Origin of the sequence: Novosphingobium meiothermophilum (assembly GCF_003171715.1) — a bacterium.
In the GTDB taxonomy this organism is placed as follows: domain Bacteria; phylum Pseudomonadota; class Alphaproteobacteria; order Sphingomonadales; family Sphingomonadaceae; genus Novosphingobium; species Novosphingobium meiothermophilum.
On the sequence record NZ_QGHL01000009.1, the window covers coordinates 1 to 53703 of the forward strand.

Annotated in this window: 61 protein-coding genes, 1 tRNA gene and 1 pseudogene (1 of these 63 only partly in view); 18 read left to right on the forward strand and 45 right to left on the reverse strand. The window is 66.3% G+C overall.

Annotation, left to right across the window (positions count from 1 at the left end):
- Positions 1-104: 104 nt before the first annotated feature.
- Positions 105-392: pseudogene (locus DKM43_RS16805) on the forward strand (recombinase family protein); the annotation flags it as partial.
- Between the two features lie 553 nt (positions 393-945).
- On the opposite strand, the gene DKM43_RS10660 reads toward DKM43_RS16805, so the two are convergent.
- Positions 946-1032: transfer RNA gene (locus DKM43_RS10660), tRNA-Leu, on the reverse strand.
- Positions 1033-1247: 215 nt separating this feature from the next.
- On the opposite strand from DKM43_RS10660, the gene DKM43_RS10665 reads away from it, so the two are divergent.
- A complete protein-coding gene (locus DKM43_RS10665) occupies positions 1248-2216 on the forward strand; it encodes a complex I NDUFA9 subunit family protein (RefSeq protein WP_109798502.1) in 969 nt (322 codons plus the stop codon).
- A 37-nt stretch (positions 2217-2253) separates the two neighbouring features.
- Here DKM43_RS10665 and DKM43_RS10670 read toward each other — a convergent pair whose 3' ends face one another.
- The 9 genes from DKM43_RS10670 to DKM43_RS10710 all read right to left on the reverse strand — a co-directional run bounded on the left by DKM43_RS10670 (position 2254) and on the right by DKM43_RS10710 (position 9159).
- Positions 2254-2925 (reverse strand): glutathione S-transferase family protein, encoded by a 672-nt coding sequence (locus DKM43_RS10670; protein WP_109798503.1) that lies wholly within the window; start codon positions 2923-2925, stop codon positions 2254-2256.
- Between the two features lie 114 nt (positions 2926-3039).
- Positions 3040-3291, reverse strand: coding sequence for a hypothetical protein (locus DKM43_RS10675; RefSeq protein ID WP_109798504.1), 252 nt, complete (start codon positions 3289-3291; stop codon positions 3040-3042).
- A gap of 72 nt (positions 3292-3363) precedes the next feature.
- Complete coding sequence (locus DKM43_RS10680) at positions 3364-3807, reverse strand: chemotaxis protein CheW (RefSeq protein ID WP_109798505.1); 444 nt, start codon at positions 3805-3807, stop codon at positions 3364-3366.
- 20 nt (positions 3808-3827) lie between these two features.
- Complete coding sequence (locus DKM43_RS10685; protein ID WP_109798506.1) at positions 3828-4199, reverse strand: response regulator; 372 nt, start codon at positions 4197-4199, stop codon at positions 3828-3830.
- A 21-nt stretch (positions 4200-4220) separates the two neighbouring features.
- On the reverse strand, positions 4221-4778 hold the full coding sequence (locus tag DKM43_RS10690) for a chemotaxis protein CheD (RefSeq protein WP_109798507.1): 558 nt from the start codon (positions 4776-4778) through the stop codon (positions 4221-4223).
- Position 4779: 1 nt separating this feature from the next.
- Positions 4780-5814 (reverse strand): protein-glutamate methylesterase/protein-glutamine glutaminase, encoded by a 1035-nt coding sequence (locus DKM43_RS10695; RefSeq protein WP_109798508.1) that lies wholly within the window; start codon positions 5812-5814, stop codon positions 4780-4782.
- Complete coding sequence (locus tag DKM43_RS10700; RefSeq protein ID WP_236632521.1) at positions 5811-6671, reverse strand: CheR family methyltransferase; 861 nt, start codon at positions 6669-6671, stop codon at positions 5811-5813. Before DKM43_RS10700 ends, DKM43_RS10695 begins: the two co-directional genes overlap by 4 nt.
- A gap of 5 nt (positions 6672-6676) precedes the next feature.
- Positions 6677-8902, reverse strand: coding sequence for a chemotaxis protein CheA (locus DKM43_RS10705; protein WP_109798510.1), 2226 nt, complete (start codon positions 8900-8902; stop codon positions 6677-6679).
- Complete coding sequence (locus tag DKM43_RS10710) at positions 8899-9159, reverse strand: STAS domain-containing protein (RefSeq protein ID WP_109798511.1); 261 nt, start codon at positions 9157-9159, stop codon at positions 8899-8901. The genes DKM43_RS10705 and DKM43_RS10710 overlap by 4 nt, the downstream gene beginning before the upstream one ends.
- Before the next feature lie 209 nt (positions 9160-9368).
- Between DKM43_RS10710 and DKM43_RS10715 the strand changes: the two genes are divergently transcribed.
- Positions 9369-10397 (forward strand): chemotaxis protein CheB, encoded by a 1029-nt coding sequence (locus DKM43_RS10715; protein ID WP_109798512.1) that lies wholly within the window; start codon positions 9369-9371, stop codon positions 10395-10397.
- A 118-nt stretch (positions 10398-10515) separates the two neighbouring features.
- On the opposite strand, the gene DKM43_RS10720 is transcribed toward DKM43_RS10715, so the two are convergent.
- Genes DKM43_RS10720 through DKM43_RS10805 form a run of 18 tightly spaced genes read right to left on the reverse strand, consistent with a single transcriptional unit; the run spans position 10516 to position 26155 of the window.
- The gene (locus DKM43_RS10720) at positions 10516-10899 is read right to left on the reverse strand and encodes a flagellar export chaperone FliS (RefSeq protein ID WP_109798513.1); all 384 of its coding nucleotides are present in this window, start codon (positions 10897-10899) and stop codon (positions 10516-10518) included.
- On the reverse strand, positions 10899-12338 hold the full coding sequence (fliD, locus tag DKM43_RS10725; RefSeq protein ID WP_109798514.1) for a flagellar filament capping protein FliD: 1440 nt from the start codon (positions 12336-12338) through the stop codon (positions 10899-10901). Before fliD ends, DKM43_RS10720 begins: the two co-directional genes overlap by 1 nt.
- Before the next feature lie 5 nt (positions 12339-12343).
- Complete coding sequence (locus tag DKM43_RS10730) at positions 12344-13507, reverse strand: EscU/YscU/HrcU family type III secretion system export apparatus switch protein (protein WP_109798515.1); 1164 nt, start codon at positions 13505-13507, stop codon at positions 12344-12346.
- A gap of 13 nt (positions 13508-13520) precedes the next feature.
- Entirely contained in the window at positions 13521-14303 is a 783-nt protein-coding gene (fliR, locus tag DKM43_RS10735) for a flagellar biosynthetic protein FliR (RefSeq protein WP_109798516.1), read from the reverse strand.
- 9 nt (positions 14304-14312) lie between these two features.
- Entirely contained in the window at positions 14313-14588 is a 276-nt protein-coding gene (locus DKM43_RS10740; RefSeq protein WP_109798517.1) for a flagellar biosynthetic protein FliQ, read from the reverse strand.
- 6 nt (positions 14589-14594) lie between these two features.
- Positions 14595-15371: a flagellar type III secretion system pore protein FliP gene (fliP, locus tag DKM43_RS10745; RefSeq protein ID WP_109798518.1), complete on the reverse strand. Its 777-nt coding sequence runs from the start codon at positions 15369-15371 to the stop codon at positions 14595-14597.
- 20 nt (positions 15372-15391) lie between these two features.
- The gene (locus DKM43_RS10750; RefSeq protein WP_109798519.1) at positions 15392-15676 is read right to left on the reverse strand and encodes a flagellar biosynthetic protein FliO; all 285 of its coding nucleotides are present in this window, start codon (positions 15674-15676) and stop codon (positions 15392-15394) included.
- Positions 15676-15996, reverse strand: coding sequence for a flagellar motor switch protein FliN (fliN, locus tag DKM43_RS10755; protein WP_109798520.1), 321 nt, complete (start codon positions 15994-15996; stop codon positions 15676-15678). Before fliN ends, DKM43_RS10750 begins: the two co-directional genes overlap by 1 nt.
- Positions 15997-16017: 21 nt before the next feature.
- Complete coding sequence (locus DKM43_RS10760) at positions 16018-16905, reverse strand: FliM/FliN family flagellar motor switch protein (protein WP_109798521.1); 888 nt, start codon at positions 16903-16905, stop codon at positions 16018-16020.
- 23 nt (positions 16906-16928) lie between these two features.
- Positions 16929-17516 (reverse strand): flagellar basal body-associated FliL family protein, encoded by a 588-nt coding sequence (locus DKM43_RS10765; RefSeq protein WP_109798522.1) that lies wholly within the window; start codon positions 17514-17516, stop codon positions 16929-16931.
- Positions 17517-17546: 30 nt separating this feature from the next.
- Positions 17547-19388 carry a hypothetical protein gene (locus tag DKM43_RS10770; RefSeq protein ID WP_109798523.1) on the reverse strand — a complete coding sequence of 614 codons (1842 nt, stop codon included), beginning with the start codon at positions 19386-19388 and terminating at the stop codon, positions 17547-17549.
- Between the two features lie 34 nt (positions 19389-19422).
- Positions 19423-19854: a hypothetical protein gene (locus tag DKM43_RS10775; RefSeq protein ID WP_109798524.1), complete on the reverse strand. Its 432-nt coding sequence runs from the start codon at positions 19852-19854 to the stop codon at positions 19423-19425.
- Entirely contained in the window at positions 19851-21173 is a 1323-nt protein-coding gene (locus tag DKM43_RS10780; RefSeq protein WP_109798525.1) for a FliI/YscN family ATPase, read from the reverse strand. Before DKM43_RS10780 ends, DKM43_RS10775 begins: the two co-directional genes overlap by 4 nt.
- Positions 21167-21805 carry a FliH/SctL family protein gene (locus DKM43_RS10785; RefSeq protein ID WP_109798526.1) on the reverse strand — a complete coding sequence of 213 codons (639 nt, stop codon included), beginning with the start codon at positions 21803-21805 and terminating at the stop codon, positions 21167-21169. Before DKM43_RS10785 ends, DKM43_RS10780 begins: the two co-directional genes overlap by 7 nt.
- Positions 21798-22829: a flagellar motor switch protein FliG gene (gene fliG / locus DKM43_RS10790; RefSeq protein ID WP_330857635.1), complete on the reverse strand. Its 1032-nt coding sequence runs from the start codon at positions 22827-22829 to the stop codon at positions 21798-21800. The genes DKM43_RS10785 and fliG overlap by 8 nt, the downstream gene beginning before the upstream one ends.
- Positions 22826-24511: a flagellar basal-body MS-ring/collar protein FliF gene (fliF, locus tag DKM43_RS10795; protein WP_109798527.1), complete on the reverse strand. Its 1686-nt coding sequence runs from the start codon at positions 24509-24511 to the stop codon at positions 22826-22828. Before fliF ends, fliG begins: the two co-directional genes overlap by 4 nt.
- A 4-nt stretch (positions 24512-24515) precedes the next feature.
- Positions 24516-24890, reverse strand: a complete 375-nt coding sequence (gene fliE, locus DKM43_RS10800) for a flagellar hook-basal body complex protein FliE (protein WP_109798528.1) — start codon at positions 24888-24890, stop codon at positions 24516-24518.
- Complete coding sequence (locus DKM43_RS10805; RefSeq protein WP_109798529.1) at positions 24887-26155, reverse strand: sigma-54 interaction domain-containing protein; 1269 nt, start codon at positions 26153-26155, stop codon at positions 24887-24889. Before DKM43_RS10805 ends, fliE begins: the two co-directional genes overlap by 4 nt.
- Positions 26156-26394: 239 nt before the next feature.
- Here DKM43_RS10805 and DKM43_RS10810 point away from each other — a divergent pair, with 239 nt between their 5' ends.
- Together DKM43_RS10810 and DKM43_RS10815 are read left to right on the forward strand one after the other, a co-directional pair.
- The gene (locus DKM43_RS10810) at positions 26395-27195 is read left to right on the forward strand and encodes a flagellin N-terminal helical domain-containing protein (protein WP_109798530.1); all 801 of its coding nucleotides are present in this window, start codon (positions 26395-26397) and stop codon (positions 27193-27195) included.
- 229 nt (positions 27196-27424) lie between these two features.
- On the forward strand, positions 27425-28207 hold the full coding sequence (locus DKM43_RS10815) for a winged helix-turn-helix domain-containing protein (protein ID WP_145960503.1): 783 nt from the start codon (positions 27425-27427) through the stop codon (positions 28205-28207).
- A 138-nt stretch (positions 28208-28345) separates the two neighbouring features.
- Here the strand turns inward: DKM43_RS10815 and DKM43_RS10820 are convergent, their stop codons facing one another.
- The 13 genes from DKM43_RS10820 to flgB are packed head-to-tail and all read right to left on the reverse strand — an operon-like array spanning position 28346 to position 38221.
- Entirely contained in the window at positions 28346-29185 is an 840-nt protein-coding gene (locus tag DKM43_RS10820) for a flagellar motor protein MotB (protein WP_109798532.1), read from the reverse strand.
- Positions 29186-29198: 13 nt separating this feature from the next.
- Positions 29199-30062, reverse strand: coding sequence for a flagellar motor stator protein MotA (gene motA, locus DKM43_RS10825; RefSeq protein ID WP_109798533.1), 864 nt, complete (start codon positions 30060-30062; stop codon positions 29199-29201).
- Positions 30063-30094: 32 nt separating this feature from the next.
- Positions 30095-31015 carry a flagellin N-terminal helical domain-containing protein gene (locus DKM43_RS10830; RefSeq protein WP_109798534.1) on the reverse strand — a complete coding sequence of 307 codons (921 nt, stop codon included), beginning with the start codon at positions 31013-31015 and terminating at the stop codon, positions 30095-30097.
- A gap of 28 nt (positions 31016-31043) precedes the next feature.
- Positions 31044-32384, reverse strand: coding sequence for a flagellar hook-associated protein FlgK (gene flgK, locus DKM43_RS10835; RefSeq protein WP_109798535.1), 1341 nt, complete (start codon positions 32382-32384; stop codon positions 31044-31046).
- Positions 32385-32387: 3 nt separating this feature from the next.
- On the reverse strand, positions 32388-32699 hold the full coding sequence (locus tag DKM43_RS10840) for a flagellar biosynthesis protein FlgJ (protein ID WP_109798536.1): 312 nt from the start codon (positions 32697-32699) through the stop codon (positions 32388-32390).
- Positions 32696-33793: a flagellar basal body P-ring protein FlgI gene (locus tag DKM43_RS10845; RefSeq protein WP_109798587.1), complete on the reverse strand. Its 1098-nt coding sequence runs from the start codon at positions 33791-33793 to the stop codon at positions 32696-32698. The genes DKM43_RS10840 and DKM43_RS10845 overlap by 4 nt, the downstream gene beginning before the upstream one ends.
- A gap of 14 nt (positions 33794-33807) precedes the next feature.
- Entirely contained in the window at positions 33808-34617 is an 810-nt protein-coding gene (locus DKM43_RS10850; protein ID WP_236632522.1) for a flagellar basal body L-ring protein FlgH, read from the reverse strand.
- A gap of 2 nt (positions 34618-34619) precedes the next feature.
- Positions 34620-35408 (reverse strand): flagellar basal-body rod protein FlgG, encoded by a 789-nt coding sequence (flgG, locus tag DKM43_RS10855; protein WP_109798537.1) that lies wholly within the window; start codon positions 35406-35408, stop codon positions 34620-34622.
- A 21-nt stretch (positions 35409-35429) separates the two neighbouring features.
- Positions 35430-36188: a flagellar basal body rod protein FlgF gene (locus tag DKM43_RS10860; protein WP_109798538.1), complete on the reverse strand. Its 759-nt coding sequence runs from the start codon at positions 36186-36188 to the stop codon at positions 35430-35432.
- Positions 36189-36210: 22 nt separating this feature from the next.
- Complete coding sequence (locus tag DKM43_RS10865) at positions 36211-37038, reverse strand: flagellar hook-basal body complex protein (RefSeq protein ID WP_109798539.1); 828 nt, start codon at positions 37036-37038, stop codon at positions 36211-36213.
- Between the two features lie 23 nt (positions 37039-37061).
- Positions 37062-37463 (reverse strand): flagellar hook assembly protein FlgD, encoded by a 402-nt coding sequence (locus DKM43_RS10870; RefSeq protein ID WP_236632523.1) that lies wholly within the window; start codon positions 37461-37463, stop codon positions 37062-37064.
- A complete protein-coding gene (gene flgC / locus DKM43_RS10875; RefSeq protein WP_109798541.1) occupies positions 37460-37870 on the reverse strand; it encodes a flagellar basal body rod protein FlgC in 411 nt (136 codons plus the stop codon). The genes DKM43_RS10870 and flgC overlap by 4 nt, the downstream gene beginning before the upstream one ends.
- Before the next feature lie 3 nt (positions 37871-37873).
- A complete protein-coding gene (flgB, locus tag DKM43_RS10880) occupies positions 37874-38221 on the reverse strand; it encodes a flagellar basal body rod protein FlgB (protein ID WP_109798542.1) in 348 nt (115 codons plus the stop codon).
- A 230-nt stretch (positions 38222-38451) separates the two neighbouring features.
- On the opposite strand from flgB, the gene DKM43_RS10885 reads away from it, so the two are divergent.
- From DKM43_RS10885 to DKM43_RS10930, 10 genes are all read left to right on the forward strand, one after another.
- Positions 38452-39162, forward strand: coding sequence for a MotA/TolQ/ExbB proton channel family protein (locus tag DKM43_RS10885; RefSeq protein WP_109798543.1), 711 nt, complete (start codon positions 38452-38454; stop codon positions 39160-39162).
- Positions 39159-39596 carry a hypothetical protein gene (locus DKM43_RS10890; RefSeq protein ID WP_109798544.1) on the forward strand — a complete coding sequence of 146 codons (438 nt, stop codon included), beginning with the start codon at positions 39159-39161 and terminating at the stop codon, positions 39594-39596. The genes DKM43_RS10885 and DKM43_RS10890 overlap by 4 nt, the downstream gene beginning before the upstream one ends.
- A 72-nt stretch (positions 39597-39668) precedes the next feature.
- Positions 39669-40190: a flagella basal body P-ring formation protein FlgA gene (locus DKM43_RS10895; RefSeq protein ID WP_109798545.1), complete on the forward strand. Its 522-nt coding sequence runs from the start codon at positions 39669-39671 to the stop codon at positions 40188-40190.
- Between the two features lie 109 nt (positions 40191-40299).
- Complete coding sequence (gene flgM, locus DKM43_RS10900) at positions 40300-40629, forward strand: flagellar biosynthesis anti-sigma factor FlgM (RefSeq protein WP_109798546.1); 330 nt, start codon at positions 40300-40302, stop codon at positions 40627-40629.
- A complete protein-coding gene (locus DKM43_RS10905; RefSeq protein ID WP_236632524.1) occupies positions 40626-40973 on the forward strand; it encodes a flagellar protein FlgN in 348 nt (115 codons plus the stop codon). The genes flgM and DKM43_RS10905 overlap by 4 nt, the downstream gene beginning before the upstream one ends.
- Positions 40974-41080: 107 nt before the next feature.
- On the forward strand, positions 41081-41995 hold the full coding sequence (locus DKM43_RS10910; RefSeq protein ID WP_236632525.1) for a transglycosylase SLT domain-containing protein: 915 nt from the start codon (positions 41081-41083) through the stop codon (positions 41993-41995).
- 3 nt (positions 41996-41998) lie between these two features.
- A complete protein-coding gene (locus tag DKM43_RS10915) occupies positions 41999-44104 on the forward strand; it encodes a flagellar biosynthesis protein FlhA (protein WP_109798548.1) in 2106 nt (701 codons plus the stop codon).
- On the forward strand, positions 44101-44835 hold the full coding sequence (locus tag DKM43_RS10920) for a sigma-70 family RNA polymerase sigma factor (RefSeq protein WP_109798549.1): 735 nt from the start codon (positions 44101-44103) through the stop codon (positions 44833-44835). The genes DKM43_RS10915 and DKM43_RS10920 overlap by 4 nt, the downstream gene beginning before the upstream one ends.
- Before the next feature lie 64 nt (positions 44836-44899).
- Positions 44900-45682 carry an SDR family oxidoreductase gene (locus DKM43_RS10925; RefSeq protein WP_109798590.1) on the forward strand — a complete coding sequence of 261 codons (783 nt, stop codon included), beginning with the start codon at positions 44900-44902 and terminating at the stop codon, positions 45680-45682.
- An 11-nt stretch (positions 45683-45693) separates the two neighbouring features.
- Complete coding sequence (locus tag DKM43_RS10930; RefSeq protein WP_109798550.1) at positions 45694-46488, forward strand: SDR family oxidoreductase; 795 nt, start codon at positions 45694-45696, stop codon at positions 46486-46488.
- Positions 46489-46509: 21 nt separating this feature from the next.
- On the opposite strand, the gene DKM43_RS10935 is transcribed toward DKM43_RS10930, so the two are convergent.
- From DKM43_RS10935 to DKM43_RS10945, 3 genes are all read right to left on the reverse strand, one after another.
- Entirely contained in the window at positions 46510-47235 is a 726-nt protein-coding gene (locus DKM43_RS10935; RefSeq protein WP_236632526.1) for a L,D-transpeptidase family protein, read from the reverse strand.
- 154 nt (positions 47236-47389) lie between these two features.
- Complete coding sequence (locus DKM43_RS10940) at positions 47390-48625, reverse strand: DUF418 domain-containing protein (RefSeq protein WP_109798551.1); 1236 nt, start codon at positions 48623-48625, stop codon at positions 47390-47392.
- Between the two features lie 4 nt (positions 48626-48629).
- Positions 48630-49754 carry an SPOR domain-containing protein gene (locus DKM43_RS10945; protein WP_201739848.1) on the reverse strand — a complete coding sequence of 375 codons (1125 nt, stop codon included), beginning with the start codon at positions 49752-49754 and terminating at the stop codon, positions 48630-48632.
- A 271-nt stretch (positions 49755-50025) separates the two neighbouring features.
- Between DKM43_RS10945 and DKM43_RS10950 the strand changes: the two genes are divergently transcribed.
- From DKM43_RS10950 to DKM43_RS10960, 3 genes are read left to right on the forward strand one after another with little or no spacing between them, the layout of a single operon-like run.
- Positions 50026-50751 (forward strand): ParA family protein, encoded by a 726-nt coding sequence (locus DKM43_RS10950; RefSeq protein ID WP_109798553.1) that lies wholly within the window; start codon positions 50026-50028, stop codon positions 50749-50751.
- 14 nt (positions 50752-50765) lie between these two features.
- Positions 50766-51323: a hypothetical protein gene (locus tag DKM43_RS10955; RefSeq protein WP_109798592.1), complete on the forward strand. Its 558-nt coding sequence runs from the start codon at positions 50766-50768 to the stop codon at positions 51321-51323.
- 21 nt (positions 51324-51344) lie between these two features.
- On the forward strand, positions 51345-52691 hold the full coding sequence (locus DKM43_RS10960) for an SPOR domain-containing protein (RefSeq protein WP_109798554.1): 1347 nt from the start codon (positions 51345-51347) through the stop codon (positions 52689-52691).
- Positions 52692-52781: 90 nt separating this feature from the next.
- Here the strand turns inward: DKM43_RS10960 and DKM43_RS10965 are convergent, their stop codons facing one another.
- A protein-coding gene (locus DKM43_RS10965) for a dihydroorotase (RefSeq protein ID WP_109798555.1) crosses the window boundary here: on the reverse strand, positions 52782-53703 show its 3' portion. 308 nt of this gene lie beyond the right edge of the window; the window shows 922 of its 1230 coding nt (coding positions 309-1230); the start codon falls outside the window, past its right edge — the gene reads right to left on this strand; the stop codon is at positions 52782-52784.

Below are 53703 nucleotides of genomic sequence, written 5' to 3' on the forward strand. Positions count from 1 at the left end.
GGCGCTGTAGCGCTTTCTCGTCGTCTTCATTCCCGTGCCAGTCCTTCAGGTCGGGAGTAGCTTAACACCCTGTCCAGAAAACCGGCACCACCTCAGTCGAGCGCGTGCTCGAAATTCTCGAACGCGTTCACTACGCTGGCTATCTGAATTACCCCGAATGGGGCATCCACATGCGTGAGGGCAAGCACGAGCCAATCGTTAGCCTTGCGACATTCAGCGCGGTGCAGGATCGCTTGAAGGGCAATGCGAAAGCACCTGCCCGAAAAGATATCGCGCTCGATTTCGTATTGCGTGGCGCGGTGCTCTGCCATGACTGCGGTCAGCCCTATCGTGCCTGTTGGACGAAGGGGCGGCATGATCGCTATCCATACTATCTCTGCCAGACGAAGGGCTGCTCATCGTATGGGAAGTCGATCAAGCGCGATGTGATGGAGCGAGAGTTCGAAGAGCTTCTCGCGTCGCTTCGCCCATCACATGATATGTATCTTCTCGCGGTCGCTCTGTTCCGCGACTTGTGGGATGCGCGCGTGGCCGCATCACACGGCAATCGCGCACAGCTTCAAGCTGAGGTGAAGTTGCTCGAACAGCAGATCGAGCAACTCGTGGATCGTATCGTCAACACGGAGTCACCTGCTGTGCTGAACGCTTACGAGAATCGGTTGGCATCACTGGAAGCTCAAAAGGCGAAAGCGGCCGAAATGGTAGCTAATTGCGGTCGGCCGATCACGGATTTCGACTCGGCACATAGAACCGCTTTGGAATTCCTAGAAAATCCTTTTAAAATATGGGCTTCTGGCACTCTTGAGGCCAAGCGTGGGGTCATCCGCATGGCATTTGCCTCACGTCTTTCATACGAGCGCGGACACGGGTTTAGAACCGCTGAAACAGCGATTCCGTTCCGTATTTTCAATGACTTAGGAGGACTGGAGTCTGAAGACTCCGAAATGGTGCCCAGAAGAGGACTCGAACCTCCACGCCGTTTCCAGCGCCGCCACCTGAAGACGGTGCGTCTACCAATTCCGCCATCTGGGCACGGAAGCGGGGGTGATCTGCCTTCCCGCCGGGTAGGAGCGCGCAACTAGGCGACGGGGGGCGAGGTGTCAACGGGGGAAATCGGCATTGTGCGAAGTCTTTTTCGGCCGCCTGCACGTTCGCTCCGTTTGGGCATTGAAAGCGCAGGCTCCGCTGTGCCAAAGGCGGGCCGTGGTTCGCCCGGTTGCAGGGCGCGGCAAGCAGGATTTCGACAAATGGCAAACGGCAGGACGCGCGATCTGGATGGGATGCTGGTGGCCCTGGTGGGCGGCAGCGGCTTTTTCGGCAGGCATCTGGCGCAGGAATTGCTTTCGCGCGGGGCCCGCTTGCGGGTTTGCAGCCGCCACCCCGAACGTGCCTTCCGGCTCAAGCCGCTGGGCGGTCTTGGCCAGACGCAGTTCGTGGCCGCCGATGTGACGCGGCCTGAAACCGTGGCCAAGGCGCTGGTCGGCGTGGATGCGGTGGTGAACCTTGTCGGCGCCTTTGCCGGCAATCTTGATGCGGTGCAGGGCGCGGGCATCGGCCGGGTGGCGCAGGCCGCGAAGGATGCCGGTGCGCGGGCTTTCGTGCATGTTTCCGCGCTTGGCGCCGATGCCGACTCCGATGTGGCCTACGCCCGCACCAAGGCCGAGGGCGAAGCAGCGGTTCTGGCCGCATTCTCCACGGCCACGGTGGTGCGTCCGTCGATCCTGTTCGGCGAGGACGACAATTTCCTCAACATGTTCGGCGCGTTGATGGCCAAGTTGCCTGTTGTGCCGGTGTTCGGTGCGCAGGCAAGGCTGCAACCGGTGAACGTCGATGATGCGGCCGAAGCAGTGGCCAATGCGCTGGCTAATCCCGGCCTGCATGGCGGCAAGATCTATGAACTGGCTGGTCCAGAGGTGGTGACGATGGGCGAACTCAACCGCCGCATCGCAAAGGCGGCCGATCGCGCGCCGGTTCTGCTTGAGCTTCCCGACGGGGTTTGCGCAGCCTTTGCCGCGTTGACCGGATGGCTGCCCGGTGCGCCGATGAGCATGGACCAGTGGAAGCTGCTCAAGGCCGGCAACTTTGCCACCGGCACGCTGCCCGGCATCGATGCGCTTGGCGTCGTGCCGCGCCCGCTTGGCCTGTTCCTCGATCGCTGGATGACTCGCTACCGCAAGTTCGGCCGCTTTGGTGTGAAGGCCAAGACCGCGGCGTAGCAGCCAGGCGCCTTCTGCCTGCCTTGCCGCCGAATCCTCAGGCGTTCACATCGGCATAGTGGGCGGGGGGCTGAATCACATCCATGCGCTCTGCCAAGAGCGGGCGAAAGCTGGGACGGCTCTTGAACACTGAATACCAGCCGCGCGCCTGTTCGTGCCCGGACCAGTCTATCCCGCCCAGATAATCGGCCACGGAAAGCTGGGCAGCGGCGGCAAGATCGGCAAGGCTCATGGTTGAACCGGCCAGCCACGGCCGGTTGTCGATGAGGTAGTCGATGTAATCCAGATGTTCGTCGGCCAGACGCATGGCATCGCGCAGCCGCTTGCTGTCGGGCGGACTGCGATAGACGAGCCGCTTCTTCATGCGCTCTTCCAGCAGGGGCTGGGTGACATCGGCGTAGAAGTTCTCGTCGAACAGGGCCACCAGGCGGCGAATTTCGGCGCGATTGGGCGCGGTGCCGTTGATCATCGGGCTCTTGTCGACCGTCTCCTCGAAATATTCGCAGATCGCCCGGCTGTCGGCCAGGGTGATGCCGCGTTCCGGATTGTGGATGGCGGGGGTGCGATAGGCAGGGCTGATGTGTCCGAACGCCTCGCGCCTTTCCCACGGATTTTCGCGGACCAGATCATAGGCGACCCCCTTCTCGCTGAGCAGGAGCCGCACCTTGCGGCTGAAGGGGCACAGAGGGAATTGATGAAGCTGCCACATGGGGCATGAGCATTGCGCGGGGTTCGCGGTGAAGTCCAGAGGGGGCAAGCGCGAATATCGCCCACAGCGCGACCTGGCGCTTGCGGCGCGGGCGCGATCTGACCGCGACTGCTCCTAGCCTGACAGGCGCATGCGGTCGCGCAGCACGTCGAGGGCGATGCGCTCGATTTCCTCGGCGGGGCTTTCGGCCACGAGCAGCCGGCCCAGCGAACGCTGCTTTTGCGCGATCAGGTCGATGGCCTGAAGCTTGTCCATATGGCGAAGGGCAATGTCCATGTCCGCGCAGAGTGCGGAGCCAAGGGCTTCGACTTCCTCGGCCAGTTCTTCGAGCACGACGGCGATCTGGCGATGGGTTGCTTGAGCCATGAGGCAAACTTCCTTGTGTGGTCCGGCTTTCCTGTCCTGACGGGGCCTTCCGGCGCGGCCCTTGCGGGCGTGTCAGGCGGCTTCGGGCAATTGGGCGCCGTCCGAAAGGGCGGCAAGGTTCAGCACCATGACCATGCGGTCCTCGATCGCGGCCAGACCTTCGAGGAAGGGCACAACCGTATCGCCCGCCGAAGTGGGCGGCGGGGGCTGGAGCGCGTCGGCCGGAAGCGTCACGATGTCGCTTACCGAATCGACGATCCAGCCGGAAACCTGCGCGCCAAGCTGCGTCACGATGATCGCGTGGCGCGGGGTTGCCTCGGTGGCGCGCCAGCCCAGACGGGCGGCAAGGTCGATCACCGGCAGCACGGTGCCACGCAGGTTGACGACGCCCGCAACATAGTGCGGCACGCGCGGCAGGCGCGTGGTGGGCGACCAAGCGCGGATTTCGCGAATGGCCATGATATCGAGACCGAAGACCTGGCCTTCCACTTCGAAAGTTATCAGTTCGCGCAGCATTGCGGTGCTCCCGGCAAGGGTCAGTGGGCGACGCGACGCACGGCCGCGACAAGCTTTTCGGGATCGAAGGGCTTCACGATCCATCCCGTCGCACCGGCAGCGCGGGCGCGGGCCTTCTTCTCGTCCGAGCTTTCGGTGGTCAGCACGAGGATCGGGCGGTCGCGGTGACGGCTGCCTTCCCGCAGCCGTTCGATCAGGCCGAAGCCGTCAAGACGCGGCATGTTGATGTCGGTGATGACGACATCGACCTCGTTCATGGCCAGCCAGTCGAGTGCGGCAAGGCCGTCTTCGGCCTGCGCCACATCGAAGCCGTGGCCCGACAAGGCATGGTTGAGCAGCGCCCGCATCGAGGGGCTGTCGTCGACGGTAAGGATCCGGGTAGGATTGCTCATGGGAGGGACTCGCTTTTCCGATCAGAACAGTTCGACATCGCCGCGGGCGACCGCCGGGCGCGGGGTGGGTTGGACGGGCGGCGCGAACCGGTCTTCCACCGTGCGGAGGCGGACCTGGCCCGATGCCGGGCGGAAATCGACGCGGCGGGCGCTGGTGCCGCCCATGTCCTCGCGCACAAGGGCAATGCCTTCGCGCTGAAGGAATCCGCGCGCGAACTCGGCGTTCATTGTGCCGATGCGCATCATGTTGCGGTTGACATTGGCCCCACCATAGAGGTGTGCCTTGAGATTGGCCTTGCGCGCACCGTGGGCCAGCATCTGGTTGACCAGCAGCTCCATCAGATAGACGCCATAATGCTCGTCGATCTGGGTGCCGGGCACGTTGGCCGGGGGTTCAGACAACAGGAAGTGGTTCATGCCGCCAACCCGGCTGTGCGGATCATAGAGGCAGGTGGCCACGCACGAGCCGAGCACCGTGGAATATTCGACTGACGGGCTGGCACTGGCCAGCGCCTGCCCCTGCATCACGGTTATGCGTTCAAGCGGCGGCGCGCCGGGGATGGGAGTTTCGAGGCTCATCTCAGGCCGCCTTGCTGAAGGCGTGACGTGCGATGGCGCCCAGCGGCGCAACGATGCGTGCGGCGCCCAGATTGATCGCTGCGCGCGGCATGCCGAATACGGTGCAGGTCGCCTCGTCCTGTGCAATGGTGCGCGCGCCCTTTTGCGCCATGGCCAGCAGGCCCTGCGCGCCATCGGCTCCCATCCCGGTCAGCAGGATCCCGACACTGCGCGGGCCGACCACTTCGGCAACCGACGCGAAGAGCACGTCGACGCTGGGCAGGTGGCCCGATACCGGCGCGCCGCTGCGCAACTTGCAGTAAAAGCCCGTGCTGCCGCCAACGGTCAGGTGCCGGTCATCGCCCGGCGCAAGATAGACGTGTCCGTCCTTCAGCGGGGTGTCCGGTTCGGCCAGAACGATGCGCGGCGGGCAGGACTGGTCCAGCGTGCGCGCCACCGCCGGGGCGAAACGGGCGTTGATGTGCTGCACGATCAGCGTGGGCGGGCAATCAGCGGGAAAGCCGGAAAGCACCGTCTGGAGCGCTTCCACACCGCCGGTTGACGATCCGATGGCAATCAGCGCGGGCCGGTCTGTCAGCGAGCCGCGCGCTTCGAGCGCAACCCGCGCGATGGTCTCGGAAGGGGCTGATCTGGGGCGCGGGGCAAAGCGCACTTTCGCGGCCTCGCGGATCATGGCGGCGAGCCTTCCGGCATCGTCCAGCCCGGCACCATCACCCGATTTGGCATAGCAATCGACCGCGCCAAGCGCGAGCGCGCGGGCGGTCATCTCGTTGCCCTGCCGCGTGGCGCCGGAAACGATGATGACAGGCGTCGGGCGCAATTCCATGATCTTGGCGAGGAAGTCCAGACCGTTCATGCCCGGCATCTCGATGTCGAGCGTGACCACGTCGGGGTCCAGTTCGCGGATCATCTGGCGGCCTTCGGCGGCATTGGCGGCGGCGGCCACCACCTCGATGTCCGGCTCCCTGCCCAGCCGGTTCATCAGGATGGCCCGCATTGTGGGAGAATCGTCGACGATGACGACACGGATGGTCATGCGGCCCTCTTGCGATAGATGGTGGGGCCCTCGGTGGAGAGCAGGTCAAGCGCCGGTCCGGTCACGCGCTCGGAATGGCCGATATAGAGCCAGCCGCCGGGGCTGAGCACTTCGGCAAAGCGCTGGACCAGCCGCTCCTTGGTGGGGTTGTCGAAATAGATCATCACGTTGCGGCAGAAGATCGTGTCGAACCGGCCCTGCATCGGCCATGGCCCAAGCAGGTTGAGCATGCGAAAGCGGGCAAGCTGCTGCACTTCCGGGGCGATGACCGCGTCCTCGCCCTCGCTCTCGGTCCAGATGCGGCGCAGCGCTTCGGGCACGGCCTTCAGATCTTCGGCACGGTAAGTGGCGCTGCGGGCCTTTGCGAGGGCGTGGGCAGCAATGTCGCTGGCCAGCAGGCGCAGGTCGCGGCGGGCAATGGCTTTGCCCTCGGCCGGATCCGTCCCCAGCAGCGTCATCAGCAGCGACCACGTTTCCTCGCCGCTGGAACAGCCAGCCGACCAGAGCCGCACCTTGCCGCCCGTCTGCAGACGCTGGACATAGCCGGGCCGCACGTGCTGCGCGAAGTGTTCGAAATGGTGCGCCTCGCGGTAGAAGAAGGTGTGGTTCGTGGTCAGCGCGCAGATCGCCTTCTGGCGCTCGGCCGCGTTCTCGCGGATGCGCATGACATAGGAACCGAACGTGGCGCAGCCCGAATCGCGCACCAGCGGGGCAAGGCGCGAATAGACCAGCATGGCCTTGCCTGCGGGCAGGACGATTCCCGCCTCGGCATGGGCGATATCGGCAATCGCGCGGAAATCGGCGTTGTCATAGATGCCGGGGCTGATGCCCGGCATCGAGGCGTCAAGGGCTTCCATCAGTCTCATGCGGCTTCTGCCAGCGGCGTGGCGGCCCCGGCAGAAGCGAGGCTGCGCGAGACAAGGCCATCCACATCGACGATCAGCGCCACCCGGCCATCGCCAAGGATCGTGGCCCCTGCCACGCCTTCGACCGAGCGGTAATGCGTATCAAGACTCTTTATGACGACCTGGCGCTGGTCGCAGATGGCATCGACCATCAGCGCAGCACGACCCGCGCCTTCGGTTTCAACCACGATCAGCACGGCATCGACCGGATCGGTCGCGGCCCCTTCCGCGCCAACGGCACGCGCCAGCGGGATCACCGGTATGAAGCGGCCGCGCACGTTTATCATGCAGCGGTTCACGCCAAGTCCCTGCACCTCGTTGGGGGCAGGGCGCAGGCTTTCCACCACGTTGGCCAGCGGCACGACCAGCGTCTGGTCGCCGACGTTCACCACCATGCCGTCGGAAATCGCCAGCGTCAGCGGCAGGGTAAGGGTGAAGGTCGTGCCCTTGCCCGGTTCGGAATCGATGGTGATGCGCCCGCCCAGATCCTTCACGTTCTGGCGGACCACATCCATGCCCACCCCGCGCCCGGAAACGTTCGTGACCTGCTGCGCGGTGGAAAAGCCGGGAGCGAAGATCAGAAGGTCGATCTCCTCTTTCGAAAGCACCGCATCCGGCGCGATCAGGCCCTTCTCCACGGCCTTTGCAAACACGCGCTCGCGGTCGATGCCCTTGCCGTCGTCGGCAATGCGGATGAGGATGCGGCCCGAACGGTGCTCGGCCGATAGCGTGAGCGTGCCTTCCGCGGGCTTGCCCGCGGCAAGGCGCTGGTCGGCCGGTTCGATGCCGTGGTCCACCGCGTTGCGGATCAGGTGGGTGAGAGGTTCGCCCAGCCGCTCGATCACGGTCTTGTCCAGTTCGGTGCTCTCGCCCGAAACTTCCAGCTTCACGTGTTTGCCGGTGGATGCGGCCAGTTCGCGCAGGATGCGCGGCACGCGGCTGAACACCGAACCGATCGGCTGGGCGCGGATCGCCATGGCCGATTCCTGGATGTCGCGCGTCAGTCCTTCGATCATGGCCATCTCCTCGGCCACGGCAAGGCCCTGCCCGGCAAGGCGCTGCGCCATCATCGCCTGGGCAATGACGAGTTCGCCCACCGCATCGATCAGCTTGTCGAGCTTGCCCAGTTCGATGCGGATCGACTGGCCGGGGGCTGGCGGCGCGGGCGGTGCCGATCCTGCCGCCGGTGCGGCCAGAGCCGAGGCAGGAGAGCCCGGAACGGCGGCCGCCGCGCCATGGACCGCAGGCGCGGCGGCGGGCGTCTGCGCGGATGCTGCGGCGGCCAACCCTGACGATGTGGGAGCAGGCGCGGGCCTTGCTGCCGCTGGCTGCTCAGGATAGCGGATCGGCGGCATCGGTGCGTCATCGCCAAAGGCCAGCGCGCAATCATCGCCCACGAAATCGAAAATGTCGCGCACTGCCGCTTCGGTCACGCTGGCGGGGAAGCTGAAGGTCCAGCCGAGATAGCCGGTGCCCACATCAAGGGCATCGAGCGGGGGCACTGCGGAAATGTCGCAGGCCTCGCAGCGGCCTCCCAGATCGCCCATCTCGCGCAGCATAAGCAGCGGCTCGCTGCCGTTGCGCATGGCTGCCGCATGGGGGCGCAGCCGCATCTGCCAGCGCGGTTCGTCGGCGGCTTGCGCTTCGGCCTTGGGGGCAATCTCGCCCGAAATGTCGTCAAGCAGGGCATCAAGGTCGAAATCGAGATCGAAATCGCCTGCGCCATTATCGCTGCCCGCCCCTTCGGCGGGATGGGGCGCCGTATGCGGCGCGGCTTCGGGGGCCGGTGCCGGTGGAACCCCGGCATTTGCGGCCATGGCGGCGGTCAGTTCAGCCTGAAGCACCGCGTCTTCGGGCGGTGCGCTTTCGCCGCGCGCCGCACTCACATGGTCGCTCAGCGTATCCAGCGCGCGCAGCAGCAGGTCCACCAGCGGCTCGGTGATCGGCACCGTCCCGTCGCGAACGTCGGAGAGCAGCGTTTCGAAGGTATGCGTGAACGCCTGAAGCGCGACATAGCCGAAGGCACCCGCCCCGCCCTTGATCGAATGGACGGCGCGGAACACGGCGTTGACGGTATCGGCATCGTGCGTGCCATCACGGCAGGCGGCCAGCCCCTGTTCGGCGGCGACCAGCGATTCCTCGCACTCGGCGAAGAAGATGGCCTGGATTTCCTCGGCGTTCATGCATCGATCCCGGAAAGCAGTTCGTCTTCAAGCCCGGTCAGCGCGGCGGCTTCGCGCAGGGCCTGCGATGGCTGGATCACCGCGCCTTCGCCGGTCTGGCGTGCACTGACCAGCAACTGGAGCATGGCCTGTCCGATCTGGCGGCACTCGCGCGCATCGATCTGCAAGGGACCGGAACCGAGCGCGGCCACCATTTCGGGCAGCAGGGCTTCGGCGGCGGCGCGATCACACCGTGCGGGCAACAGGATCGTCGACATGGAGACGCAGTTCCTCCGGCTTGGCGCGCCGGTTCGGTGGAATCGGGCGCGGCTTCGAGGCTCACCGCAATAGGGCAGGAGGGCAAAGGCGCTCTTTCCCGGCCCTTAGGGTGAGATACGTAAGGGGCGGCACAGGATTTTGTCGGTCCTGTGTGCGTAGGGAAGACACATGCGGCGCAGGTGCGCCCGATGATAAGGTCTGTTCTCCCATGCACGAAGCACGCGTTCTGGTTGTCGATGATTCCGCTGCGATGCGGGCGCTCTTTTCCGATATTCTCGATCAGGCAAAGAACGTGACCGTCATCGGTGCTGCCGCCAATGCCGCCGAAGCACGCGACCAGATCCGCGAACTGCGCCCCAATGTCGTCACGCTCGACGTGGAAATGCCGGGGATGAGCGGGATCGAGTTTCTCGAAGAGATCATGACCTCCAACCCGCTGCCGGTGGTCATGCTCTCCAGCCTTACGCAGGCGGGCACCGAAACCTCGCTCAAAGCCTATGAACTGGGCGCGGTCGAATGCTTTCCCAAACCCCTGAAGGCCACGCCCGAACAGTTCAGCAAGACCGTGGGCAAGCTGGGCAAGATCGTGCTGGCGGCCGCCAACAGCAACGTGAGGGACCGCAAGGCCCCGCGCGAGCACAAGGCTGCCGAAGCCCATTTCGAATGGAACGGGCACATCCTCGCGCTCTCGGCCTCGATGGGCGGGATCGACGCGCTGACGCAGCTTCTTGCCTATTGGCCCGAAAAGTGCCCCCCCACGGTGATTGCGCTTAATGCCGAACCCGCCGTGGTCGAAACCTTCATCAAGCGCATGGACGGCGAGCTGAAGTGCGCGGTCAAGGCGGCAAAGGATGGCACCCCGCTGGCGGCTGGCACCATTCACATCGCCTATGATCCCGAACGCCACGCGGTGATCGAACCGGGCAGCCCGGCCAAGTTGCGCCTGATTGATCGAGATCCGGTGGACGGGATGCGCCCCTCGGCTAACCTCCTGTTCGGCTCCATCGCGCGCGGGGCCATTCCGGCGGCCGGTGCAGTTCTGACGGGCATGGGCGCCGACGGGGCCAAGGGTCTCAGGCTGATGCGCGATGCCGGATGCCGGACCTTTGCCCAGGACCGCAAGAGCGCGCTCGTATCCGAAGCGCCCGCGGCCGCCATTGCCGTCGAGGCTGCTGAAAGCGAACTTGCGCTTGACGATCTGGGCGCCGCCCTCATCGCCTGCTGCAATATCGGTTGATCGCCCCGCCATCCCGCGCCGCCCATCCCCTTGCGGCGCGGGTGCAACGAAAGCCCGGAACCTGCGCAGGGGTTCCGGGCTTTTTTGCATCATGCGCGCGATAAGGGGTGCGGCCTGGTCAGGCGGCCATGCTGCGCAGCATGGCCTCGCGGATCTCGGTGAAGTCCTGCCGGATCAGCCGCAGCTTGGCAGGATCGAAGCGCGTCACGCAATCGAGCACCGCGCTGCGGGCCGACTGGTAAAGCTGCATCAGCGCGCCGGCCGTGGGGTTGGCCATGTCAACGCCCATCTGCAAGGCGGTCAGCGCAGAAACCGCGCGGGTCAGCGCCGCGCTCTTGGCGGCATTGTCGGCCCGTTCCTGCGCGTGGAGCGCCCGGCCAATCGAGCCGATCACCTGTTCAAGGCACAGATCGACAAGCTGGCGCGAATCCGCGCCGCGCACGCGCGCATCGAAATCGATGCGGCGGTAGGCTTCCGAAGGATCATTGCGGTGGTGCAGCATCAGTTCTTGCTCGCATTCCAGGCGTCGATCTGCGCCTTGAGGAAGGACAGGGTGGATTGCGATCCGCTGACCCGGCTGTCCATCGCGGCAAAGCGCGTAACCAGCCGCGCGCGGAAATCTTCCTGCTTGGCGGCCAGTTCGCTGCTCTTGTCGGAGATGGTCTTGCTGAGCGCGGTGTAGCGATTGATCGAACTGGCAAGCGATGCGCCGCCGGTGGTGGTCGAGGCCGCGCGCGCGATCCGGTCGATGGTCGAGAAAACGCCGAATACCCCGGTGGTCCACATCGCCCCGGCGCCTTGCGGATTGTCGCGCAGGGTGCCGCTCAACCGGGTGGAATCGAGCGTGAAGCTGCCGTTGCGTTCCAGCTTCAGCCCCAGATCGCCCAAGGTTGCCGGTTCGCCCGCGGCGGCATTGCGCATGATCCGTTCCGATGGCAGCGAAACCAGCGCCTGACGCAGCGCGCGCGCGCCGGGATCGTTGCGCAGTGGCCCGCCCAACGGATCGGTTGCGCTGTTGAGCGCCGAGACCACTTCGTTGAGCGCGCCCACCAGGTCGTTCATCGCGGTGGAGATGTTGGGCGTGGGATCGCTGAACCGGATGGTGGCGGGGTTGCCTGCATTGGTCGCCGACAGCCGCAGGTTCACCCCCGGCACGATCTCGTTGATGGTGTTGCTGGTGCGTGAATAGGAGACGCCGTCGATCGTGAAGTTCGCGTTGCTGGCAGCAGCCTGCAACTGGCCGCTGTTGGTCGCCGGTGTCCACGCCAGATTGGCAAGGCCTTCTTCGCCGGGTGTTTCAGCCGCTTCGATGATGAAGCCGTTGGTTGCGCCCTCGCGTCCGCGCAGCACCAGTTGCGCGCCTGCCGCGCCGTTGGCGACATAGGCATTGATGCCCGCGCCCGATGCGTTGATCGCGGCGGCCACATCGGCCAGCGTTGCCCCGCTGGCGATGGTGAGATTCACCTCCGACTGCGCGGGGTCGGCGGTGAAGCTGCCGCCCGAAACGGTCCCGAAACGCAGGGTCAGCGTGCCCGCACCCACTGCGCTCGTTGCGCTGGCATAAGGGGGCAGCGCCATGCGCTGGGGGCCTGCAAGGCTGGTGACTTCCAAAGCATAGGTGCCCCGCCCGGTGGCAACGCCGCGCGTCACTTCGGCCACGGCAGGGTTGCTGATTTCCGGCTTCACTGCCAGATCACCCGTGCGGATCAGCGACCCGATCGAGGATGACAGCGTGCTCATCATCGAACGCAGGTTCGATGCGGCCGAAATCTGCGCGGTAAGCTTTTCGCTGCGCGCGGCAAGCTGATCGATCCGGGTGGCGAACTGGGCGGCGGCAAGCTGCTCTGCCAGTTGCGCGGTATTGATGCCGCTGCCCGCGCCCAGGGTCGATACGATCTGGGCTGTGGCCGACGTCGATGCGGTGGACGAAGTGCTGGTCATGGAGATCAGGACGGCGGCGCGGCCGCCCGGTTAAGCGTCATCACCGCCTCTGGTCTGCCATCGGCATCAAAGCGCATGTGCAGCGGCAGATCGATCGGCGGCAGCACCGGGTTGTCGCCGCGCTTCAGCGACATGACGAAGGCCAGCACGCAGGCGATGGCCGCATAGAGATCCTCGCGGATCATCTGGTTCTCGCGCGTGGTGAAATAGACCGATCGTGCCAGCGGCGGCACCTCGATGCAGGGCACGCCCAGTTCGGCGGCCAGTTCGCGCATGGCCAGGGCCTTCTCGCCGCGACCCTTGGCCAGAACCACCGGCGCGGGCGCAAGATCGGGATCATAGGTCAGCGCCACCGAAAAGTGCGTAGGGTTGGTGATGACGAACTGCGCCTTCTGCATGGCACCCTGCATCGCCCCCATGGCGAACTGGCGCTGCTTCTGGCGGATCGCGGCCTTCTTTTCGGGCGATCCTTCGGCATCCTTGTGCTCGTCCTTGATCTCCTGAAGCGTCATCTTCAGCCGCAGGAAACGGCGCACCCACTGGATCGGAAAGTCGATCAGCGCGATCACTGCAAGGCCCGCAGCCAGCGCGAAGGCCAGCGAGGTGACGGCATCCCACGCCGCAACGAGCTGGCCGTGGACATTGCCCCGCCCCAGCCCGATCAGCGTGTCGATCCGGCCCGAAGCCCAGGCCCACGCGATGGCGCCCAGCAGCACCAGCTTGGCGAGGCCCTTGCCCAGTTCGATCCAGCCCTGCGGCCCGAACATGCGCTTCAGCCCCGAAAGCGGATTGATCCGCGATGCCTTGGGCGCGAGATTGCCCGCGTTCCAGCGCCCGTCGGAAAGGCCGACCTGCGAAAACACCGATGATGCCAGCACCAGTGTGCCAAGCAGCAGCACCGGCGGCAGCACCGCCAGCAGGATGCCGGTCATCAGCCTGCCGGGCGTGAAATCCTCGATGGCCGTGCGGTCAATCGTGAAAGACGCGCGCAACGTATCCTGCAAGACATCGAACAGCCATGGCCCGGCCAGTTTCAGCCAGACCGCGCCCACCATCACGCCAACCGCCGTTGCCAGCTCCTTCGAGCGCAGGACATCGCCCTTCTTCGCGGCGTCCTGCTTGCGCTTCTGGGTCGGGGCAAAGGACTTTTCGCCTTCCTGCTCGGCCATCGCGCCTGCCCTTCTACTGTGCGATCAGCGCGGCTGCATGGCCGACCGCGCTGGCCGAGATGTCGATCATCAGATCGGTGAACATGGGCGCGGCGGCGATCATCGCGGCAAGGCCGGCCAGCACGCCCGCCGGCAGACCAAGCGAAAACAGGTTGAGGCTGGGTGCCGAGCGGCTGATGATCCCGGTCGTGACCTGCACCAGCAGCAGGATCAGCGTCACCGGCAGCGCGATGAGCAGCGCGGTCAGGAACATCTGACCGGCGAACTGCGCGATCAGATCCATCCGTCCTGCGCTGAGCCATGGCGTGCCGGGCGGGAAGGCGGCATAGCTTTCGACCAGCAGGCCGATCCAGTTGAGATGTGCGCCCGTGCCAAGGAAGATCACCGTCAGCACGACCGCAAAGTATTGTCCCAGCGCGGGGGAACTGGCCCCGCTGACCGGATCGGCAGTGGTGGCGATGGACATGCCCATCCCGGCGCCGATCACTTCGGCGGCAAGGGTGGGGGCGGCGAACGAGAGTTGCAGCACGAAGCCCATGGCAAGCCCGATCAGCACTTCACCCGCGGTGAACAGCAGGCCATTGAGCGAAAGCAGCGCGGGCGGTGCGGCAACCGGCGTCCACGCGCAGACCAGCAGGGCAAGCGCTGCCGTCAGCACCACGCGGACCTGATAGGGAACGGTCCCGCCGCCAAACAGGGGGGCGGCGAACATGGCCGCGCCAATGCGGGTCATCACGAAGACCCAGCGCCAGAAATCGGCCTCAAGCGCGCCAAAGCCGAAGTTGAGCTGCACCATGGCGCGCCTTCAGCCTTGGCCTGTCAGCGCGATCTGGTTGAAGATTTCACGCGTGAAATCGCCGATCAGGCCCAGCATGGCCGCGCCGAACAGCACCAGCACCAGCGCGGTTATCGCCAGCTTGGGCACGAAGGTGAGCGTCTGCTCGTTGACCGAGGTCGCGGCCTGAATGACCCCGACGACAAGGCCCACCGCAAGCGATGCCAGAAGCACCGGGGCGGCCACCAGCGCGGTGATCCACAGCATCCGGTCGGCCAGCGAAAGAAGAGAGGCGGTATCGTCCATTGGCGCTTATCCGAAACTGGCCGCAAGGCTGCCCATCAGCAGCGCCCAGCCATCGACCAGCACGAACAGGAGCAGCTTGAACGGCAGCGAGACGATGGTCGGGCTCATCATCATCATGCCAAGACTCATCAGCACCGATGACACGACAAGGTCGATCACGAGGAACGGCAGAAACAGCATGAAGCCGATCTGGAAGGCGGTTTTCAGCTCGCTCGTGACGAAGGCGGGCAGCAGGATCGAATAGGGCACGTCGGCCGCCTTGGCGAACCTTGGCGTCTTGGCCATCTCGGCAAACATCCTGAGGTCCGTCTCGCGCGTCTGGCGGATCATGAAGGCGTGAAACTCGCGCCCGCCTGCGGCAATGGCCTGCTCCGCTCCGATCTGGCCACTGGCATAGGGCTGGATCGCGGATGCGTTCACCTTGTCGAGCGTTGGGCCCATGATGAACAGCGAAAGGAACAGCGAAAGCCCGATCAGCACCTGATTGGGCGGCGACTGTTGCAGCCCCATCGCCTGTCGCAGGATCGAAAGGACCACCAGCACCCGCGTGAAGCTGGTCATCATCAGGATCAGCGAAGGCAGGATCGTGAGCAGCCCCATGATGAGCAGGAGCTGGAGCGACAGCGAGAGCGAGCCGCCGCTTTGCGCGCCCGCGATCTGGCCGAAGGCGCGGTCGAGCGCGCCCGAAAGCGCGGCTGGCTGTTGCGCGGGGGCGGGGCCAGTGGCCTGTGCCAGCGCATGATGCGGCAGCAGGAACAGAGCGGTGGTCATGGCAGAGACCATCGCGGTTGCAGCGGGGCGCTTCACTGGCCGTCCTCCGCTTCGGGCCGGGGCCGTGCGGGGGCTTCGGCCAGGCGCACGAGACCGTTCTTTCCCGCCGAGACAAGAATTTCGCGGCCGTGGAACTCAAGCACCGCCAGCCGCAGCGTGGGCGAAAGCATCTGCGTTTCCACGATCCGCACTGAACGCGGGGCATTGCCGCCGCCCATGAAGCGGCCTTCCATGCGCTTGGCGAACTTCAGGCTTGCCCATGCCAGAGCGCCGATCAACGGCAGCAGCACCATGAGCTTGAGCACATACCAGAACATCAGGCCGCATCTCCCTTCGATGCCGCCTTCGGTCCCTTGCCGCCAGCCGAGGGGGCAGAACCCTCATCCCCGTCCGTTCCTGCCAGTTCCACGATGCGCAGGCCGAAACGGTCGCCCTGCGCCACCACTTCGCCGCGTGCGATCAGCTTGCCGTTGACCATCACGTCAAGCAGTTCGTCGGTCAGCCGGTCGAGCATGACGACCGATTCTTCGGTCAGACCAAGCACGTCCTTGAGCTTCATCGAGGTGCGGCCAAGTTCAACGGTCAGGCGGACGTCGACATCCTTGAGGAAATCGAAACCGCGGGGCTGGAAGGTCATGCTGGAAGCCTCTTGTGACGTTCAGGAAAGCTGGGTGATCTGGATGGCGACGCGGTCTTCGAGCGCGCCGATTGTGCCAGTGGCATAGGTTCGTTCGCCCACCACCAGCGGCACGTTGCGCGCGATGGGCACGGACAGGATCTGTCCGACAGTCAGCCGCGAAACCGTGGCCAGCGGCAGGCGCTTGTCGACCAGCACCGCCCCCAGTTCCACCGGAATGTCGGCAAAGGGCGCATCGGTTGGCAGCGCAGGGCCGCGCGGCGGGCGTGCCGGGCGCTTCGCTTCGCCATGCGCGAACATCTGCGCCAGCGTTTCCAGCGGAAAGGCCAGCGCGATGGCCCATGGCATCCGCCCCTGTTCCACCACGTTGAGCGTAAGCCCCGCCACCTGCGTTTCGGCGGGCATGGCCTGAAGCTGGGCAAGGCTGGAATCCCGCCGCACCGCGCGGATCGCTCCGCCGTTTCCGCCCAGCGCCAGCCCAAGGCAGGCGGCCATGATCTGCTCGATCCGCCCGATCATCAGTTCGGCGGAAAGCGGGAACTCCCTTGGCAGTGATGCGGGCGTATCGCCGGGGCCGCCAAAGGCGCGGTCCACCATCCGCAGCACCGTCTCGCCTTCGATGGTCATCATGAACGGGGCCGCGCCGATCTGCATCAGGCTGTTGGCGGCAAGGCGCGGGATTTCCGAGCAGAAATCGGCAAAGTCGGTCTGCATCGGCTTCATCGGGTTGATCTGCGGCTCGTTTCCGCCCAGCAGCGGGGCCAGCGCCCCGCGCACGGCCTTGGCCAGACGCTCGCTCATCCGGGCCAGCGCGGGCACAAGTTCGGCGGTGTCCGGGCCGGGGCGCAGCAGCGCCGCATCGTGCTGCGCGATGGCACGTTCGGCAATGAAGGCGCGTTCGGGTTTCATGAGAGGCGGGGGGCTTTCTTGGCTTACTGGACGATGAAGGACTTGAAATAGACGTTGTCCACGCCGCCGAAGCCTTCGGTTTCGGTCAGGACACGGTTGATTTCGGCGGTCAGCCGCTTTTGCAGGCGGGCCTTCCCTTCAGGGCTGATGACATCCTCTTCCGGCGTATCGGCAATGGCGATGAGCAGCGCCGAACGGATGGCCAGCTCATGCTTCTTCATCCACGAAACGACGCGGTAATCACGCCGCGTGCTGGCCGAAATGTTCACCTGTAGCAGCGCGTCGGTGTTCTTGAGGTTCGAGGTGAAGTCCTCGGCGAAGTTGTAATAGACGGTGCGGAACTCGCTGCCGCCTTCGCCATCGACTTCCGCGCCGCCTTCCTCGCCTTCCTTGGCCTTGGGGGCATAGGGATCGACTTCGCCCTTGCGGATCAGCTTGGGGCTGTTGTCCTTCTTTTCCTCGGCATGGCCGCCTCCGATCACGCCGGCCGCAACCAGCCCGAACACGCCGCCGCCGCCTGCGCCCAGCAGGCCCACCGCCATGATGATCTTCATCATCATGCCGCCGCCCTTCTTCTTGGGCTTGGCTTCCTTCTCGCTCTTGTCGCTCATCGCTCGTCTTTCAGGATTGGATGGTCAGGGTCAGGCGTAGATGCCGTCCGGGCTGCCTGCTTGGGGGGCGCTGGCTCGCGCTGCGGGAGCACTGTCATCGCGGCGAACGGAAGGCGCTGCCTGCGGCGGCGCTCGCCCATCATCGCGCCCTATCTGCGCTTGCGGCTGGCGCTGGCCATGCCCGTCGGCCGAAGCCTGCATCGCGGCCTGCTGCTGGCTGCGGGTTTCGGACGATGAAGGCTGCCCGCGGTTGTCGGCCTGCGCGGCGGCGGCTTCGGCGCTGGCGTTCACCGCGCGGACAAAGCCGGGATCGGCGCTGCTCATCGTCACCGAAAGTGCGTCCGCGCCGGTTTCAAAGCGCAGCGAGACGCGGCCGAAATCGGTGTTGGTCACGGCAATGCTGAGCGGACGGGGAGATGCCTCCTCGCGGGCGCGGGCCAGCGTGTCGACCAGCGTGGCAAAGTCGATGCGCTCCGCCCGCACCGTGGAATGTGCGGACGGGGGCAGGGTGACCGCCGGTTCCACGGGCAGCGGGGTCTGCGCCATCACCGCCTGCGGCTGCGAGGCGCTTTCGGCGGGGGTGAGCGTCTCAGCGGCCAGCCTGCCCGGTTGCCCACCCGCCTGCGTTCCGGGTTGTGCAACGGGATTTTCTGCCGGTTCGCTGGCCGAACGGACTGCGCCCTGAACCGGATGCAGCCGGAGCGCGGCCTGCGGCTGCGGCCCTTCCACACCGGTTTGCGGGGATGCTGCGGAAGGCAGTGCAGATGCGGTGTCTGCCAGCAGCGCGGGCGCGCAGCCCGGCATCACCTCCTGCGGCAAAGCCTGCCTTGCAGCGAGGGCGATGGTGGGGGCGAGGGTGGGGGCGAGGGTGGGCGCGCGGGCAGCGGGCAGCGGCAATGCCGGGGGGAGAGCCGCTCTGTCTGCAAGGTCTGCCATTGCTGCGGGCGCTTGCGCCATCGCATCGGCAGGCGCCGGTTCGATCTCTATCCGTGCCATCCCCGCCAGAAGCGCTGCGGGAAGGGCCTTGGGTTGACCCGCGGGCACGGGTGACAGGCGAAGTTGCGGCTGCATGGACGAAGGCGCCCTGGCGACAGGGCTGCCGGGCGCATCCGGGGTGGTGGGTTCGGCTGGCGCACGCGGGGCCGCCGCCATCGGTTCGGCCACGGCGGCAAGGGGAAGCGCCGCCAGCGCGGCAGGTGCGGCATCCGCACGCATCGGGCCGTTTGGCACGGACGGCAGTTCTTCCGCGTCGGATGTCTCCCCGGACGCGGGAAGCGCATCACCCGCCATCGGGGTTTCCGAACGCGCCAAGGGCGCATCGCGTCGCGCCGCTGCGCGCGGTTGCGCATGACTTGCCTGCCGGACGGGGGCCGCAAGGATCGCGGCGAGACGGGCCTCGGCAGGTTCGGCCCGCTCGCTCTCGGCAGCGCTGGCCGAAGGGGATGCCGCCGGTGGCAGCCCCTCATCGGTCGGGGCCGCATGGGGAGCAGAGCGCGAGGCAGCGACAATCCGGGGAGCCATTGCCATCATGGCTGGTCCGGCGGTTGGCATCAGGGCCGCAAGCGATCGTTCGGCAACCTCGCCGTCCGATACGGCAACCGGCATTGCCGGACCCGGCAGGATCTTGCCGCTTTCCGGCAAAAGCGCGCCTGTCGGCACTGCTTCTGCCACTCCCGTCCCTGCCGCATCGGCCGTACTGCCGCCTTCGGCCGTCATGGGCCGGTCAATTCGCTGCTGCGCCAGAACATCCCCGAAGATCAGCGCGCCCGCAGCGATTGCGCCGTCATCTGCCGCATTCCCGGCAATCTGCGGCTGCGCGCCCGGAAGCGCCGGCACGGCCGCTTGCAGGGAAATGGCGGTGGCATCGAACATGGCGCAGGTCTCCGTCGCGGGCTGTTAACCCTGTTTATTCAAGACCCGTGCCAGAACCCTTCCTGCCGGTCGTAGGTATTGCCCCTGATGCGATCTTGCGGGCGATCAGGCGTTCCTGCGCCTCGGCGCGTTCCTCGACTGCGGCGCGGCGCCGCTCGGCGGCGGCGGCCTCCTCGGCGCGGGCATCGGCAATGCGGCGGGCGGTCTCGGCATCGGCGCGGGTCGTGCTGGCGATGCGGTCCAGCCCGGCAATGAACTGCCTGAGCTGTTGCAGCCCATGGGCATCGCGCGCATCGGTGCGCGCGGCATAATCGGCAGAAAGGCGGGCGGTGCGCTCGACCAGTCCCTGCAACTGCGCCAGCGTGCCTTCGGCCTTGCCCGCTTCGGCAAGGGCGGTCTGGCGGGCAATGTCGCGGATGCGCTCAAGCCGTTTCAGCCGGGCCAGCCGGGCGCGTTCGGCCTTCATGGGCCGATAAGCTGGCGCAGCGCCGCAATGCTTTGCGCCAGGGGCACGATCTCGCGCTGCGGCTGGTTGATGAACCCGCTCAGCGCATCGTGCATGGCAATCGCCCGGTCAAGCTGCGGGTCTGCGCCTGATCGGTAAGCCCCCATGAGCACCAGATCGCGGTTCGCTTCGTAGGCGGCCACCAGCGCGCGGAAGGTGCGCGCTGCCTGCTGGTGTTCGGCCGCGGTGATGTCGTTCATCACGCGGCTGAGCGAAGCGGCGATGTCTATGGCCGGATACTGCCCGCGCTGCGCCAGTTCGCGCGAAAGCACGATGTGCCCGTCAAGAATGGAACGGGCGGTATCCACCACCGGATCGTCCTGGTTGTCGCCATCGGCCAGCACGGTGTAAAGGCCCGTTACCGATCCGCCACTTTCGGCGGAATTGCCCGCGCGCTCCACCAGCTTGGTGATTGTCGCGAGCGCCGATGGCGGATAGCCACGCGCCGCGCCCGGTTCACCCAGCAGCAGCGCGATTTCCCGACCCGCGTGGGCCACACGCGTCAGGCTGTCCATTATGAGCAGCACGCGCTTGCCCTGCGCGCGGAAGTATTCGGCCAGTGCGGTGGCCATCATGGCGCCGCGAATGCGCAGGTTGGGAGCATGGTCGGCAGGCACCGCCACGATGACCGAACGCTCGCGCTTGGCCCCTTGCATGTGCCGTTCGACGAAATCGGAGACCTCGCGCGCACGCTCGCCAATCAGGCCAACGATCACGATCTCGGCCTCGGCGCCATGCGCGATCATGTCGAGCAGCACCGATTTGCCCACACCCGATCCCGCCATGATGCCGATGCGCTGGCCCACTCCGAATGTGGTGAGCGCGTTGAGCGCGCGCACGCCTGTGTCGAAAGCCATGCGCACCGGCGAACGATCCAGCGCGGCGGTGCGCACCCCGCCTGCGGGCCATTCACGGCGGCTGTGGATGGGGCCAAGCCCGTCGATCGGTTTGCCTTCGCCATCGATGGCGCGGCCAAGGAATGCCTCGCCCACCGGCACCATGCCGGGACGGCCTTCGGGGCGCACCTTTGCGCCGGGCCGCAGCAGCACCGGATCGCCCAGCAGCATCATCAGCGTGCGGCCATTGCGGAAGCCCACGGTTTCAGCCGACAGCGACCCTGCGCCATGGGCGATGCGGCACTGCGTGCCAATGGGGACCGAAAGGCCCGAAACCTCCAGCATTCCGCCATCGCAGGCCGCCAGCAGGCCATAGCGCGCCGGGGTGAAATCGGGTTCGCACACGGCCAGCTGGTCAAGCAGGGGTTCGATCAGGTTCAGCATTGCCGCAGCGCTTCCTCGATGGCGCGGCGCCATTGCTCAGGCCCGTCCTCCACTCCGCCCAGCGCGCCTTCCACCCGCACAGCGCCACGCTCCAGCGTGGCGTCCGGTTCGAAGTGCCAGTCTTCGGGCAGGCGCGCCGCGATCAGCGCAAGGTCTTCAGGATGCAGGCGGATGACCCGCGCATCTTCGGCGCGGGCCAGCATGGCGGCAGCCACCTGCACGCGCCGGGTCAGTCCTTCGGGATCGAGCGCGGCAGGGGCAATGGCCGCCTCGCACAGCGCAATCACCGTTTCGCGAAGGCGTTCCTGCAATTCGGCCTGCATCGCCGCATCCAGCCGGGTCAGCGCCAGTTCGATCCGGCTGCGCGCCGCATCCTGTTCGGCAATGATCTGGGCTGCGGCCTCCTGTGCATCGCCCAGCCCGCGCGCATAGCCATCGGCCCAGGCAGCGGCCACGGGGTCATCGTGCTGCCCGCCTTCGCCTGCGTCGGCGCTTTCGACGGGTGCAGGCGCAGGTTCGGCAGGCGGCACGGCGGCGGGCGCAAGTTCCCTGAAGAACCGCCGGTCCTGCGCAAAGCCGGTTGGAACCTGCGCCAGAGCGGCGAGCGAAACCGCGCGCGCAGGTTCAGACATAGTCGTCGTCGCCCGCGCCGAACACGATCACCCCTTCGGCCGAAAGACGGCGCGCGGCGGCCACCATGGCCTTCTGCGCCTCGATCACCTCGGCCATCTTCATGCGGCCGCGCGCGGCAATCTCGTCGCGGATGCCATCTGCCGCACGGGCCGACATGGCGCGGAAGAAGGCTTCGCGCTGCTCCTCGGCAATGCCTTTCAGCGCTGCGATCAGAGCATCGCTGTCCACCTCGCGCAGCAGCGCCCCCATCGACTTGTCGTCGAGCGCGAAGAGGTGCTCGAACTTGAACATCTCGTTCTCGATGGCCTTGGCAAGCTGGCGGTCCTGCTTGGCAATTTCGGGCATGACGCGCTTTTCCACCGCACGCACCGATGCGTTGATGATATCGGCCGCCTCGCGCGGGCCGCCCATGGAAAGCGCGCCGCGCCCGTGGCATTCCCCGATCCGGCGGTTCAGCATTTCCTCCAGCATCACGATGGCCTCCGGCGAGACCGGTCCGAGCGAGGCGATGCGGTGCACCACCTGCGGCTGCACATCGTCGGGCAGGCCATGCAGAACGGCGGCGGCCACTTCCGGATCAAGCTGCACCAGCAGCACCGCAATGGCCTGCGGGTGTTCGTCGCGGATCAAGGGCACGATCACCTGCGGGGTCAGCCACTTGGCCAGTTCGATCGTGGGCGTGCGCGAAGGATCGTCGGGCGCGATGCGCTGCATCAGGCTGTCGGCCTTCACCTCGCCCACCGCGCGGGTCATGAGCGAGCGCACCTGTCCGATCCGGTCATGCGCGACAAGGCCAAGCCGCTCGGTCTTCTCGACGAAGCCCGCGATGGCCTGGGCAATCGCCACGGGGCCGATTTCGCCCAGCGCGCACATCTTCTCGCCCAGAAGGCGCAGTTCGGCCGGTTCAAGCTGGGCAAGGATCTGCGCGGCCTGATCGTCCTCCAGCAGCATGACCATGACGGCCGCGCGTTCAGGGTCGGAAATCTGCGGCTCTTCCGCCACGATCTCGCTCATCTCGCTCATGCTGCGCCTTCCTCTTCAGGAGTCTTGAGCATCTGCTTCAGGGCCACCAGCGCGCTGTCGGGCTTTTCCACCACCAGCCGCTGTGCAAGGCTTACCTGACGGGCCAGCGCTTCGGCATCGACCACGCCGGTTGCCGGATCCTGCGCCGGCTGGATGGCTGCGGCCACTTCGGCAGCGGTTATTGCCGGGGCCGGATCACCGTCTGCCTCGGCTTGGCCGCTGGCGGCGGTGTCCTCGTCATTGCCGGTGGCAGCCACCGCGGGTTCTCGCTTCAGCGCCTTGATGAGCGGGCGCACGCCCAGGAGCAGCACCAAAAGCACCGCGATCAGCGCCACCGCATTGCGCAGGATCGTGGCGAACCACGGGGTTTCCCAGAAAGGCTGCGGTTCAACGCTTGCGGGCTTGAACGCGCGCACGGCCACGGCCACCTGATCGCCGCGCGCGGGATCGGCGCCCACGGCCGCGCTGACAAGCTGCTTGATCTGCTCGATGTCCTGCGGCTTTGCCTTGGCCATGGTTTCCGCACTCAGCGCCACCGCCACCGACAGGCGGCGCACCTTGCCGGGGGCCTGATTGGAAACCGCCACCTCGCGGCCCAGTTCATAGGTGCGGGTGGAACTGGTTTCCTCGTTGCGCTGGGGCGGCTGCGCGTTGGCAGGCGGGGTGCCCTGCGGTGCGCCGGGCTGGGCGGTGGTGGGCGGTGGCGGGGTATTGGCGGTCACGCCCGGAACGCCCTGCGCGGTGCCTGCCGCGGCCTGCTGCGATGCGCTCTGGCTTTCCTGCCGGATCACGCCTTCCTTGTCATAGCTTTCGCGGGCCGATGTCACCTGATCCATGTCGAGATCGACCTGAATCTCGGACGAGAAGTTGCCTTCGCCGAGCATCGGGGTGAGAAGCTGCGCCACCTGCTGGCGCAGCTTCTCCTCCATGCGTTGCTGCAATTCCAGCCGGTCCCCGTCGGCGCCGCTGGCTTCGGAAAGCAGGCGGCCGTGCTGATCGACCACGCGCACCGCATCGATCGAAAGTCCCGGCACCGATCCGGCCACAAGGTTCACGATGGCGCGCACCTGGCTTTCCGAAAGCTGGCGCCCGCGCTTCAGCTTCACCATGACCGAGGCCGAAGGCGGCACGTTCTCGCGCACGAAGACCGACTTTTCCGGCTCGGCCAGATGGACGCGCACCGCCTCCACCCCGTCGATTTCCATCATCGTCAGTTCCAGTTCGCGCTCGCGCGCGGCTTTCAGGCGCTGGCCTTCAAGCCCGCGGCTGGCCCCCATCGGCAGCTTGTCGAGCATCTGGATGCCGGTTTCGGGCGTGGCGATGGCCCCGTCGGATGCGGCGGCCATGCGCGCCTTGTAAAGATCATCCTCGCCCACAGTGATCGCGCCGGTGGCGTTGTCGATGCGATAGGCAATCGCCGCCTTGTCGAGGCTGGCGATCACTTCGGCGCGTTCGCCATCGGAAAGCTGGCTGTAAAGCACGCGCTGCGGGGCGGGCGCCATTGCCAGCCACAGCACGGCGGAAACGCCAGCGGCTGATGCGCCCGCGAACCACGGCAGGGCGCGGCGCACCGGCGGCTGGGCAAGGAAGGCTCTGGCCCGCGCGCCAAGGCTTCCGCCCGCCGGATCGCTCAGCGCGGCAAATGCCGAAGGCGCGGGAGGGGTGTCGGCAGCATCGGCCATCTAGTCACACTCCCATCCGCATGATGTCCTGATAGGCGGTCAGCAGCTTGTTGCGCACTTGCAGCGTGGCCTCGAAGGCAACGCCCGCCTCCTGCCGCGCCAGCATGACCTTGGCGATGTCCACCACCTCGCCCTTTTCATAGGCGGCGGTGATGTCGCTCGATTTCTGCTGCATGGCATTGACCGTATCGAGCGCGCCGCTCAGCGTATCGGTAAAGCTGCCCGCCGGGCCGGAAGGGGCCGCGCCCGATGCAGCCTGCGCGCCGTCGGGGGTGCGCACCTGCTGGAGCAGTTGCGAACGCTCCATGATTTGCTGGCGCAGGGCCATGATGTCCTGAATGCCCGCGGCCCTGCCGCCGATGCCGGAGATGCCGCTCATCGCCGGCCACCTGCCACGCGGCCGCCCACATCGATCCCGGCCTCACGGAAGCTGGCCAGCCGATAGCGCAGTGTGCGCTCCGAAATGCCAAGCTGGCGGGCCGCGGCCACGCGGCTGCCGTTGCAGGCATCAAGGGTTGCCAGGATCGCGCGCGCCTCCGACATCTGCACGATGTTGGAAAGCCGCGCATCGCCCGGTGCGGGCACGGGCAGCGGTTCGTTGACGAGCCGGGCCGGACGGTCGAACACGATATGCTGCGTGGCGATGACCGGAGCATTGCCTGCCAGCACCAGCGCGCGGCGCATGACGTTTTCCAGCTCGCGCACGTTGCCGGGCCAGGTGTGCGCCGCCAGCATGGCCAGAGCCTCGTCGGAAATCCAGGGCGCCTTGGCTGCATGGCGCAGCGCCATGGCAAAGGCCAGCGGGGCAATGTCATCGGGCCGCTCGCACAGCGCGCGAAGCGAGAGCGGAAACACGTTGAGCCGGTAATAGAGATCGGCGCGGAAACGCCCTTCCTCCACTTCCAGCGGAAGATCGCGGTTGGCGCAGGCGATCACGCGCACGTCCACCTTCACGGGCTGGGTTGCGCCCAGCGGCACCACTTCGCCTTCCTGAAGCGCGCGCAGCAGCTTGGCCTGAAGCGGCAGCGGCATTTCAGCGATCTCGTCAAGCAGCAGAGTGCCGCCATCGGCCGCGCGGAAAAAGCCCTCGCTGGCCGCGTTCGCCCCGGTGAAGGCGCCCTTCTGGTGGCCGAAAAGAAGTGCTTCCAGCATGGCTTCGGGCATGGCCGCGCAGTTGATCGCCACGAACGGCTTGTCCTTGCGGGCAGACCGTTCGTGGATGAAGCGGCTCAGCACTTCCTTGCCGGTGCCGGTCGGGCCGTTGATGAGCACGGGAATGTCGGTCGCGGCGATACGCTCGGCAAGGGCCAGGACGGAAAGGCTTTCGGGATCGGCGGCAATCGGCGCGCCGGGCCTTGCCGCGCAGGCCAGCAGTGCGGCCAGCGCCGCCTCGCCCGCGCCATCGGCATAACGCAGCGTGGCCACCCGGCTGCCCGCCGCGCGTTCGATCGCCGGAGCAGAGGCCCGTTCCAGCAGCACCGTCTGCACGCGCGCGGGCGGGGTGGCATTCTCGAAGGCATCCGCCAGCAGCGCCTCGCCGTCCGCGCCATAGCTGGAAAGCACCGCTGCCGCGCGCTGGACCAGCGCCGGATGTGCCTTTGCCGCTGCCTCGGTGAACCGTAGTGCCCCGCAATCCCGAATCATCTGATGACCCTCGTTAACCATCCCGTCTGGCCGCATCTTTCGCGCGGGACCGACAAACAGGTTGAAACTTTAAGGGGCAGGGAAACCCGTAGTGCGACTACTTAGGGGCGGCAGTCTTTTGCCGGGGGGCGGCTTAAATCCGGCGAACCTTTGCCGGTCTTTGCTTCGACAGCCGCGTCGATCCACATGACCCGGCGGTCCATTCGGGAACGACACTACCCCCTACCGGAGACTGGAAAATGGCGGTTATCAACACCAACATCAGCGCGATCAAAGCGGCAAACTCATCGACTTCTGCGGGCAAGATGCTCGGCACGGCGATGGAGCGTCTGTCGACCGGCAAGCGCATCAACAGCGCCAAGGACGACGCGGCGGGTCTGGCCATTGCCACGACCATGACCTCGCAGATCCGCGGCATGGCCCAGGGCGTGCGCAACGCCAACGACGGCATCAGCCTTGCGCAGACCGCGGAAGGTGCGCTGGGCGAAGTGACGAACATGCTCCAGCGTGTCCGTGAACTGGCCGTTCAGTCGGCTTCGGGCACCTACCAGACGTCCGACCGCGAAGCGATGGACGCCGAAGTGCAGGAACTGACCACGCAGATCAACGATGTGCTCGCCAACACCAAGTTCAACGGCACCAACCTGTTCGGCACTTCGGACACGACCTTCACCATCCAGACCGGCGCTGAAACCACCGACACGGTGGATATCACCAGCAAGGGGATCGCGACCGTCTCGTTCGATGTCACCACGTCGGGCGGCGCCACCACCGCGATCGGCGATGCCGATACCGCACTTGCCGAAGTGAGCGCCGCGCGCGCCCAGTTCGGTGCCGGCCAGAACCGTCTGGAATCGGTGGTGAACAACCTGAACGACAACATCACCAACCTGTCGGATGCGCGCTCGCGCATTCAGGATGCCGATTATTCGGCGGAAACCACGGCCATGGCCAAGGCGCAGATCCTCAGCCAGGCGTCCACCGCGATGATCGCGCAGGCCAACCAGAGCCAGCAGAACGTGCTGTCGCTGCTGCGTTAAGCAAACCCTCCCAACACCCGCGCGCGCCTCCACCGCGCGCGGGTCTCATCGCCCGGCGGCCCTTTCCCAAGGCCGCCGGGCGCTTTGTCGTTCCTGCTGTCGTGGCACTACGTGATTGTCCTAGGGTAATTCCGGTTAAGCGATTGAGCGGAGTTAACGATTCTCGGCCCGCTCGCGTAAATCCCTATCCCTTAGCCAGCCCCGCAACAAAGCGTTGGGGGAAGTTTTGGTGCAGGCAGTCCTGGCCGTGAAGAACAGCACGCCGCCGGTCCGCAGAGTCAAACCCGCCGTTACCGGTGGCACGACGCTCGACGAGATGGAACGCATCTTCCGCAAGCTCGATACGCGGATCGTCTTTCTGCGCGACAAGGCTCTGGACGAACGCATGGCCTGGCTGACGGAGATCTATGGAAACCTCGCCCAGTTCCGCTACTTCGAGCACTCGACTATCGCCTTCTCCTCGGCACGCGAGGACTATTGCGTATTCATTGCTCATGGTGAGGATCCGCTAAGGCTCGGCAAGATCCTGCGCCGCAACCGACCCATCCTTGCCAGCAGGATCAAGGTGGCGCTGATGGCGCAAAGCTTGCCGCAGGATCGCGCGCAGCTTCTAAATGCGGGGTATGATCTGGTGGTTGACACCCGGATGGCCCCGGCAGAGTTCGTGGCGCGGATCGCCTCGATCCATACCCGCCAGTTCCGTCATGCTCCTCGCATCGTAGGGCCGCTCGATGATCTGCGGGTGGTGCTGCGGCGCTTCGTGGCGCCCGATGTGCCGATGGAAAGCCTCAGTAACCGCGAGCTGCTGCTTCTGGCGCGACTGGCCGCGCGCAAGGGACTGTCTGTCCATGCTTCCGAGCTGGCCAAATCTGCCGAAGGTCATCACACCGAATTGACTCGCAAATCGCTGTGCGTCGCTATCTCACGCCTGCGCCGCAAGCTCGATCCGGGCTATGAGATCGTGTCTGATTACCTGAATGGCTACGTGTTTCGGAGTCGGCAGAAGAAGTGATGTAGTCGGCTCAAGCCTGAAAAGGTGGTCTGCGAAAGGTCGATGGCGCCGTGTTATGACGCATTGCGGTTAACGATTTGAAATGCGCACCGCTAACGCTCTCGATACTATCCCGTTGCTGGATCATGTCTAGCCTCGTCAATAGGACAGGAGGATCGACATCCTGCGATTGCGCGGGTCGGCGGGGTTGTCCTGCACCAGCGGTTCGCGGTCGGCCACGCCTTCAATGCGGCGAAAGCGGCCTTCGGCAATGCCCTGGCGCATGAGCGCCTGACGGGTTGCCTCGGCGCGTCCGGCTGAAAGCGACCAGTTGTTGGCAACGCCCGTCTTCCACGGCAGGGAATCGGTGTGGCCGCGAATGGTGAACTGGCTGGTATCGGGGGCCACGGCCTGCCCGATGGCGCGCAGCAATTCCGCCGCATCCGGGGTGAGCACCGTGGTGCCAAGCAGGAACATCGAGAAATCGGCATCGTCCACCAGATCGAGGCGGATCCCGTCGGGCGTTTCGGTGATGCGCACCTGCCGGGCCAGCTTGCGCAGCTTTTCCGACTGGGCCAGCTTCTGCGCGATCCGTTCCTTCATGGTCTGCACGCGCTTGACCTTGCTGCCGCCTTCCTTGGCACCGCCCGTGGCATCGCGCGGAACCGTCAGGGTCTTGTTGCCCGTCTGCCCGGCCCGGTTGGGGTAGTCATCCGCATCGGTCAGCGATGATCCGCCCAGCACGCCATGGCCGCCCGCGCTGCCCTGCTTCACTTTCACCAGCGTGGGGGTGAAGTAGTCGGCAATGCCCTTGCGCTGCTTCTCGGTGGTGGCACCCAGCAGCCACATCAGCAGGAAGAACGCCATCATCGCGGTCACGAAGTCGGCATAGGCCACCTTCCACGCGCCGCCGTGATGGCCACCGGCCACCACCGTGATCTTCTTCACGATGATCGGTCTGGGCGGCTCATTCTTGCCTCTTGCCGGTGCCTTGGCCATTGGTCAGGTGCCTTTATCTGCCGCGCAGCGCGTCGAGCAGTTCGGACAGGCCGGGGCGGAAGGCATGGCCAAGCCCGGACCGTGCGCTTTCCACCACCAGCGGCTGCGGCCAGCCGTGAAGCGATGCGATGATGACCTGCTTCACCGCCTGGAAGATCATCTCGTCCTGTTCCAGCACCTGCTTCAGCCTGCCCGCCATCGGTCCCACGATGCCATAGGCCAGCAGCACGCCCAGAAAGGTGCCGACCAGCGCCGAGCCGATCATACCGCCCAGCACCGAGGGCGGCTTGTCGATCGATCCCATGGTCTTCACCACGCCCAGCACGGCAGCCACGATGCCAAGCGCAGGCAGCGCGTCGGCCAGCCCCTGCATGGCGTGCTGCGCTTCATGTTCTTCGTGGAAATGGGTTTTCATGGCGTGATCCATGACCTCTTCCACGGCATGAACTTCCAGCGTGCCGGACGAGACAACGATCAGCGTCAGCGTGTCGCAGATGAGCGAGATGAGCGGGCCATTGGCCAGAAGGCGCGGATACTCGGCAAAGATGGGCGAGTTCTTGGGGTCGGTCACATGGCTTTCCAGCGCCACCGGACCATCGCTGCGCAGGATCTTCATCAGCTTGGTGCACAGCACGATTGCATCGACATGATCCTGCTTGGTGTGCTTCGGCCCCTTGAAGGTCTTGGCAAAGCCCGCGCCGATGCCTTTCAACTCGTGCATCGAATTGCCGGTGATGACCGCGCCCACCGCCGCCCCGCCGATGATGAGCATTTCGTGCGGCAGTGCGTGCATGACCGGGCCAAGCGCGCCGCCGGTTATGGCGAAACCGCCGAACACCATGGCAATGAGGACGACGAGGCCGATCGCTACGAACATGAAACTCTATCCCGGTCTGGCGGCGCGGCCGATCAGCGCAGCACGCTGAACAACGAAAGGTTGGCCAGCTTGGCAAAGCTGGCCTGACTGGCTTCGAGCACGAGCATCGTGCTTTGCAGCCGCGCGATGGATTCGGTGAGGTCGCTTGCCCCCACTTCGTTCTTTTCGGACAGGCGCAGATCGGCCAGCGCAGTGCGCCGCTCGGTATTGAGGTCGATCCAGTTGAGCCGCGCGCCGATCACCGTCTGCGCGGTTGTTACCGCGTCCAGCCCGTCGCCCAGCGCCGCGAGAGCCGCGTTTGCCGCGGCTGCGCTTCCGGTTCCGCCTTGCAGCGCATCGGCAAGGTCTTTCGTCACGGCCAGCAGATCGAGGCTGGCGCCGCCCGAAGTGAACTGAAGGAACTCCGGTCCGGTCAGGCCGCGGGTCACGCTCTGCCCGTCGCCAAGGGCGACGCTGGGCGCCTGCGCGGTGCCGATATAGGTGGCATTGCCCGCCGCATCGAGCGCATAGGCCGCGCCCGCACTCTCTCCGCCGAACAGGGCATTGCCCGCGCTGTCGCGTGCGTTGGCCAGCGTAATCAGGGTGTTGCGGATCTGCGCCACTTCCGCGCCAATGCCTGCGCGCTGGCTCTCGCTCAGGGTGGAGGACGCGGCCTGGGTCGCCAGTTCCTGCAGGCGGATGATCGAATTGGCCACCTGCGAAAGCGCATCGTCGGCAAGCGAAAGATCGGCCGTGGCCCGATTGGCGGCAGCGGTATCGATCCGGTCGAAGGTATCCGCGCGCGCAAGACGGCGCAGGCGCGATGCGGCAACCGGATCGTCCGATGATCGTTGCAGGCGCTGGCCGGTGCTGATTTCGGCCTGCGTCTCTTCGGCCTGCCTGCGCAGGGCGGAAAGGTCTGCCACGGACCTTTCGAAGAAGGCGGCTGTCGATGTGCCGAAGATCGTGCTCATGCCTGTTTACCTGCCGCTCATCTGCCGATCACCGGATCGCCAGAAGGGTTTCGAAGATATCCGATGCTACCTGCATCACCTTTCCGGACGCCTGAAACGCCTGCTGGAATCTTACTAGGTTGACCGCTTCCTGATCGAGATCGACGCCCGATTGTGCGGCCAGCGCCACTTTCGCGGTCGACGCGATGGTCTGGAGCGCGCCCAGCGTCACATTGCGCCCGGCAAGGGTGCCGGAAATGTCGAACAGGATTGCATCCATCGTGCCTGCCGGGTCCACCGCGCCAAGCGCGCTGCGGATTGCGGCAAGGTTCGTCGCGTCGCGGCTGCCCGCCGGGCTGCCTGCCGGGGCGGTGGCAATGCGCCGTCCGTCGCCGGTGGCAAGATCCATCGTGGCCGCGCTCGTTCCTGCAAGGATGGGCGCGCCGGGATTGCCATCAAGATCCGCCCCGGCGCCCTGCGCGGTATTGAAGGCCGTGACGATACTGGCCGCCAGCGTATCGAGATCGGCCTTGATCTGCGCGTTCTTGGCCAGCGCAAGCTGCTGTCCGGCCAGCGATCCGCCCCCCAGCGTCAGCGGCGCGCCGCCCACGTCGAAGCTGATCGTGCCATCGCCGGGATCGACCGCGATGCCAGCCTGCACCGCGCTGTTCCCGGTCACGAGATCAAGTCCGTTGGCGCCGCCCAGCTTTACCGCCACTTGCCCGTCGGGCGCGAAGGTGGTGCCCACATTGCCAAAGGTGCTCAGTTCCTCCAGCAGCTTGTCGCGCTGGTCGAGCAAGGCAGTCTTGTCGCTGCTGGCATCGGATGCGCGGGCAAGGCGCGCGTTGGTGCGGGCCAGCTCCTGCGCGATGCGGTTGACCTGCGTGATGCCGTCGGTTGCCAGAAAGCGCTGGCCATCGCCTGCCGCGTCGAGTTCCTGCGCGGCAATGCGGAACGTGCCCGCCATGGTGCGCGCGCGTTCGATCACGCTTGCGCGCAGCGATGTGTCGGTGGGGTTCTGCGTCAATTGTTGCAGCGAGGCTTCGAAATCCACGATCGCCTGATAGACGCCCGATTGCTCGATCGCGGATTCGATGTTCGTCAGCCCCGAAACTTCGGCGCTGGCGCGCGCCACGTCCGATCCGGTGCGGCGCACTTCGGCCTGGCGAAAGGCATCGGCATTGCGCACGATGCGATCAAGCCGCACGCCTGAAAGCGAAAGATCGCCGATGCGGTAAGGCCCGCCGCTGGCCGCCACCTCGCTGAAGGCGGCAGAGCGCCGGACGTAGCCGGTAGAACCGGCATTGGCGATGTTCTGCGCGGTGATATCAAGGCCGATCTTGGCGGCCTGCACCCCGCTGCGCGCGATCGAGAGGAGATCCGAGGCCATGGCTTATGTCTCCGCGGCTGCGCTGGTCTGCTGCGGCACCAGCCCCGCCAGATGGCGTTCGATCTGCGCGGCAAGGCCGAGCGCGCCGGTCTGCGAGGCGATTTCGGCAAAGCGCTCGTCGCGCATCTGCACGAAGGTCTGGTCCATTTTGCCGAAAACGTCGTCCTTGCCGAAATCCACCGCGCGCGCGGCGGCCAGCATCTGACGCACGAAGATCGCCTCGAACTGCCGTGCCGCGCTGGCCAGCTTCTCGCGGTCGGATGGCGCTTTGGGCGCCAGAGATGGCGCACCTGCGGGCGTGGAAACCGGGGTCATATCACCACCATTTCGGCCTTGAGCGCACCGGCCTGCTTGAGCGCTTCGAGAATTGCGACAAGATCGGGCGGGCTGGTGCCCAGCTTGTTCAGTGCATCGACCAGCGAGGACAGCGAAGCGCCGGGGCGGAACAGCGCCACTTTGGCTTCCTGCTCGGCCACGTCGATCTGGCTGTTCGGCACCACCACGGTCTGCCCCCGGCTGAAAGGGGCGGGCTGCGAGACTTGCGGCTTCTCGTCGATCTTCACCACCAGACGGCCATGGCTGATCGCTGCGGGCGAAAGGCGCACCGCACTGTTGATGACCACCGTGCCGGTGCGGCTGTTGACGATCACGCGCGCCGGGGTTTCGGCAGGGGTCACTTCCAGCATCTCGATTGTCGCCATGGCGCTTGCGCGCGCGTCGGCCCCTGCGGGCAGACGCAGCGCCAGCGTCACGCCGTCCTCGATCGTGGCAGACTGGGGGAAGCGCTGGTTGATGGCATCGCGCACGCGCTGCGCGGTCAGGAAATCGGCTTCGAACAGGTTCCAGCGCAGCACTTCGCTGCTGTCGAAACCGGTCGATACCGCGCGTTCGACAGTGGCCCCTTCGGCGATACGGCCCACCGTGGGCACGTTGACCGTAAGCTGCGATCCATCGCGCGCGGCAATGCCAAGACCGCCCACGGCAAGGTTGCCCTGCGCCATGGCATAGATCTGTCCGTCCGCGCCATAGAGCGGCGCAAGGATCAGCGCGCCGCCGCGCAGCGATTTGGCGCGCCCGATGGTCGATACGGTCACGTCGATGCGCTGGCCCGGCTTGGCAAAGGCGGGAAGTTCGGCCGTCACCATGACCGCGGCGGCGTTCTTGAGCGGGGGCGAAACCCCCGGTGGCAACTGCACGCCCAGCCGCCCGGCGGTGCCGCGCATGGCCTGGGTCAGGTATTCGAGATTGTCGTCACCCGTGCCCGCAAGCCCCACGACGATGCCGTAGCCGGTAAGCTGGTTGCCGCGCACGCCCTGAAACGCGCCCAGATCGCGCACACGTTCTGCCATAACGGGCGCGGGCAGCAGCGCGGCCAGTGCCATCAGCAGGGGAAGAAGCCATCGGTGCATCGTCATCATCACTTTCAGAACGGCGATACCGCATTGAAGAACCGGCTGAGCCAGCCCTGACGGCTGGCCCGGCCGACCGCGCCGTTTCCGGCATATTCCACCCGCGCATCGGCCACCTGGGTGGAAAGGATGCGGTTTTCCTGATCGACATCGCCAAGGCGCACGATGCCGGAAAACTGCACCCATTCCTGTCCCTGGCTCAGCAACAGACGCTTCTCCCCCCGGACAAGCGCCGTGCCGTTGGGCCGGACTTCGGCAATGGTCACGCCCACTTCGCCCTGCAAGGAACTGGTCTGCGAGGCGTTGCCCTGACCGTTGAACGACGAATTGCCCGAAGCGTTAAGGGCATTGGGGTTGAGAAAGCCCAGCGGCCCGGCGGTGGGTGGGATCACTGCGAACCCGCCGCTCTTCTGGGTCTTCGATCCGGCGGTCTTGGCTGTGGTCATGTTCTCCACCAGCACGATGCGCAGCGTATCGCCCACGGCATGGGCACGCCGTCCTTCGACAAGGCCGATATAGCCGGTGCTGGCGTTGAAGATCGAACCGGCGGTCGGCGCGCCTGCCGGGCCGGCGGCGGCTGGCGGCTGGATCGGAGCAGTGGGCACGGGCAGGGCGGGTTCGAAGCCCGGCTTGGGCCGGGCGGCATCTGCCGGGTCCATGCCGAAAAAGACCCACGCGGCCATGACCGAGCCAAAGGCCAGCGCGCGCAAGGCCGAGCGGCGGCGGCGCGGAGCCAGCACGGGGCGGGCCGGGCGGGTCAGGATGAAGTGGCTGTCGAACGGGGTTTCCACGGCGTGCTCCATGATGGTCAGGGCGTCTGGCATGGTCACAGCGTCTGGTTGGCGTTGCGCAGCATTTCATCGACTGCGGAGATCATCTTGGAATTGATCTCGTAGGCGCGCTGCGTCTCGATCATGTCGACCAGCTCCTCGACGACATTGACGTTCGAGGCTTCAAGGAACCCCTGCCGGATCTGGCCGCGCCCCTGTTCTCCGGCCACGCCGATCTGGGCAGCGCCCGATGCGGCGGTTTCCTGAAGGAAATTGTCGCCCATGGCGCGAAGGCCGCCGGGGTTGACGAAGCTGGCGATGGTGATCTGGCCAAGCTGGGCGGGTTCGGCCTGTCCCGGAAGTGTGGCCGATACCGTGCCATCGGGTGAAATGCTGATCGCGCTGGCGCCTTCGGGAATGGTGATGGCGGGGTTAAGGGCATAGCCCTGCGCCGTTACCAGCGTGCCCTCGGCCGAGCGCGAGAAATTGCCCGCGCGGGTATAGGCAAGCAGGCCGCCCGGCATCGTCACCTGAAAATAGCCATCGCCATCCAGTGCCACGTCCAGCGCATTGTTGGTGGCCTGAAGCGAGCCTTGCGTCTCGATCCGCGACGTGGCCTGCACCGCCACCCCGGTGCCGAGGTTGAGACCGGTGGCAAAGGCGGTTTCGTTCGACGACTGCTGCCCTGCCACGCGCGCATCCTGATAGGCGAGCGTGGCGAAATTGGCGCGGTCGCGCTTGAAGCCGGTGGTGCTCACGTTGGCAAGGTTGTTGGCAATCACCCGCATCCGGGTGTCCTGTGCCTCAAGGCCGGTGCGCGCGACGTGCAGGGCGGAACTTGGCATGGGTCGTTACCTCTTTTCTGCTCACGAAACGCGCATCAGCGATGCGCTCGATTCGTCGATTTCCTTGGTCTGGGCGATCACCTTGGTGCGCATCTCGAACAGGCGCTGCGCCTCGATCATGTCCACCAGCACGCGGGTGGGATCGACGTTCGACTGCTCCAGCGTGCCCACCGCGAGTCGCGCGGTTTCGTCCTGCGGGAGCACCCCGCCGGTGGCGCGGCCATCGGGGCCGGTCACGCGGAACAGGCCGTCCAGCCCTTTCTCGATGCGGCTGCCCGCGGTCGATGCCAGCTTGATCCGGCCGACAAGCTGCGGCGGCTGGTCGGGCGCTTCGGGATTGGCCACGCTCACCCCGCCATCGGGTGCGATCGTCACCTTCGAACCCAGCGGCACCGTGATTGGTCCGCCTTCGCCGATGACCGGGCGGCCTTCGCCGTTCTGGAGCACCCCGCCGGGGCTGATCGCCAGATCGCCGCGCCGGGTATAGGCTTCGCTCCCGTCCTCGGCCTGAACCGCCAGCATGCCTTCGCCCTGCAAGGCCACGTCCAGCGCTTTGCCCGTGGCCATCAGCGCGCCTTGCTGCATCGATGCGCCGCGCACCGTGCCGCTGGTCATGGCGCGTGTTTCCAGACTGGGGCCTTTGAGCGTCATCGGCGTGGTGGCCAGCAGTTCGGCCCGAAAGCCGGTGGTCTGCGCGTTCGCCATGTTGCTGGCGATGACCCGCATCTGCACGGCAGAGCTGTGCATGCCGGAATAGGCGGTGTGGATCAGGCGGTCCATCTCGGCGCGCTCCGCTCAGTCATCAGGTCCGCAGCTGGATCACCGTCTGGGTGATCTGCGTCGAGGTATCGATGGCCTTTGCATTGGCCTGGAAGTTGCGCTGGGCGGTAATCAGGCCCACAAGTTCCTCGGCAATGTCCACGTTCGATCGTTCAAGCGTGCCCGAAAGCAGCGATCCGAACTGGCCGGTGCTGGGCTGGCCGAAGCTGGGCGCACCGGAAATGCCGGTTGTCACCCAGTTGGACGAGCCGACCTGCTTCAGCCCCTGCGGCGCGATGAAGCTCGCCAGCGCCACCACCCCGATCACCACGTTCGATCCATCGGCATAGGATGCCGTCACCGCGCCATCACTGCGCACGGTGATCCCGGCAAACTCGATCGGGTTGCCGTTCACGTCCACCCCGTTGGTGGCCGGGATCAGGGCGTCGGTTGGCGTGGTCGAGGTGATGTTGCCGGCCGCGTCCGTCGGAAAGAGCTGAAGCCGGTTGCCCGCCCCGTCCGAAATGAAGCCCGCGCCATCCACGGTCATGCTGCCGTTGCGGGTGAACAGGGTCTGGTTGGTGATGACGTTGCGCGTGGTGAAGAAGCCATCGCCGTTCACCGCCAGATCCAGCGCCGATCCGGTCTGCTGGATCGGACCGAGCGAGAAGTTCTGCGTGATTGCCTCGACCGCCGCGCCCACGCCCACGATCATCTTGGGATTGGTGAAGGCGGTGCCCGCCACGATGTCGGCAAACTCGGTGCGGCTGCGCTTGAAGCCGGTGGTTTCGGCATTGGCGATGTTGTGGCTGATGACGCCCAGATCGACCTGCGCGTTCTTGAGGCCATTGAGCGAGGTGTAGAAGGACATGGGGAAGTCTCCTTGATGTCTGGTCAGGATGCGGCGGAGGGTGTGCCTGAGGATGTGCCGGAGGGTGTGGTGGGGGTTGCGGCCGGGCTTGCGACAGCTTGCGGCTGGCTGGCGAGCAGCCGCGCCATGGTGTCGTTCAGCGTGTCGAGCTTGGTCGAGATCGCGCTCAGGGTGTCTCCCTGTCCGCTGATCTGGCCGAGCGAGCCTTTCATGTCGTTGAGGCTGGCAAGGCTGCTGAACTGGGCAAGCTGGGCAAGCATCTGGGTATTGTCGACCGGATCGGTCGGATCCTGGTTGCGAAGCTGCGTGGTCAGGAGCTTGATGAACTCCTCCGCGCCCATCGCGCCCCAGCCTTGCCCGGCCTTGCCGGAGACTTGCGCACCGTTGATGCCGGTGGCGGCATTTACCGAAGCGATCGACATCATTTCATCCTCATCGTTTCCAGCATGAGCTGCTTGGCGGTCTGCATGGCCTCGACCACGTTCTGATACTGGCGGGCGCTTTCGAGCATCTCGACCATCTCGGCGTTCTCATCGACCGGCGCGGTCCAGACATCGCCATTCTCGTCGGCCAGCGGATGATCGGGATCGTGCTGGCGGACGGGCGTGGCGTCTGACCGGATCACGCCATTGACCTGCACGGTGGCAAGGCCGCTGGCGCGGTCGAGCTGTTCGGCAAAGACGGGGCGCAGCGGGCGATAGGCTTCGGCCTCGGTGCCGGTGACGGTTCCGGCATTGGCAAGGTTCGAGGCGGCCGCGTTCATCCTCACGAGCTGGGCCGACATGGCCCGGCCCGTGACCTGAAACAGCGTGAGCGGGGTGCTGGCAGGCATCGCTTATTCCCCCTTGATCGCGCGGGTGATCGTCTCGACCCGGCCTTTCAGGAAGTTGAGCGTGGCCGAATATCCCACCGCGTTTTCGGCAAAGGCGGTCTGTTCGGTCGCCATCTCCACGGTATTGCCATCAAGGCTGGGCATTACCGGAACGCGAAAGCGCGTGGCGCCGCCGATGGCGGCATCGGTGCTGGCCCCGCGCATGCTGGCTTTCAGCGCGGCGGCAAAGTCGATGTCCTTGGCCTTGTAGCCGGGGGTGGCGGCATTGGCGATGTTGGAGGCAAGCAGGCCCATGCGCTGGGAACGCAGTTCCAGTGCCTTGCCATGAATGCCGAAAAGGGTCTCGCTCATCTGACGTGCCTTTGCTGGCGTGCGGATTTCTGCCGGGGTTTCAGCAAAGGGCGTGCCAAATGCGCAAAGGGCCGTCGTCCAGGCAGGGAATGCCGGGCGCGAAGGCGCATCGGCCCCGCGCTTGCGGCAAGTTCTTGCCGGATGGCGGCAAATTGCAGGCGCATGATCGTTGCAGGGCTGAAAACCGGCGCCGGGATGCCGTTCTGACGGTGCGAGGAGATTTCCCCCGCATGGTATTGTCCCCGCTGATCGAGGGCCTGCTGGATGGCACGTCTGCCGCAATCGTGGTGGGCGGGACCGCACTGGCCACGGCGCTGCGGTCATCCCCGCGCGAACTGGCGCAGACCCTGCACGCGCTGGTTGGCCTGTGGCGTCCTGCCTTCTCGGCAGAACAGGCCAGGGCCGATCTTGCCCCGCAGGTGATCGCGATCCGGCGCGACGGGCTGCTGCGCGCCGATCCACGCCCGATCGGCGACACCGAGTTCGATCAGGCAACCGATGCCGTGATCCGCGCCCGCTCGCTCGATCCGCTGGTCGAAAGCCACCACGCCCACCGCCGCGCGCGGCTGGCGCAGGCCAACATGGCGGTGCGCACGCTGGCGCAGGCGGCAGAGCTTGGGCCGGTGTTCGGCATGGTCGGCACGCTCGTCTCGCTCAGCAATCTGCCGCGCGCGGGGCTGGACGCGGGCGCGCTGAATGGCGCGATTGCCATGGCCGTTGTCACCACGCTTTACGGGCTGCTGCTGGCCAATCTCGTGCTGGCCCCGCTGGCCCGCGCGGTTGAGCGGCAGGCCCAGGCCGAAGAGCATGCGCGCCAGCAGGTGATCGACTGGCTCACCCGGCAACTGGAACCAGCCATTCCGCATCTTTCGGGGCTGCATCACACCGCGCCGCGCCGGGCCGCACCTGCCGGTGTTCCGCGCGAGAGGCTGGACGCATGATGATCCGGGCCGGGACCGGCTGGCAATATGCCCTGGCCGATCTCTCGCTGATCCTGTTTCTTGCCACGGCATCGGCATTGGCCGTTGCGGGCAGCGCGCGGCAAGCGGCCGTGCCGCCACCGCCGCCCATCAACGCCGCGCTCGATGCAGAGCCGGTGGCCATATGGAGCGATGCGCCCGGCGCGCCGCCGCTGGCGCAGTGGCTGACGCGCACAGCGGCGGATTCGCGGCTGGAGGTGCGCGTCGTGGTGCGCTACCGGGCAGGCGGGCGCGATGCGGCCATGGCCGATGCGCTGCGGCTTGTCGCGGCAGGCGGTCCACGGGCCGAAGCCGCGCGTATCCTGGTCGAGCCGGGCGAGCGGGCAGGGGCGAGCGTTTCGCTCTTCTATGCCAGCGAGGATGCCGCGCGCGCACCGTCGCAGGTGGCTGGCTGACAAATGCCTGCGGGCGAATGGCACGATCGTTGCTCCGCCGATCGGGTATTCACCCCTGCGGACAGACCACACATGCTCAATCTCAGCCCTTCCATCGCCATCGCGTCAGCCTTTTCCGTGGCAGTAATCGCTGCGGTTCCGGCCGGGGCGCAGCCAGCGGGCTTTCACGATCTTGCCGCGGTGGACGCTGCGGTTGCCGCCTTCACCGGCGCGGGGATCGGCCAGCCGGGCGGCGCCGTTCTGCCGGTGGACCGCCGGTTGCGGCTTGCGCCCTGTCGCTCGCCGCTTGTGGCCTCGTGGTATGGCGGGCGGCAGGACAACGTGCTGGTCCAGTGCCCTGATCCGGGCGGCTGGCGGCTGTTCGTGGCTACATCCGGAAATGCCCGGCAGGATGCTGCCGCCCCCCCAGCCGTGGCGCGCGGCGAGACGGTGACAGTTTCTGTGAGCGGCGAAGGATTTGCCGTCTCGCAGCCCGGCGAGGCGCTGGAGTCCGGTCCGGTCGGCGGCTGGATCCGCGTGCGCACCAGCGCAAAGGGCGTGCCCATCCGCGCGCGCATCGAACGGCCCGGCCTCGTGGTCGTGCCGCTGGACTGAAAAACCTTGCCGGAAGGATTTTCACAAACCGGCAAGATTTTTCCGCATTGGCCCTTAAACCTGCGTCAACGGTTCCGTTCTTGTGGCTGTAAACGCCAGGAGCGGAACCATGTCACCTTTTGAAATCGGTGCAGCGCGCCCGGTTGGGCCGGTGCAGGGCAACAGTGCGCAGGTCAGGACCGCGCAGAATGCGAAAGCGGCGGCCAAGGCCCCGGCTGCGCCAGCCGAAACCCCAGTGGCCAGTGCGCCCGACAGCAGCGGCGCGCCGCAGGTCGAACGCTCGTCCGCGCTGGAGGCCGGACAGGCCGCGCCTGTCGATCTTGAGCGCGTCAAGGTCATCCGCGATGCCATCGAGCGCGGCAACTATCCCGTGATCCCCACCCGGATCGCCGATGCCATGATCGCTGCCGGAATGTTGCTGAGGACTGCCCATTCATGACCGTGACCTGCGAAAAGCCCGCAAGCGATGTGCGTGCAACCCTGCGGCAGATGCTTGCCGTGCTGCAACAGGAACGGCACGCGCTTGCCGGGCTTGATCTCGACATGATCATGGGCTGCGCCACAAGCAAGGCCGATCTGTGCGGCACGCTGGCCGATGTCGATGCCGCCGCCATCGACGAGGAATGCCGCGGGCTTCTGGATGCTGCGCGCCGCCTCAACGAGGCCAACCGCAAGGTGCGCAACCTCATTGCCGCCAATGTTTCGGCGCGGCTCGATGCGCTGACGGGCAATGCCCAGCTCTACCGTCCGAACGCGCAGGTGCACCACTTGCGCACGGCCTGATGCCTAGCTCGGCCTTTGCTGGGTTCCGGTCCTGATTTCGGGTTTGGCACGGGGCTTGCTGACACCCTTCCGTGATGCCGCGCTGTTGCGGCCGGAAGGACAGTGCAGTGAGTTCAGTCGATGGTTTGGGAACGCCGTTCACCCCGGCCGCCGCGCGCGGAGCCGGGGCGCACGTGCGTTCGGCGATCGCCGGGGCCGCACAGGCGACCGGTGCCGACTTCTCCTATCTCATGGCGCAGGCCCGGCTTGAATCGAGCCTCGATCCCGCCGCGCGTTCGCGCACGTCCAGCGCCAGCGGACTTTACCAGTTCACCAGCAGCACCTGGCTGCGCACGCTCGAACGGCATGGCGCGCAGCATGGCCTTGGCTGGGCGGCCGACATGATAAAGGATGGCGCGGTGCGTGATCCGGCCGCGCGCGCCCAGTTGCTGGCACTGCGCTTCGATCCGCAGATCGCCGCTGTCATGGCGGGCGAACTGGCGGGCGATAACGCGCAGCATCTTTCCGCGCAGCTTGGCCGCGCGCCCGATCATGCCGAGCTTTACCTTGCGCATTTCTTCGGCGCGGATGGCGCGGGACGGTTTCTTGCAGCGCTGGCCAGTGATCCTTCGCAAAGCGCGGCCAGCATCCTGCCTGCGGCTGCTGCGGCCAACCGTTCCACCTTCTATGCGGCCGATGGCGCGCGCTCGGTGGGCGAGGTGATGAACCTGATCCGCACCCGCATGGCCCGTGCCAGCGATGGCGAAGATGCGGCTCTCGCCACGCCATGGGCGGCGGGCACGGACGCTTTGCCGTCCGCTGCCGCCGTCACCGCATCTGGACCGCCGCAGTTTGCCGGCGGCCCCATCGCCCGCGCGTTTCACGGCGCCGCCGCAGCAGCGGCCGGGAATGCAGGCGGCAACGCAGCGAGCGGCAGGTCGATGGCCGATACCCTGCGCCAGACGTTTGCGCTCGCCGATGGCACGGCCGCGCCCGCCCATGTCCGGCAGGCTTATGGCCGCCTTTCGGCGCTGGGGCTTTAGGCCATGCTGAAGCGCTTCGGCTCTCCCGCCGCAATGGCCCTGCCCGGCGGCATCCTCACGCTGATCGTGCTGATGGTCGTGCCCATCCCGGCCGTGCTGCTCGATGTGTTCTTCGTTCTCAACATCGCGCTTTCGGTGGCGATCCTGATGGCGGCGATGAATGCGGAAAAGCCGCTCGATTTCTCCTCGTTTCCTTCGGTGCTGCTCTTCGCCACGCTGCTGCGGCTGGCGCTGAACGTCGCCTCCACGCGCATCGTGCTCGTCAACGGCCATGAAGGCGGCGCGGCGGCGGGGCATGTGATCGAGGCGTTCGGCGCCTTCCTCATCGGCGGCAATTTCGCGGTCGGCCTGTTCGTGTTCCTCATCCTGATGATTATCAACATGGTGGTCGTCACCAAGGGCGCGGGGCGCGTTTCTGAAGTTTCGGCGCGCTTCACGCTCGATGCCCTGCCGGGCAAGCAGATGGCGATCGACGCCGATCTTGCCGCCGGGCTGCTGACGGCAGACGAAGCCAAGGCCCGCCGCCGCGAAGTGGCGACCGAGGCCGATTTCTACGGCTCGATGGACGGTTCATCAAAGTTCGTGAAGGGCGATGCCATCGCCGCGCTGCTCATTCTGGGCGTGAATATCATCGCGGGCTTCTGCCTCGGCATGCTCAGCCACGGATTGACCGCGGCGCAGGCGGCCGAGTTCTACATCACGCTGGCCATCGGTGATGCGCTGGTGGCGCAGGTGCCCTCGCTGCTCCTGTCCATTGCGGCCGCCACCATCGTCACCCGCGTTTCCGACAGCCGCGACCTGACCGGGCAGATCGGCGGGCAGTTTTCCAATCCCGCCATCTGGCTGCCGGTGGCAATCATCCTTGGCGCGATCGGCATGATCCCGGCCATGCCGCAAACCGTGTTCCTGCCTGCTGCCGGGCTTGCCGGGTGGCTGTGGTGGAGCCTCAAGCAGCGCGCCGCGCGCCCCGCGCCGGTGATGGCCGAAGAGGCCCCGCCGGTCGATCCGGGCCGCATCACGCTCGACGAGGTCAGCGATCACACGCTCGTGACCGTGGAAATGGGCTATGGCCTTGTCCACCTTGTGGACGAGAGGCGCGGCTCGCCGCTGGTGGCGCGCATCACCGGGGTGCGCAAGCAGCTCAGCCAGGCATTCGGGTTCATCGTGCCCCAGTTCCGTGTGCGCGATTCGCTGGAGCTGCCGCCCAATACCTACCGCGTCCTCTTGGGCGGGGTGCCCATCGCCATTGCCGACATGCGCCCGGACAAGGTGCTGGCCATCGATGCAGGCGAAGCCAGCGCGGACCATTCGCTGCGCGGCGAGGTGACGGTCGATCCCAGCTTTGGCTGCCCGGCCATCTGGATCGATCCGGGCCAGCGCGATCTGGCGATTGCCGAAGGTTTCCTGACGGTCGATGCCAGCACGGTCATTGCCACGCATCTCAATCAGGTGCTGGGCGACCGGCCATCGGCGCTGCTTGGTCCGGATGAGGTGAAGACGATCCTCGAAGGCGTGAAGGAGCGCGCCGCCGGGCTGGTCGAGACGATCTACCCGCAGCCCCTGTCGCTCGGCGCGCTGACCCGGCTGTTCCACGCGCTGCTGGATGACGGCATCTCCATTGCCCACCCGCTGCCGATCCTTTCCGCGCTCAGCCAGGCCCTGCAACAGACCACCGACCATGACCGGCTGGTCGATCTGCTGCGCGCCGATCTGGGCGGGATGATAGTGGGGCGCATCTGCGGCCCGCAGGAGCGCCTGCCCGTGGTCACGCTGGAGGCGGGGCTGGAACAGATGATCGTATCGGGGATGCACGATCCCGCCACCGGGCAGCCCGTGATCGAGCCGGACCTTGCGCGCGGCATCGGTGAGCGCGTTTCGCAGATCATCGCCCAGCGCGGCCCCGGCGCGCCGCCGATCGCGCTGATCGTGCAGCCTCGTGCGCGCCGTCCGCTCGCCAGCCTGCTGCGCCTGCGCGCGCCCAATTGCCTTGTCCTGTCCATCGCCGAACTGCCGCCTTCGCAGCCGATCGAGGTCATCTCGGTCATCGGCGGCGAGACACCTCCATCCACCCATGAAGAGCAGCCGACCCTTGAGGGAATTGCCGCATGAAACACGATCACCGCGGTTTTGCCGCCGCGCAGGCTTACAAGAAGGATGAAACCGCCGACCGCATCCGCCGCTTCCTGCCCATGGTAAAGCGGCTGGCATGGCACGTTCACGGTTCGGGCCGTGCCGGGATCGAGGTTGAGGATCTGGTCCAGGCGGGCCTTGTCGCGCTGACCGAATGCGCACAGCGGCACAGCGGCCCGACCGAGGACGGCTTTGCCGCCTATGCCAAGCTGCGCGTGCGCGGGGCCATGGTCGATCTGGTGCGCCGTTCCACCCCGCTCACCCGTTCCGCCACCGAACGCCGCCGCCTCCTGCGCGAGAAGAGCGCCGCGCTTTGCACGCAGCTTGGCCGCCCGCCGACAGAAGCCGAACTGGCCGCCGCCATGGGGCTGACCGAGCGCGAACTGGCCGATCAGAAGGCGGCTGACGAGCCACTGCGTTTCGAGGCCATTGATGATGCCTATTCCGACAGCAACGCCGCCTTTGCCGATGACCGGCCCGACAGCTTCGAAATGCTGGCCGATGCCGAGATGCGCGGCGCGGTGGCGGCGGCAATCGGCGATCTGCCCGAACGGTTGCAGATGATTATCCAGCTCTATTTCGTCGAGGAACTGAACCTTGCCGAAATTGCCGAAGTGCTGGGGGTCAGCATCCCCCGCGTCCACCAGTTGAAGGCGCAGGCGCTGGACAAGCTGCGCACGGCCCTTGGGGAAGGCTACGAAGTGCTCTGATGCCCTTGCCATTCCCCCGAAGCGCGTTTAACCGTTCAGTTAAACACACTTCGGGAGAGGTTTGGTGAAAATCGACGAAACCATCAGCGCCGTGGTTACGGGCGGCGCGTCCGGGCTGGGCCGTGCCACTGCCGAAGCGCTGGCGGCCGCCGGCGTGAAAGTGGCGATCTTCGATATCAATGCCGAACAGGGCGAGGCGGTGGCCGCTGCCATCGGCGGCCTGTTCTGCAAGGTGGATATCCTTTCGGAAGAATCGGTCGTTGCCGGGTTTGAACGGGCGCGCGCCGCGCACGGGCAGGAGCGCGTCTGTGTCCACTGCGCAATGACCAGCCGCAAGGGCAAGACCATCACGCGCGACCGCGAAACCGGCGCGCTGACCCGCTTTCCCACCGAGGATTACGAATATGCCGCGCAGGGCATCCTGATTGCCAGCTACCGCATCGCCTCGCTTTCGGCGCTGGGCATGGCTGCCCTTGACCCGCTTGAGGATGGCGAGCGCGGCACGATCATCCTCACCGCTTCGGTGGCGGCGCAGGACGCGCAGATCGGGCAGGTGGCCTATGGTTCGCTGAAAGCGGGGGTGAACGGCCTTGTTCTGCCGATGGCGCGGGACCTGATGGATTTCGGCATCCGCGTGAACGCGATCATGCCCGGCATTTTCGGCACCCCCCTGCTGGGCCGCCTGCCCGACAAGGTGCTCGACAGTCTCAACGCATCGGTTCCGTTCCCGAAGCGTCTGGGCAAGCCTGAGGAGTTCGCCAGCCTTGCCATGGAACTCGTGCGCAATGCCTATTTCAACGGGCAGGCAATCCGCCTTGACGGCGCGATCCGCATGGCCCCCCGGTAAGGAATCCTGTCATGAGCAATTCCCCGTTCCGCAACGATGTGCTTGCCGGGAAAACCGCCTTCATCGCGGGCGGCACCAGCGGCATCAACCTTGGCATCGCCATGCGCTTTGCCGAACTGGGCGCGCGCGTGGCCGTGCTCGGCCGCAATCCCGAAAAGGCGGCCAATGCCGCCGCTGCGATCGGCCATGATGCCATCTGGCGCGCGGCCGACGTGCGCGATTACGCCGCGCTGTGCGAGGCAATGAAATCCATCCGAGATACGATCGGCGCGCTGGACATCGTTGTTTCGGGTGCGGCGGGCAATTTTCTTGCGCCGGTGCTGGGCATGTCGGCCAATGCCTTCAAGACCGTGGTCGATATCGATCTTCTGGGCACGTTCAACGTGTTTCGCGGATGCCACGAACTCCTGGCCCCCGATGCCTCGCTGATTGCGATCACGGCAGGGCAGGCTGAACAGGCCATGGCGATGCAGGCCCATGCCTGTGCAGCCAAGGCCGGGATCAACCAGCTCGTGCGCACGCTTGCCATCGAATGGGGGCCGCAGGTGCGCGTCAACGGCATTTCGCCTGGGCCGATTGCCGATACCGAAGGCATGGCCCGGCTTGCCCCTGATGAATCGACCCGCCAGCAGCACTACGCCCGCATTCCGATGAAAAGATGGGGCACGGCCTATGAGATTGCCGAGGCTGCCGTGTTCCTTTCCACGCCCGCGGCCAGCTATGTCACCGGGGCCATTCTCGATGTGGACGGCGGCAGTTCGGTGGGCGATGCCTCGCGCACCAGCGTCAGCAAGGGGTTGGCATAGCCAGAGGTAGGGCCGGCCCGATCAGGAAATGTCATCCGCCCCCAGCAGCGGATCACCGATGCCCATCGTGCGGCCATCGGTGATGATGACCTTGTCACCCAGACGGGCAATGCCGAACAGGCGCTTGGCAAATTCATCGGGCACGCCCACGCAGCCGTTGGTGGCATAGCCCTTCTGGACCTTGCTGCCGTGGATCGCCACGCCATCGTTGGTCAGGCGCATCATCCACGGCATTGGCGCATCATAGATGTTCGAGACGTGATCGGCGCTCTTCTGCGTGATCGGGAAAACCCCGGTCGGCGTGGGCTTTTCCGAATAGCCCTTGAGAATCGCGGCCGCGCCGATCTCGTGGCCGTCGCGGAATACCGAGATCACGCGGGCGGCAAGGTCCACGGTGATGACGAGCTTGCCTTGCGCGGGCGCGCGGCTTTCGTCCCAATAGAACTTGCCGAACTTGATCGGCTCGTTGATCGGCAGGATGGACTTGACGATGAATGGGCTGTCATCGGCGGGCCTGTCATCGGCAATTGCCGTCGTTGCGGCGTCGATTGCGGGCGCGGCCTGCAGGCTGGCGGGATTGGCCGCGGCTGTTACCATGGGGGCGGCCTCGGCGGTGCTCTTGCCGAACACGGCATCGGCAATGTCCTGTCCGGCGTGGAAGGCCAGCAGCGATGCCGTGCCCGTTGCCAGCATTCCCAGCGGCATCCGCACCCAGCGCTTGTTCAACAGACCCGTCCAGACCGCCATGGCGTGCAGCTCCTTTCGCGCCAAGGAATATGCCTTAACGCCGCCGCGTTCCAGTGCCGATCCGGGCGCGTCCCGCTGCGGGACGGCGCGGGTCAGCCCGGTTACGCAAGAAGGTTAATAGGGGCGGTTGCGGTGGTGGCCGGGCTATCCGGCGCTATCGGGAAAGCGCAAGCCTGCGCCACAGCGCTTCCAGCGGCCCCTGCCTGAAGCGCGCCAGCCACCAGCGCGGCCAGGCCAGCATGGCCGCCCAGCCCAGCAGCACGAAGGCAGGCAGCCACGCGCGCGGCAGTTCCCTGCCAAGGCCCTGCCCCCACCCGGCAAAGATCGCCAGCATGAGCACGCTTGTGCCGATGTAGTTGCTGAAGGCACAGCGCCCGGCAGCGGTCAGGCTGCGGGCAATGCCGGTCTCGCACACCAGCGGGTAGAGCGCGACCAGCGCCGCCGCATATCCCAGCGCCATCAGCAGGTGGGGCAGGGCCATGCCGTGCTCGATCGCGGCAAACATCGCGCGCGGCGGCCAGCCATGGCTACTGAGCCAGCGCCACGCGATCACGGTGGGCACGGCGCCAAGGATGATTGCACCAGCAGCCGCCAGCGCCAGCGGCCGGATGCCGCGCGGGCCGAACAGCCCTGCATCGCGCGCCATGCGCAGCAGCGCCATGCCGATCAGCATGAGCGGCGCGGTCTCGGCAAAGGTCGATAGCGTGGTCGAGAAGGGCTGCATGGCCGAATGCGTCAGCTTGAGGCGCACCGCTTCGGCAAATCCGGCATCCAGCACGGCAATGTCCTGAGCAACCGATGCGGCGATGCGGCCCATCATCGCGGCCTGCTCGGCAACATCGGCGGGCGCGCCGCGCCCGGCAAGCACGGCCTGTTCGGCCATGATCCCCGGCACCGCCAGCAGGGCCGCGCTGCCCTGCGCCAGCAGAAAGAAGGGCAGGGCAATGCCCAGAAGCTGCACCGGGGCCAGCCGCATCAGCGGCAGCACGGCCATGGCGCACAGCGCATAGGCAAACAGGATGTCGCCCCACCACAGCAGGGCAAAGTGCAGGTATCCCAGCACCGCCAGCCAGACGAGGCGCCGCACCTGTGCCAGCGCGGGATGGGCACCCCGGCGCGCGGCGGCTTCGGAAAAGAGCACCATGCTTGCCCCGAACAGCAGGGTGAAGAGCGCGCGCATCTTGCCTTCGAAGACCACGAAGGCAAAGCCGAACCAGCCTTGCGTCGCTGGATCGGGCGTTCCTGAAAGCGGGGCAGGAATCGCGGGCGAGAACGTGGCGAGCGACGGCCCCCAGAACCCGGTAATGTTGATGGCCAGTATTCCCAGCACGGCCACGCCGCGCAGGAAATCCAGTGCATCTATGCGCGAGGTTTGGAGATTGTCCGGCAAGCCATCAGGGCTTTACCACCAGGCACGCCAGCCCGCCAGCCTTGAGCGCGGCGCAGGCCCGGTCGGCCTCGGACTGGCTGGCATAGCCACCTGCCAGCAACCGGGTCACGCTGCCCGAAGGAAGATCGATGCGGGTGCGTCCGGCCAGTTCCGGGCGGCCCCTGACCTTGCTCCACAGCGCATCGGCATTGCCCTTCACGCCGAAGGCGCCAAGCTGAACCCGCCAGTTGCCGCCGGACGTGGCCGGAGCAGGGGGCGATGCCAGAGCTGGCGCTGCCTTGGGAGGTTCCGGTGCCTTGGCGGCAGGAGGTTTCGGGACGCCGGTTGCGACCGAAGGTGCAGCGGCAGTTGATGGTGCAGGCGCAGGCTTTGCCTTCGCAGGCATGGCCACCGGATTGGCGAAGTCTGCACCTGCCGTCACCGGTCCTCCCGCCGCGGTCGAAGCGGGAAGGGTGGCAGGTTCAAGCGCCCGGCCCGGCGCCGTGGTGCGCAAGGGGGCGGTGGGCGCGGCTTTCACGCCAAGGTCGGCAGAGGCAAGCTGCTGTGCGCGCATGGCCTGTGCCTTCTGTTCCAGATCGGCCGCCAGCGAAACACCCATCTGGCGCTGTTCAAGCGGGATCATGTCGTCCATCGTCGCCAGCGCGCGCTTGGCCTGTTCCAGCCCGGTTGCCGCCGAACGGTTCATCAGCGCATAGGCGCGCACCCAGTCCTTGCCCACGGCATCGCCGTTGAAGTGGGCAATGCCAAGGATATACATCGCGCGCGGTTCGCCGCGTTCGGCCGATGCCTGAAGGAAGGGCAGAGCCTCGGCCTTGCGGCCATCCTGAAACATAAGCAGGCCGAGTGTATCTGCGGCCTTGATGTGGCCCGATGCGGCAGCCTTGCGGTAATAGCTTTCGGCGCGCTTCAGATCCTGCGGCACGCCCTTGCCCAGCTTGTAGGCCTGCCCAAGGTTGAACTGCGCATCGGCATCCCCCTGCGCCGCTGGACCAAGCCATTCCTTGACCGCAAGCTCATGCTCCCCGCGCGACCATGCTTCCACCCCGGCGCGCACATCGGCCAGCGCAGCAGAAGCGCAAACCGAAGCAAATGTTGCCAGCGCGATGGCTGTAGTATTCCTGAAATCCATCCACATCGGAAATACCGCCCCGATATTTGCTTCATGCTGCCAGACTGTTGCCAGAAGCTGAAAGAACACAGGTTTGCGACCCTGCGCCGAACCTGATTTCCACAGAACATAGTCAACAGTCCGTTAGCGAAGTCTTAGCGCTTCCCGGCGTCTGCGTCTTTACCCTTCTTGGCATTATCCTTGTCCCGATGCGGTGCGATCTTAACCAAAATTTCAGCCGGATCTGCGAATCCCTTCCCACACACTTGCAGCAGTCTAAGGGGTTTCGGCTTTGCGCGTATTGGCATTGGCATCGCAGAAGGGCGGTTCGGGCAAGACCACGCTGTCCGGGCACCTTGCCGTTCAGGCCCAGCGGGCAGGCGCAGGCCCTGTCGTGCTGATCGACATTGACCCCCAGGGTTCGCTGTCGGACTGGTGGAACGAGCGCGAGGCCGAGTTTCCGGCCTTTGCCCACACCACCATCGCGCGCCTTGCCAGCGATCTGGCGATCCTGCGCCAGCAGGGCTTCAAGCTGGCGGTGATCGATACCCCGCCCGCTATCACCATGGCGATCCAGTCGGTGATTTCGGTGGCCGAACTGATCGTCGTGCCCACCCGGCCCAGCCCGCACGATCTGCGCGCGGTTGGCGCCACGGTCGATCTGTGCGACCGCGCCGGAAAGCCCCTGATCTTCGTGGTGAATGCCGCCACGCCCAAGGCGCGGATCACCGCCGAAGCTGCGGTTGCCCTTTCGCAGCATGGCACGGTTGCTCCCGTCACGCTGCATCACCGCACCGATTTTGCCGCCTCGATGATCGATGGCCGCACCGTCATGGAAGTCGATCCGGGCGGCAAGTCCGCGGCCGAGATCGCGGCGCTCTGGACCTATGTGTCCGAGCGGCTCGAAAAGAACTTCCGCCGCACCGTCTTTGCGGTGCCGCAGGCCGCCGCTGCCATGCCGATCCACGGTGCAGTGCGCCCTGCCGGGGGCTTTGGCCGCCGCGTCGTCGGATCCTGATGGAGGCGCGATTGATGGCTGCCGCAAAACCGCTTGCCTCGCTTTCATCAAGTCTGCTGGCCCGCAAGGGAGCGGCCCGCCCGGCCATGCGGCCGCAGCTCGCGCTTGGCGGCGATGATGCGGCCAGCCTGCTCAGCGTCAATGGCGCGGCTGCGCCTGCGCTGACCCGCGCCGATCTGGCGCTGGAGGATCTGGGCTGGAACGATTTCGGGATGGACCAGACCAGCGATCCGCACGATCCCGCCGATGCCCTTGCGTCCGAAGCCCCGTGCGAAAAGCCGGTCGTCGTCCGGCAGCAGGAAGCCCTTGCCCGCGCCATCGCGCCGTTCGAGCCATCCGCCGCGCAGGCCCCGCGCTCCAAGGGCGGCAAGGTCATCCGCTCGGCGCTTGCCGAAGGGCGCAAGGCCGCCTTCACCTTGCGGCTCGACAGCTATCGTCATCTGCGTCTGCGCCTTGCCTCCACGCTGGCAGACCGCAGCGCGCAGGCCGTCGTGACCGAGGCCCTCGACCGCTATCTTGCCGACCTTCCCGAAATCGAAGACCTCGCCCGCCGTGCGACGGCGCGCAAATGATCGCGTGATGGAGCAAAGCGCATGAAAACCGGTTCCTTCGCTTTCGCCCCCGGCCGCGCCTCGCGGCTGATGGTGTCAACCGCACTTGCCCTCGGTGTTCTCACCGGTTGTGGTGTTGCCGGGGTTCGCCCCGATAAGCTGGCCACATCGGCACAGGCGGCCCTTTCCAAGGGCAGCGCGGCAGCGGCGGTCAGCCATGCCGAAAAGGCGGTTCTGGCCGATCCCCTGAACCCGGCCTACCGGGTGCTGCTGGGCAATGCCTATCTCAAGGCGGGGCGCTTCGAATCCGCCCGCCAAGCCTATGACGAGGCAATGGAACTGGGAGAGGACAGCCACCGCACCGCGCTCAGCCTTGCGCTGGCCGATATCGCGCTTGGCTATCATGCCGAAGCGGTCGATACGCTCGAATCCTATCGCAATTCCATTGGCGCCTCGGATTACGGGCTGGCGCTGGCCCTTGCCGGACAGACCGAAAAGGGCATCGCCGTGCTGACCCGCGCACTGCGCGATGGCGAGAACACTCCCAAGGTGCGCCAGAACCTTGCGCTTGCCTATGCGCTGAGCGGCCGCTGGCGTGAAGCGCGCACCATGGCATCCTATGATGTTCCGGCCAACGAACTGGGCGACCGGATGCAGCAGTGGGCCATGATGAGCGATCCCGAACGCACGCGTGGCCGCGTGGCCGCCCTGCTCGACGTGCCGCTGCGCGCCGATGCCGGACAGCCCGCCGCGCTGGCACTCGCCAATTTCCCTGCCACCCGCGCCCTTGCCGCAGAGGCCGCCGTGCGCGCCGAACCGGCGGCCGCGCTCGCTGAACAGGCGGTTGGCGAACTGCCTGCGGTTGCCGCGCAGCCGGTTCCCGAACCGGCGCTCGATGATTCCTCCTCGCAATCGCGGCAGACGCAACTGGCGCTGATCGATCTGCCGCCCTCGCGCCCCCAGATGCCTGCTGCCGGAGCAGTCCGGTTTGAAGCGGTGCCGGTGGTGCAGCCGCTGCGCGGGGCAAGTCAGCCTCTGGCGCAGCCTGCGGCAAAGCCCGTGGCGGGTTTCGCCCCCGCCGTGGCGGCGCGCAATGGCGGCAGTCATCTGATCCAGCTTGGTTCGTTCGCAACGGAAGAAGGCGCCAGCCGCGCATGGCGGCACTACACCTCGCGCAACCCGGCGCTGAAGGGCTTTGCCAATGTTACCACCCGCGTGGTGGTGGATGGCCGCACCTATTGGCGCGTTCAGGCTGCGGGGTTCGGTGGCTTTGCCTCGGCCAGCGACATGTGCGGCAAGGTCAAGGCGCGGGGCGGCTCGTGTCTGGTCATGCGTGGCTCCTCGCCCGCCCAGCCTGCGGCCGGCGAAACCCGCTTCGCCAAGCGCTGAATCGTCGCCTGAAGCCTGTTGGATCGGCCGGTTCAGCCCGACCGTTGCGTGCTGCGGCAATACCGGTCGATCCGGCCCAGCCGATCAGTCCTAACTGATCTGCTTGCCGCCCTTGAACAGGGCCAGCACGCGCCCTTCCACCGGCCTCCGGTCGAAGGGGGTGTTGCCCGCTGCCGCTGCCATCTTGGCCGAATTGACGATCCACGGCCGCGCCGGATCGAGAATGGCCACATCCGCTTCGCGTCCCGGCTCCAGAACGCCTGCGGCAACGCCCAGCAGGCGCGCCGGATTGGCGGCCAGCAGGGCAAAGGCGCGGGCCATGTCGATGACGCCGTCGCGCACCAGCGTGAGCGTGAGCGGCAGAAGCGTTTCCGCGCCGGCCATGCCCGGTTCTGCATCGGCAAAAGGCAGGCGCTTGTCTTCCGGCCCGCGCGGGTCGTGCCCTGATGAGATCACGTCGATCGTGCCGTCGGCAATCGCGGCGATCACCGCCTTGCGGTCGGCTTCCTGCCGCAGCGGTGGCGAAAGGCGGCAGAACGTCCGAAAGCCCACCAGTTCCAGATCGGACAGCATGAAGTGCGCGGGTGTAACGCCTGCCGTCACCTTCAGCCCGCGCGCCTTGGCGCCGCGCACCAGATCAAGCGCGCGTGCGGTCGTCACCTGCCGGAAATGGATTTGCGCGCCCGCCAGTTCAGCCAGGGCAATGTCGCGCGCAACCGCCAGCGCTTCGGCTTCGGCAGGCGCGCTGGGCAGGCCAAGCCGGGTGGCCACATCGCCCGCGGTGGCCACGGCATTGCCGGTTATCCCTGCATCTTCGGCATGGCACACCACCACCAGCCCCAGCATGGCGCAGTAGCGCAAGAGACGCAGCATCACGCCCGAATCCGCAATCCAGCCGCGCCCGGTGGAAACCGCCCTCGCGCCCGCATCGCGCATCAGCGCCAGTTCGGCCAGTTCCGTGCCTTCCAGCCCGCGCGTTGCTGCTGCCAGCGGGTGGACCCACAGGTCCGGT

What these genes read in the sequence shown, in the direction of transcription:
- DKM43_RS10665 (WP_109798502.1), top strand. Translation starts at nt 1,248, where the DNA reads ATGGCAAACGGCAGGACGCGCGATCTGGATGGGATGCTGGTGGCCCTG.
- DKM43_RS10670 (WP_109798503.1), bottom strand. Translation starts at nt 2,925, where the DNA reads ATGTGGCAGCTTCATCAATTCCCTCTGTGCCCCTTCAGCCGCAAGGTG.
- DKM43_RS10675 (WP_109798504.1), bottom strand. Translation starts at nt 3,291, where the DNA reads ATGGCTCAAGCAACCCATCGCCAGATCGCCGTCGTGCTCGAAGAACTG.
- DKM43_RS10680 (WP_109798505.1), bottom strand. Translation starts at nt 3,807, where the DNA reads ATGCTGCGCGAACTGATAACTTTCGAAGTGGAAGGCCAGGTCTTCGGT.
- DKM43_RS10685 (WP_109798506.1), bottom strand. Translation starts at nt 4,199, where the DNA reads ATGAGCAATCCTACCCGGATCCTTACCGTCGACGACAGCCCCTCGATG.
- DKM43_RS10690 (WP_109798507.1), bottom strand. Translation starts at nt 4,778, where the DNA reads ATGAGCCTCGAAACTCCCATCCCCGGCGCGCCGCCGCTTGAACGCATA.
- DKM43_RS10695 (WP_109798508.1), bottom strand. Translation starts at nt 5,814, where the DNA reads ATGACCATCCGTGTCGTCATCGTCGACGATTCTCCCACAATGCGGGCC.
- DKM43_RS10700 (WP_236632521.1), bottom strand. Translation starts at nt 6,671, where the DNA reads ATGGAAGCCCTTGACGCCTCGATGCCGGGCATCAGCCCCGGCATCTAT.
- DKM43_RS10705 (WP_109798510.1), bottom strand. Translation starts at nt 8,902, where the DNA reads ATGAACGCCGAGGAAATCCAGGCCATCTTCTTCGCCGAGTGCGAGGAA.
- DKM43_RS10710 (WP_109798511.1), bottom strand. Translation starts at nt 9,159, where the DNA reads ATGTCGACGATCCTGTTGCCCGCACGGTGTGATCGCGCCGCCGCCGAA.
- DKM43_RS10715 (WP_109798512.1), top strand. Translation starts at nt 9,369, where the DNA reads ATGCACGAAGCACGCGTTCTGGTTGTCGATGATTCCGCTGCGATGCGG.
- DKM43_RS10720 (WP_109798513.1), bottom strand. Translation starts at nt 10,899, where the DNA reads ATGCTGCACCACCGCAATGATCCTTCGGAAGCCTACCGCCGCATCGAT.
- fliD (WP_109798514.1), bottom strand. Translation starts at nt 12,338, where the DNA reads ATGACCAGCACTTCGTCCACCGCATCGACGTCGGCCACAGCCCAGATC.
- DKM43_RS10730 (WP_109798515.1), bottom strand. Translation starts at nt 13,507, where the DNA reads ATGGCCGAGCAGGAAGGCGAAAAGTCCTTTGCCCCGACCCAGAAGCGC.
- fliR (WP_109798516.1), bottom strand. Translation starts at nt 14,303, where the DNA reads ATGGTGCAGCTCAACTTCGGCTTTGGCGCGCTTGAGGCCGATTTCTGG.
- DKM43_RS10740 (WP_109798517.1), bottom strand. Translation starts at nt 14,588, where the DNA reads ATGGACGATACCGCCTCTCTTCTTTCGCTGGCCGACCGGATGCTGTGG.
- fliP (WP_109798518.1), bottom strand. Translation starts at nt 15,371, where the DNA reads ATGGTCTCTGCCATGACCACCGCTCTGTTCCTGCTGCCGCATCATGCG.
- DKM43_RS10750 (WP_109798519.1), bottom strand. Translation starts at nt 15,676, where the DNA reads ATGTTCTGGTATGTGCTCAAGCTCATGGTGCTGCTGCCGTTGATCGGC.
- fliN (WP_109798520.1), bottom strand. Translation starts at nt 15,996, where the DNA reads ATGACCTTCCAGCCCCGCGGTTTCGATTTCCTCAAGGATGTCGACGTC.
- DKM43_RS10760 (WP_109798521.1), bottom strand. Translation starts at nt 16,905, where the DNA reads ATGAAACCCGAACGCGCCTTCATTGCCGAACGTGCCATCGCGCAGCAC.
- DKM43_RS10765 (WP_109798522.1), bottom strand. Translation starts at nt 17,516, where the DNA reads ATGAGCGACAAGAGCGAGAAGGAAGCCAAGCCCAAGAAGAAGGGCGGC.
- DKM43_RS10770 (WP_109798523.1), bottom strand. Translation starts at nt 19,388, where the DNA reads ATGTTCGATGCCACCGCCATTTCCCTGCAAGCGGCCGTGCCGGCGCTT.
- DKM43_RS10775 (WP_109798524.1), bottom strand. Translation starts at nt 19,854, where the DNA reads ATGAAGGCCGAACGCGCCCGGCTGGCCCGGCTGAAACGGCTTGAGCGC.
- DKM43_RS10780 (WP_109798525.1), bottom strand. Translation starts at nt 21,173, where the DNA reads ATGCTGAACCTGATCGAACCCCTGCTTGACCAGCTGGCCGTGTGCGAA.
- DKM43_RS10785 (WP_109798526.1), bottom strand. Translation starts at nt 21,805, where the DNA reads ATGTCTGAACCTGCGCGCGCGGTTTCGCTCGCCGCTCTGGCGCAGGTT.
- fliG (WP_330857635.1), bottom strand. Translation starts at nt 22,829, where the DNA reads ATGAGCGAGATGAGCGAGATCGTGGCGGAAGAGCCGCAGATTTCCGAC.
- fliF (WP_109798527.1), bottom strand. Translation starts at nt 24,511, where the DNA reads ATGGCCGATGCTGCCGACACCCCTCCCGCGCCTTCGGCATTTGCCGCG.
- fliE (WP_109798528.1), bottom strand. Translation starts at nt 24,890, where the DNA reads ATGAGCGGCATCTCCGGCATCGGCGGCAGGGCCGCGGGCATTCAGGAC.
- DKM43_RS10805 (WP_109798529.1), bottom strand. Translation starts at nt 26,155, where the DNA reads ATGATTCGGGATTGCGGGGCACTACGGTTCACCGAGGCAGCGGCAAAG.
- DKM43_RS10810 (WP_109798530.1), top strand. Translation starts at nt 26,395, where the DNA reads ATGGCGGTTATCAACACCAACATCAGCGCGATCAAAGCGGCAAACTCA.
- DKM43_RS10820 (WP_109798532.1), bottom strand. Translation starts at nt 29,185, where the DNA reads ATGGCCAAGGCACCGGCAAGAGGCAAGAATGAGCCGCCCAGACCGATC.
- motA (WP_109798533.1), bottom strand. Translation starts at nt 30,062, where the DNA reads ATGTTCGTAGCGATCGGCCTCGTCGTCCTCATTGCCATGGTGTTCGGC.
- DKM43_RS10830 (WP_109798534.1), bottom strand. Translation starts at nt 31,015, where the DNA reads ATGAGCACGATCTTCGGCACATCGACAGCCGCCTTCTTCGAAAGGTCC.
- flgK (WP_109798535.1), bottom strand. Translation starts at nt 32,384, where the DNA reads ATGGCCTCGGATCTCCTCTCGATCGCGCGCAGCGGGGTGCAGGCCGCC.
- DKM43_RS10840 (WP_109798536.1), bottom strand. Translation starts at nt 32,699, where the DNA reads ATGACCCCGGTTTCCACGCCCGCAGGTGCGCCATCTCTGGCGCCCAAA.
- DKM43_RS10845 (WP_109798587.1), bottom strand. Translation starts at nt 33,793, where the DNA reads ATGCACCGATGGCTTCTTCCCCTGCTGATGGCACTGGCCGCGCTGCTG.
- DKM43_RS10850 (WP_236632522.1), bottom strand. Translation starts at nt 34,617, where the DNA reads ATGCCAGACGCCCTGACCATCATGGAGCACGCCGTGGAAACCCCGTTC.
- flgG (WP_109798537.1), bottom strand. Translation starts at nt 35,408, where the DNA reads ATGCCAAGTTCCGCCCTGCACGTCGCGCGCACCGGCCTTGAGGCACAG.
- DKM43_RS10860 (WP_109798538.1), bottom strand. Translation starts at nt 36,188, where the DNA reads ATGGACCGCCTGATCCACACCGCCTATTCCGGCATGCACAGCTCTGCC.
- DKM43_RS10865 (WP_109798539.1), bottom strand. Translation starts at nt 37,038, where the DNA reads ATGTCCTTCTACACCTCGCTCAATGGCCTCAAGAACGCGCAGGTCGAT.
- DKM43_RS10870 (WP_236632523.1), bottom strand. Translation starts at nt 37,463, where the DNA reads ATGATGTCGATCGCTTCGGTAAATGCCGCCACCGGCATCAACGGTGCG.
- flgC (WP_109798541.1), bottom strand. Translation starts at nt 37,870, where the DNA reads ATGCCTGCCAGCACCCCGCTCACGCTGTTTCAGGTCACGGGCCGGGCC.
- flgB (WP_109798542.1), bottom strand. Translation starts at nt 38,221, where the DNA reads ATGAGCGAGACCCTTTTCGGCATTCATGGCAAGGCACTGGAACTGCGT.
- DKM43_RS10885 (WP_109798543.1), top strand. Translation starts at nt 38,452, where the DNA reads ATGGTATTGTCCCCGCTGATCGAGGGCCTGCTGGATGGCACGTCTGCC.
- DKM43_RS10890 (WP_109798544.1), top strand. Translation starts at nt 39,159, where the DNA reads ATGATGATCCGGGCCGGGACCGGCTGGCAATATGCCCTGGCCGATCTC.
- DKM43_RS10895 (WP_109798545.1), top strand. Translation starts at nt 39,669, where the DNA reads ATGCTCAATCTCAGCCCTTCCATCGCCATCGCGTCAGCCTTTTCCGTG.
- flgM (WP_109798546.1), top strand. Translation starts at nt 40,300, where the DNA reads ATGTCACCTTTTGAAATCGGTGCAGCGCGCCCGGTTGGGCCGGTGCAG.
- DKM43_RS10905 (WP_236632524.1), top strand. Translation starts at nt 40,626, where the DNA reads ATGACCGTGACCTGCGAAAAGCCCGCAAGCGATGTGCGTGCAACCCTG.
- DKM43_RS10915 (WP_109798548.1), top strand. Translation starts at nt 41,999, where the DNA reads ATGCTGAAGCGCTTCGGCTCTCCCGCCGCAATGGCCCTGCCCGGCGGC.
- DKM43_RS10920 (WP_109798549.1), top strand. Translation starts at nt 44,101, where the DNA reads ATGAAACACGATCACCGCGGTTTTGCCGCCGCGCAGGCTTACAAGAAG.
- DKM43_RS10930 (WP_109798550.1), top strand. Translation starts at nt 45,694, where the DNA reads ATGAGCAATTCCCCGTTCCGCAACGATGTGCTTGCCGGGAAAACCGCC.
- DKM43_RS10935 (WP_236632526.1), bottom strand. Translation starts at nt 47,235, where the DNA reads ATGGCGGTCTGGACGGGTCTGTTGAACAAGCGCTGGGTGCGGATGCCG.
- DKM43_RS10945 (WP_201739848.1), bottom strand. Translation starts at nt 49,754, where the DNA reads ATGGATTTCAGGAATACTACAGCCATCGCGCTGGCAACATTTGCTTCG.
- DKM43_RS10955 (WP_109798592.1), top strand. Translation starts at nt 50,766, where the DNA reads ATGGCTGCCGCAAAACCGCTTGCCTCGCTTTCATCAAGTCTGCTGGCC.
- DKM43_RS10960 (WP_109798554.1), top strand. Translation starts at nt 51,345, where the DNA reads ATGAAAACCGGTTCCTTCGCTTTCGCCCCCGGCCGCGCCTCGCGGCTG.